The 55,935-nt window shown below is 59.8% G+C and carries 59 protein-coding genes and 2 pseudogenes (1 of these 61 only partly in view); 15 read left to right on the top strand and 46 right to left on the bottom strand.

Annotated features, from left to right (window positions below):
* On the bottom strand, positions 1–791 hold a 791-nt coding region (locus B9A24_RS02460), incomplete at its 3' end, for a tetratricopeptide repeat protein (protein WP_143434720.1).
* Between the two features lie 72 nt (positions 792–863).
* On the bottom strand, positions 864–1,430 hold the full coding sequence (locus tag B9A24_RS02465) for a sigma-70 RNA polymerase sigma factor region 4 domain-containing protein (RefSeq protein WP_234996921.1): 567 nt from the start codon (positions 1,428–1,430) through the stop codon (positions 864–866).
* A gap of 153 nt (positions 1,431–1,583) precedes the next feature.
* Here B9A24_RS02465 and B9A24_RS02470 point away from each other — a divergent pair, with 153 nt between their 5' ends.
* The 3 genes from B9A24_RS02470 to rpiB all read left to right on the top strand — a co-directional run bounded on the left by B9A24_RS02470 (position 1,584) and on the right by rpiB (position 4,392).
* On the top strand, positions 1,584–2,876 hold the full coding sequence (locus tag B9A24_RS02470; protein ID WP_084443589.1) for a serine hydroxymethyltransferase: 1,293 nt from the start codon (positions 1,584–1,586) through the stop codon (positions 2,874–2,876).
* A gap of 169 nt (positions 2,877–3,045) precedes the next feature.
* Positions 3,046–3,915, top strand: a complete 870-nt coding sequence (gene tatC / locus B9A24_RS02475; protein ID WP_317044215.1) for a twin-arginine translocase subunit TatC — start codon at positions 3,046–3,048, stop codon at positions 3,913–3,915.
* Positions 3,916–3,963: 48 nt separating this feature from the next.
* Complete coding sequence (rpiB, locus tag B9A24_RS02480) at positions 3,964–4,392, top strand: ribose 5-phosphate isomerase B (protein WP_084443590.1); 429 nt, start codon at positions 3,964–3,966, stop codon at positions 4,390–4,392.
* On the opposite strand, the gene B9A24_RS02485 is transcribed toward rpiB, so the two are convergent.
* Positions 4,393–5,805: a hypothetical protein gene (locus B9A24_RS02485; protein WP_084443591.1), complete on the bottom strand. Its 1,413-nt coding sequence runs from the start codon at positions 5,803–5,805 to the stop codon at positions 4,393–4,395.
* 206 nt (positions 5,806–6,011) lie between these two features.
* Here B9A24_RS02485 and B9A24_RS02490 point away from each other — a divergent pair, with 206 nt between their 5' ends.
* The 6 genes from B9A24_RS02490 to B9A24_RS02515 all read left to right on the top strand — a co-directional run bounded on the left by B9A24_RS02490 (position 6,012) and on the right by B9A24_RS02515 (position 13,027).
* Positions 6,012–6,440, top strand: coding sequence for a ribosome-binding factor A (locus tag B9A24_RS02490; RefSeq protein ID WP_084443592.1), 429 nt, complete (start codon positions 6,012–6,014; stop codon positions 6,438–6,440).
* A gap of 99 nt (positions 6,441–6,539) precedes the next feature.
* Positions 6,540–7,349, top strand: a complete 810-nt coding sequence (locus B9A24_RS02495) for a class I SAM-dependent methyltransferase (protein WP_084443593.1) — start codon at positions 6,540–6,542, stop codon at positions 7,347–7,349.
* A gap of 83 nt (positions 7,350–7,432) precedes the next feature.
* Complete coding sequence (locus B9A24_RS02500; protein WP_084443594.1) at positions 7,433–7,873, top strand: hypothetical protein; 441 nt, start codon at positions 7,433–7,435, stop codon at positions 7,871–7,873.
* Between the two features lie 42 nt (positions 7,874–7,915).
* A complete protein-coding gene (locus tag B9A24_RS02505) occupies positions 7,916–9,145 on the top strand; it encodes an FtsX-like permease family protein (protein ID WP_084443595.1) in 1,230 nt (409 codons plus the stop codon).
* 171 nt (positions 9,146–9,316) lie between these two features.
* Positions 9,317–12,274: a DEAD/DEAH box helicase gene (locus B9A24_RS02510; RefSeq protein WP_084443727.1), complete on the top strand. Its 2,958-nt coding sequence runs from the start codon at positions 9,317–9,319 to the stop codon at positions 12,272–12,274.
* A gap of 144 nt (positions 12,275–12,418) precedes the next feature.
* The gene (locus B9A24_RS02515) at positions 12,419–13,027 is read left to right on the top strand and encodes a TlpA family protein disulfide reductase (RefSeq protein WP_200813849.1); all 609 of its coding nucleotides are present in this window, start codon (positions 12,419–12,421) and stop codon (positions 13,025–13,027) included.
* A gap of 47 nt (positions 13,028–13,074) precedes the next feature.
* Here the strand turns inward: B9A24_RS02515 and B9A24_RS02520 are convergent, their stop codons facing one another.
* Positions 13,075–13,482 carry a BLUF domain-containing protein gene (locus B9A24_RS02520; RefSeq protein WP_084443596.1) on the bottom strand — a complete coding sequence of 136 codons (408 nt, stop codon included), beginning with the start codon at positions 13,480–13,482 and terminating at the stop codon, positions 13,075–13,077.
* Between the two features lie 418 nt (positions 13,483–13,900).
* Here B9A24_RS02520 and B9A24_RS02525 point away from each other — a divergent pair, with 418 nt between their 5' ends.
* Positions 13,901–14,113, top strand: a complete 213-nt coding sequence (locus B9A24_RS02525; RefSeq protein WP_084443597.1) for a hypothetical protein — start codon at positions 13,901–13,903, stop codon at positions 14,111–14,113.
* A 389-nt stretch (positions 14,114–14,502) separates the two neighbouring features.
* On the opposite strand, the gene B9A24_RS22220 is transcribed toward B9A24_RS02525, so the two are convergent.
* The 40 genes and pseudogenes from B9A24_RS22220 to B9A24_RS02720 all read right to left on the bottom strand — a co-directional run bounded on the left by B9A24_RS22220 (position 14,503) and on the right by B9A24_RS02720 (position 49,847).
* Positions 14,503–14,709, bottom strand: coding sequence for a hypothetical protein (locus B9A24_RS22220; protein ID WP_200813853.1), 207 nt, complete (start codon positions 14,707–14,709; stop codon positions 14,503–14,505).
* A 155-nt stretch (positions 14,710–14,864) separates the two neighbouring features.
* Positions 14,865–15,083, bottom strand: a pseudogene (locus B9A24_RS23165) (efflux RND transporter periplasmic adaptor subunit); the annotation flags it as partial.
* Positions 15,084–15,108: 25 nt separating this feature from the next.
* Positions 15,109–15,768 (bottom strand): annotated as a pseudogene (locus B9A24_RS02535) (efflux RND transporter periplasmic adaptor subunit); the annotation flags it as partial.
* A complete protein-coding gene (locus tag B9A24_RS02540; RefSeq protein WP_234996923.1) occupies positions 15,761–16,261 on the bottom strand; it encodes an efflux RND transporter periplasmic adaptor subunit in 501 nt (166 codons plus the stop codon). The gene B9A24_RS02540 and the pseudogene B9A24_RS02535, both read right to left, overlap by 8 nt.
* 44 nt (positions 16,262–16,305) lie before the next feature.
* The gene (locus tag B9A24_RS02545; protein WP_084443601.1) at positions 16,306–16,572 is read right to left on the bottom strand and encodes a hypothetical protein; all 267 of its coding nucleotides are present in this window, start codon (positions 16,570–16,572) and stop codon (positions 16,306–16,308) included.
* Between the two features lie 109 nt (positions 16,573–16,681).
* Positions 16,682–17,797 (bottom strand): flavin-containing monooxygenase, encoded by a 1,116-nt coding sequence (locus B9A24_RS02550; RefSeq protein WP_084443602.1) that lies wholly within the window; start codon positions 17,795–17,797, stop codon positions 16,682–16,684.
* 1,002 nt (positions 17,798–18,799) lie between these two features.
* A complete protein-coding gene (locus B9A24_RS22910) occupies positions 18,800–18,928 on the bottom strand; it encodes a hypothetical protein (protein ID WP_262490576.1) in 129 nt (42 codons plus the stop codon).
* A 117-nt stretch (positions 18,929–19,045) separates the two neighbouring features.
* Positions 19,046–19,420 (bottom strand): DUF6799 domain-containing protein, encoded by a 375-nt coding sequence (locus tag B9A24_RS02555; RefSeq protein ID WP_084443603.1) that lies wholly within the window; start codon positions 19,418–19,420, stop codon positions 19,046–19,048.
* Positions 19,421–19,699: 279 nt separating this feature from the next.
* Positions 19,700–19,978, bottom strand: a complete 279-nt coding sequence (locus tag B9A24_RS02560; protein ID WP_084443604.1) for a hypothetical protein — start codon at positions 19,976–19,978, stop codon at positions 19,700–19,702.
* A 131-nt stretch (positions 19,979–20,109) separates the two neighbouring features.
* Positions 20,110–20,856 (bottom strand): SDR family NAD(P)-dependent oxidoreductase, encoded by a 747-nt coding sequence (locus B9A24_RS02565; protein WP_234996925.1) that lies wholly within the window; start codon positions 20,854–20,856, stop codon positions 20,110–20,112.
* Between the two features lie 122 nt (positions 20,857–20,978).
* Positions 20,979–21,644 (bottom strand): DUF3347 domain-containing protein, encoded by a 666-nt coding sequence (locus B9A24_RS02570; RefSeq protein WP_159451921.1) that lies wholly within the window; start codon positions 21,642–21,644, stop codon positions 20,979–20,981.
* Positions 21,645–21,708: 64 nt separating this feature from the next.
* The gene (locus B9A24_RS02575; protein ID WP_084443607.1) at positions 21,709–22,239 is read right to left on the bottom strand and encodes a DoxX family membrane protein; all 531 of its coding nucleotides are present in this window, start codon (positions 22,237–22,239) and stop codon (positions 21,709–21,711) included.
* Positions 22,240–22,528: 289 nt separating this feature from the next.
* Positions 22,529–24,037 carry a vitamin K epoxide reductase family protein gene (locus tag B9A24_RS02585; protein ID WP_200813850.1) on the bottom strand — a complete coding sequence of 503 codons (1,509 nt, stop codon included), beginning with the start codon at positions 24,035–24,037 and terminating at the stop codon, positions 22,529–22,531.
* A 167-nt stretch (positions 24,038–24,204) separates the two neighbouring features.
* Positions 24,205–25,344: an NAD-dependent epimerase/dehydratase family protein gene (locus B9A24_RS02590; protein WP_234996927.1), complete on the bottom strand. Its 1,140-nt coding sequence runs from the start codon at positions 25,342–25,344 to the stop codon at positions 24,205–24,207.
* A 57-nt stretch (positions 25,345–25,401) separates the two neighbouring features.
* On the bottom strand, positions 25,402–25,554 hold the full coding sequence (locus B9A24_RS02595; RefSeq protein ID WP_317044218.1) for a four-helix bundle copper-binding protein: 153 nt from the start codon (positions 25,552–25,554) through the stop codon (positions 25,402–25,404).
* A gap of 52 nt (positions 25,555–25,606) precedes the next feature.
* Positions 25,607–25,783 carry a hypothetical protein gene (locus tag B9A24_RS21960; RefSeq protein ID WP_159451922.1) on the bottom strand — a complete coding sequence of 59 codons (177 nt, stop codon included), beginning with the start codon at positions 25,781–25,783 and terminating at the stop codon, positions 25,607–25,609.
* 22 nt (positions 25,784–25,805) lie between these two features.
* Positions 25,806–26,051 carry a hypothetical protein gene (locus B9A24_RS02600; protein ID WP_084443609.1) on the bottom strand — a complete coding sequence of 82 codons (246 nt, stop codon included), beginning with the start codon at positions 26,049–26,051 and terminating at the stop codon, positions 25,806–25,808.
* A 25-nt stretch (positions 26,052–26,076) separates the two neighbouring features.
* Entirely contained in the window at positions 26,077–27,597 is a 1,521-nt protein-coding gene (locus tag B9A24_RS02605; protein WP_143434721.1) for an efflux RND transporter periplasmic adaptor subunit, read from the bottom strand.
* Positions 27,590–29,041: a heavy metal-binding domain-containing protein gene (locus B9A24_RS02610; protein WP_084443611.1), complete on the bottom strand. Its 1,452-nt coding sequence runs from the start codon at positions 29,039–29,041 to the stop codon at positions 27,590–27,592. The genes B9A24_RS02605 and B9A24_RS02610 overlap by 8 nt, the downstream gene beginning before the upstream one ends.
* Positions 29,019–30,323: a TolC family protein gene (locus B9A24_RS02615; RefSeq protein ID WP_159451923.1), complete on the bottom strand. Its 1,305-nt coding sequence runs from the start codon at positions 30,321–30,323 to the stop codon at positions 29,019–29,021. Before B9A24_RS02615 ends, B9A24_RS02610 begins: the two co-directional genes overlap by 23 nt.
* Before the next feature lie 37 nt (positions 30,324–30,360).
* A complete protein-coding gene (locus tag B9A24_RS02620; RefSeq protein WP_084443613.1) occupies positions 30,361–32,253 on the bottom strand; it encodes an efflux RND transporter permease subunit in 1,893 nt (630 codons plus the stop codon).
* A complete protein-coding gene (locus B9A24_RS02625) occupies positions 32,246–33,616 on the bottom strand; it encodes an efflux RND transporter permease subunit (RefSeq protein ID WP_084443614.1) in 1,371 nt (456 codons plus the stop codon). Before B9A24_RS02625 ends, B9A24_RS02620 begins: the two co-directional genes overlap by 8 nt.
* A 299-nt stretch (positions 33,617–33,915) precedes the next feature.
* A complete protein-coding gene (locus tag B9A24_RS02630) occupies positions 33,916–34,311 on the bottom strand; it encodes an HYC_CC_PP family protein (RefSeq protein ID WP_084443615.1) in 396 nt (131 codons plus the stop codon).
* Positions 34,312–34,497: 186 nt separating this feature from the next.
* Positions 34,498–34,707, bottom strand: a complete 210-nt coding sequence (locus B9A24_RS02635; RefSeq protein WP_084443616.1) for a heavy-metal-associated domain-containing protein — start codon at positions 34,705–34,707, stop codon at positions 34,498–34,500.
* A gap of 420 nt (positions 34,708–35,127) precedes the next feature.
* A complete protein-coding gene (locus tag B9A24_RS02640; protein WP_084443617.1) occupies positions 35,128–35,808 on the bottom strand; it encodes a class I SAM-dependent DNA methyltransferase in 681 nt (226 codons plus the stop codon).
* Between the two features lie 74 nt (positions 35,809–35,882).
* A complete protein-coding gene (locus B9A24_RS02645) occupies positions 35,883–36,263 on the bottom strand; it encodes a DUF6799 domain-containing protein (RefSeq protein ID WP_084443618.1) in 381 nt (126 codons plus the stop codon).
* Between the two features lie 87 nt (positions 36,264–36,350).
* Positions 36,351–37,073: a ceramidase domain-containing protein gene (locus tag B9A24_RS02650; RefSeq protein WP_084443619.1), complete on the bottom strand. Its 723-nt coding sequence runs from the start codon at positions 37,071–37,073 to the stop codon at positions 36,351–36,353.
* A gap of 92 nt (positions 37,074–37,165) precedes the next feature.
* Positions 37,166–37,501 carry a four-helix bundle copper-binding protein gene (locus B9A24_RS02655; RefSeq protein ID WP_084443620.1) on the bottom strand — a complete coding sequence of 112 codons (336 nt, stop codon included), beginning with the start codon at positions 37,499–37,501 and terminating at the stop codon, positions 37,166–37,168.
* A 78-nt stretch (positions 37,502–37,579) separates the two neighbouring features.
* Positions 37,580–38,212, bottom strand: coding sequence for a helix-turn-helix transcriptional regulator (locus B9A24_RS02660; protein WP_143434722.1), 633 nt, complete (start codon positions 38,210–38,212; stop codon positions 37,580–37,582).
* 32 nt (positions 38,213–38,244) lie between these two features.
* Positions 38,245–38,535, bottom strand: coding sequence for a DUF6122 family protein (locus tag B9A24_RS02665; protein WP_084443622.1), 291 nt, complete (start codon positions 38,533–38,535; stop codon positions 38,245–38,247).
* 5 nt (positions 38,536–38,540) lie between these two features.
* Positions 38,541–41,873 (bottom strand): efflux RND transporter permease subunit, encoded by a 3,333-nt coding sequence (locus tag B9A24_RS02670; protein WP_084443623.1) that lies wholly within the window; start codon positions 41,871–41,873, stop codon positions 38,541–38,543.
* 156 nt (positions 41,874–42,029) lie between these two features.
* Complete coding sequence (locus B9A24_RS02675; protein ID WP_084443624.1) at positions 42,030–42,560, bottom strand: YybH family protein; 531 nt, start codon at positions 42,558–42,560, stop codon at positions 42,030–42,032.
* A gap of 21 nt (positions 42,561–42,581) precedes the next feature.
* A complete protein-coding gene (locus tag B9A24_RS02680) occupies positions 42,582–43,727 on the bottom strand; it encodes an efflux RND transporter periplasmic adaptor subunit (RefSeq protein WP_084443625.1) in 1,146 nt (381 codons plus the stop codon).
* The gene (locus tag B9A24_RS02685; RefSeq protein ID WP_143434723.1) at positions 43,711–44,331 is read right to left on the bottom strand and encodes a hypothetical protein; all 621 of its coding nucleotides are present in this window, start codon (positions 44,329–44,331) and stop codon (positions 43,711–43,713) included. The genes B9A24_RS02680 and B9A24_RS02685 overlap by 17 nt, the downstream gene beginning before the upstream one ends.
* 157 nt (positions 44,332–44,488) lie before the next feature.
* Positions 44,489–45,727: a TolC family protein gene (locus B9A24_RS02690; RefSeq protein ID WP_084443627.1), complete on the bottom strand. Its 1,239-nt coding sequence runs from the start codon at positions 45,725–45,727 to the stop codon at positions 44,489–44,491.
* A gap of 112 nt (positions 45,728–45,839) precedes the next feature.
* A complete protein-coding gene (locus B9A24_RS02695; RefSeq protein ID WP_084443628.1) occupies positions 45,840–46,394 on the bottom strand; it encodes a heavy metal-binding domain-containing protein in 555 nt (184 codons plus the stop codon).
* A 49-nt stretch (positions 46,395–46,443) separates the two neighbouring features.
* A complete protein-coding gene (locus B9A24_RS02700) occupies positions 46,444–47,151 on the bottom strand; it encodes a DUF305 domain-containing protein (protein WP_084443629.1) in 708 nt (235 codons plus the stop codon).
* Positions 47,152–47,220: 69 nt separating this feature from the next.
* Positions 47,221–48,174 carry a heavy metal-binding domain-containing protein gene (locus tag B9A24_RS02705; RefSeq protein ID WP_143434724.1) on the bottom strand — a complete coding sequence of 318 codons (954 nt, stop codon included), beginning with the start codon at positions 48,172–48,174 and terminating at the stop codon, positions 47,221–47,223.
* A 263-nt stretch (positions 48,175–48,437) separates the two neighbouring features.
* Positions 48,438–48,920 carry a hypothetical protein gene (locus B9A24_RS02710; protein WP_084443631.1) on the bottom strand — a complete coding sequence of 161 codons (483 nt, stop codon included), beginning with the start codon at positions 48,918–48,920 and terminating at the stop codon, positions 48,438–48,440.
* Between the two features lie 639 nt (positions 48,921–49,559).
* The gene (locus B9A24_RS02720; RefSeq protein WP_234996929.1) at positions 49,560–49,847 is read right to left on the bottom strand and encodes a DUF6799 domain-containing protein; all 288 of its coding nucleotides are present in this window, start codon (positions 49,845–49,847) and stop codon (positions 49,560–49,562) included.
* Positions 49,848–50,470: 623 nt separating this feature from the next.
* Here B9A24_RS02720 and B9A24_RS02730 point away from each other — a divergent pair.
* The 3 genes from B9A24_RS02730 (at position 50,471) to B9A24_RS02740 (ending at position 53,882) form a co-directional block, all read left to right on the top strand.
* Positions 50,471–52,744, top strand: coding sequence for a heavy metal translocating P-type ATPase (locus B9A24_RS02730; RefSeq protein ID WP_084443635.1), 2,274 nt, complete (start codon positions 50,471–50,473; stop codon positions 52,742–52,744).
* Between the two features lie 123 nt (positions 52,745–52,867).
* Positions 52,868–53,245: a cupredoxin domain-containing protein gene (locus B9A24_RS02735; protein WP_084443636.1), complete on the top strand. Its 378-nt coding sequence runs from the start codon at positions 52,868–52,870 to the stop codon at positions 53,243–53,245.
* A 13-nt stretch (positions 53,246–53,258) separates the two neighbouring features.
* Entirely contained in the window at positions 53,259–53,882 is a 624-nt protein-coding gene (locus B9A24_RS02740; RefSeq protein WP_084443637.1) for a helix-turn-helix domain-containing protein, read from the top strand.
* Positions 53,883–53,941: 59 nt separating this feature from the next.
* Here B9A24_RS02740 and B9A24_RS02745 read toward each other — a convergent pair whose 3' ends face one another.
* Positions 53,942–54,409 carry a DUF2141 domain-containing protein gene (locus B9A24_RS02745; protein ID WP_159451924.1) on the bottom strand — a complete coding sequence of 156 codons (468 nt, stop codon included), beginning with the start codon at positions 54,407–54,409 and terminating at the stop codon, positions 53,942–53,944.
* 26 nt (positions 54,410–54,435) lie between these two features.
* Between B9A24_RS02745 and B9A24_RS23170 the strand changes: the two genes are divergently transcribed.
* Complete coding sequence (locus B9A24_RS23170; protein WP_084443639.1) at positions 54,436–54,612, top strand: DUF305 domain-containing protein; 177 nt, start codon at positions 54,436–54,438, stop codon at positions 54,610–54,612.
* A 96-nt stretch (positions 54,613–54,708) separates the two neighbouring features.
* On the opposite strand, the gene B9A24_RS02755 is transcribed toward B9A24_RS23170, so the two are convergent.
* Positions 54,709–55,578, bottom strand: a complete 870-nt coding sequence (locus B9A24_RS02755) for a TolB family protein (RefSeq protein ID WP_084443640.1) — start codon at positions 55,576–55,578, stop codon at positions 54,709–54,711.
* Positions 55,579–55,689: 111 nt separating this feature from the next.
* Between B9A24_RS02755 and B9A24_RS02760 the strand changes: the two genes are divergently transcribed.
* Positions 55,690–55,935: the start of a M20/M25/M40 family metallo-hydrolase gene (locus B9A24_RS02760; protein ID WP_084443641.1), read on the top strand. It continues 1,284 nt past the right edge of the window; only the first 246 of its 1,530 coding nucleotides appear in the window; it begins with the start codon at positions 55,690–55,692; its stop codon lies off the right edge, out of view.

Raw genomic sequence — 55,935 nt, forward strand, 5'->3', positions numbered from 1 at the left:
AGTACGTTGTCGTGTAGCACGAGTTGGGCGTCCTCCCGGTAAGGGTTGTTGGGGTCGTCGGCTACCTGGCGCAAAATAGCGCGGGCCTCAACAGGGTGCTTATTGCGCCAGTGCACCATACCCAAGTGATAGAGTGCCTTACCTGCCAGCGGAGAGCTCGACTGCTGGCTTACGCGGCGCAGATAAGAGCGGGCGGCCGTGGCTCGGTCTTGCTGGAGAAGAAAAATGCCGTTGTAATAGAGCAGTGTATCCTGGCCCACCTGGTCGGGGGAGAGGCGTTGCAAAATGCGGAGCGCGTCGGGGTAGCGGCCCGCCTGGTATTGGTGCATAGACTCGGCCAGCAAAGGCCGGCGGCTGATGCTCGGATCTTCTTCCGACAAGCCCATATCCGGCTGATAATAGCGGCTCCAGGCAGCCGGGGCGTCGTCTTCGCTGGGGCGCAGCACCAGCCAAGTACCAATGCTCACCAGAAGGACACCCATGATGGCGAGCAGCCAGCGGCGGCGGGTACGGCGGCGGGTGGTGGCCGGGCTGCGCTGTACTCTGGTCAGGGCTTGCTGGCGTTGGTCCAGACTTTGATCCAGCGCCTGAAGTTGTTCCTGCAATATTTCATGCCCCGCAGCCCAGCGCAAATCGGCCGTCAACTGCTCATACGCCTGGTGCGCCCTGAGCAGCTCAGGGTCTTCGAGCATGCGTTCCTCAAAGGCTTCCTGCTCGGTCGCTGAAAGCTGACCGTCAGCAAAGCGCTCCATATCTTCCAAATACGGGCGTAAGTCGAAGGACGACGTCATAGAAGAAGTGAAACTTTGAATCAAGGCAGCGCGGGAAGCTAGAGAAGCATGAAAAATAAGATGTGTTAGCCGCTAAACAAGAAAGGGGCCAGCATCCGGCTGGGTGTCGGTGGGGGAAGGCGTCTGGTGGTCAGCGTCGGGGGTTTGCAGCGCTACTTCGTACAGCTTGCGCAGATAAGTAGCTTTCTGAATACGAGCCACTACGGCATTAGGATAGCCCATTTTACCGGCTACTTTCTCGAAGTTATAGCCCCGAAAATAAAAGTATGTAAGCACCTGTCGGCAGTCAGCCCCCAGCACATTAAACGCCCGCAGCAAGTGCCGACGCCGGTTGGCTTCGGCCTGAGGCAAATGTTCAGCGGCGGCATTATCAAGTCGCTCGCGGGCCATATCGTAGATAAAAGCGCGCAGGTCGGGGGGCATTTTGGTCAGGCGGCCGTCGGTGGCGCGGTCATAGAATTCCAGCAATACCGCCCGCAACGTGGCATGAGCAGTGGCTGGCTCCTGCTTATAGTGCCACTTTGCCCAGCGTGCGAAATGGTCGCGGTTTTGCTCGTAAAAAGTAATCAAAGATTTCTGGTTGCCCATACGAAGCTGGGCCAGAAGTTCGGCGAGGGGCGATACCATAGAAAAGCTCACGTAGCGTAAGGCAAGTAACGAGGAACAAGCGACATGAGAAAGAAACAACTCCGGTTTGCCGACAGCTTATTAGTAAATTGCTGATATATGCTGTTGCGCATTGCCGCTGACCATGTATTTATTGCTAAATGATTCACCCCTACCTTTGAGGCTATGGAAACGACCACAACTACTCTCGCCCCCGATACCGTGCTGTTTGACCTTATCCGTCAGGAAAAAGAGCGCCAAACCCATGGTATTGAGCTCATCGCCTCCGAAAATTATGTATCGGAGCAGGTGATGCGGGCGCAAGGGTCTATCCTCACCAATAAATATGCCGAAGGCTTGCCCGGCAAGCGCTATTATGGCGGCTGCGAAATCGTGGACCAGGTAGAGCAGTTGGCCATCGACCGCGCGAAGGAGCTATTCGGCGTGGAATGGGTGAACGTGCAGCCGCACTCCGGTGCCCAGGCCAATGCCGCCGTGATGCTGGCCATCCTCAATCCCGGCGACAAAATCCTGGGCTTCGACCTGAGCCACGGGGGGCATTTGACGCACGGCTCCCCCGTCAATTTCTCGGGCAAGCTGTATAAGCCGTCCTTTTATGGCGTGGAGCCCGAAACCGGTCTCATCGATTGGGAAAAGGTAAAAGAAACCGCCCGCCGCGAGCAGCCCAAACTCATTATCTGCGGGGCATCGGCCTACTCCCGCGACTGGGATTACAAAGCCCTGCGCGAAGCCGCCGACGAAGTAGGTGCCCTGCTGCTGGCTGATATTTCGCACCCCAGTGGCTTGATTGCTAAGGGCTTGCTCAATAATCCGTTTGAGCACTGCCACATCGTAACCACTACAACTCATAAGACCCTGCGCGGCCCGCGTGGGGGGCTTATTTTGCTGGGTAAGGACTTTGAGAATCCTTTTGGCCTGAAAACGCCGAAAGGCGAGCCGCGCATGATGTCAGCGTTGCTCGACTCTGGCGTATTCCCTGGTACTCAGGGCGGGCCGCTGGAGCATGTGATTGGTGGTAAGGCGGTTGCCTTCGGCGAAGCCCTCACCGATACCTATGCCGATTACACCCGTCAGGTTATCCGCAACGCGCAGGCCATGGCAACGGCCTTCACCGAGCGGGGCTACCAGATCATCTCAGGCGGCACCGATAACCACATGATGTTGATTGATTTGCGCAGTAAAAACCTCACTGGCAAGCTGGCCGAGAATACCCTCATCAAAGCCGATATCACCATCAATAAAAACATGGTGCCCTTCGACGATAAGTCGCCCTTCGTGACATCGGGGATGCGCATCGGCTCGGCGGCCGTTACCACGCGCGGCCTCGTTGAAACGGACATGACGCGCATCGTGGAGCTGATTGACGATGTGCTCATACACCACGCCGACGAAGCGCACCTGAGTCGGGTGCGCGGGCAGGTAAACGAGTGGATGCGGGCTTTTCCATTGTTTGCGTAGTCCAAAGTCAGAAAAGGCGGGCGAACTGGCTGTGGTGAAACAGTAAAAAAGCCCCCACAGCTATTGTTTTCAGCCGACTACTACCTGACGACCCAAAAACTTCGTACGTCTGGCGCAAGCACTTCGTCGCATGTGCGCTACCTTTTTCATTTCATTAATCTAAGTATCAGTGGATCAGACTAGTATCCAAGCCGGAACGCGGCCGGCCGAGCATCCGGAAATGTCTTTCATCGACCATCTGGAAGCCCTGCGCTGGCATATCATTCGCGCCGCTATTGCGATCGTAGTGTTCACGATTGGGGCTTTCTTAGCGAAAGATTTTCTCTTTCACGACCTGATTCTGGGGCCTTCGCGCCCCGATTTCTGGACGTACCGCATGTTTTGTGAGTTTGGGAAGCTTATAAATGCTCCCAACCTCTGCGTGGACCCTGTCACGTTTGATATTCAGAACCGCCAGATGAGCGGGCAGCTGACCATGCACATCAGCAGCTCGTTTATTGTGGGGCTGGCAATGGGTTTTCCCTATACGTTTTGGGAAATATGGCGCTTTGTAAAGCCGGGTTTGTATCCACACGAGCAGGCTAACTCAAAGGGCGCGGTATTCTTCGTTTCAATTCTGTTTATTCTGGGCCTGCTGTTTGGCTACTACATTGCCGCTCCCCTGAGCATCAACTTCTTAGCCTCGTACCAGCTCGACCCCAGCATTGAGAACCAGATTGACTTGCAGAGCTACCTGAGCACGCTTACCACCATGTCGCTGTCGTGCGCTTTTGTATTTGAGCTGCCGATGATCGTGTTTTTTCTGGCCAAAGCCGGCATGATTACGCCCGAAATCATGCGCATGTACCGTAAACACGCTATTGTGGTTATCCTGGTCGTAGCGGCCATTATCACACCGCCCGATGTCTCGTCGCAGCTCATCGTTACCATCCCGATCCTGCTGCTATATGAGGTAAGCATTAATATTGCTCGCGTCGTGCGGCGCAACAGCCTCAAAAAGCTCAACGCTGATCTGGTGGCTAATAATGGCCAGAGCTAAGCGGCTTCCTTGGGTTTATCATTAACAAAATTGTAGTACCGCACCAAGATGAAAATCGCCATCGGCTCCGACCACGCCGGATTTGAGTACAAGCAGATGCTGGTCAAGTGGTTGCGGGAAGCCGGCCACGAAGTTCAGGACTTCGGTACTCACTCGCCCGCTTCCGTCGATTACCCCGATTTTGTGCATCCGTTAGCCTCGGCCATCACAGCCGATGAGTTCAAACAGGGAATTCTGGTATGCGGCAGCGCCAATGGCGTGTGTATTACCGCCAATAAGCACCGCGGCATACGTGCGGCCATTGCCTGGGAGCCTGAGTTGGCATCCCTGGCCCGCCAGCACAACGACGCGAATATTCTCTGCTTGCCCGCCCGCTTCGTAAGTGAGGAAGCCGCTCGTGAAATTGCCGAGAAGTTTCTTAGCACTGCCTTCGAAGGCGGACGCCATCAAACCCGCGTCAACAAGATTGACTACTAGCTACCTTAGCCGATACAAGCGCGGGGTGCTGGTAGGCTGGTAGCGCCCGAAGATGGCGGGGAGCTTGTAGCGCAATTCCGGTAGCAGTCCTACCTCATCGATGAGGTAGGTTGGTGGCTGGGGGGCAAAATTCTGCGCCAACCGGAAGATAGCGGCGTACTCGTTGAGGTGGCCGAAATCAGCCTGGGCTAGTCGCCAGTCGAGGTAAGGCGAGGCGAGACTGTTTTGCACATAAGGGCGCCGGTCGGGGCCGAGCACCAACAACCGTTGCCCCCGTATGGCCTTATAAGCCGGGTGTGGCTGGATAGCATAGCGGCTTTCGGCCGGAATGTTAACCAGCTGATCTAACCCGAGTACGGCGCGGTAGCGAGTTAGCAGAACGCCTTCCAACACAACCAGCAGCAGTACATCGGGCACCCAAGGGCGGGGGGCTTTTTGCCACAGAAACAATCCGAAATAAGCAAGTGGCGGCAGCGCCAGCACCAGCGTGCCGGGTGCTACGCCGCCGCCGGCCGCCATCATTAACCCCGCCGCCAGCAGCCAAACCAGCATCATCTGCCGAAACTTTACCTGAAATACCAGCCCCAACGACGTCGTGAAAGCGCGCCCCAGCGCGAGGAGCAGAACAAAGCCGGGCAGAATCAATAGCCGCAACTGTACCCATAAGGGCAGCCCATCGGTGCCGGCGACCAAGCCTTGCAGCGTGGGCCGCAAATGAAACTGCACGAAGCCGGGTAGGCTCTCAGTGTAAAGAAAAAAGGTGGCAACAACGATATACGGAAAGAAAAACCCGCACAGCAACAGCAAAAAGCTGCGGAAGGAATTGGCGGCGAAGATGATAACGGCGAAGAGCCCAACCAGCAGGAAGAGCGCGAGCGGCAGGTAGCACAGCGCGGCCAGCCCCGTTAGAAAGCCAGCCCGGAACAGGCGGCGGTTGTCGTAGCCCTCGCGGGTAGTCGGCAGCAAAGCACTCAGCGCTGTCACAATAAACGTGTGGCCAAGCAGCAGCGGCGAAAGCGTATCGACCTCAGCGGTGACGCTGGCCACGAGCAGATAAGTCAGGGCGGCTACGTAGCCCCGCTCTGGATGAACATCAGCGCGGTTGAGCACCAGGTTGAGCCGCAATGCCTGAAATAGGAGCAGGGCCAGGGCTAAGATTCGGTACAGCCACAGCGGCCGGCTGGCTACCAGGTCGAGGGTGGCGAAAACAAGGGCCGACAAGGGAGCCGTGCTGTCGTAAAGGTCGCGGTAAAGCAGGGCGCCCGCGTGCATCCGCTCCCCAATCAGCAAAGCCCGCAGTTCGGTCGCCGTAAGGGGCACGCCCAGCCAGAGCAGCGGCAGCCGAACGGCCAGCACCAGTATCAGCAGCGTGATTAAACGGGTAGAAAGCGGACTTTTAAAAAAGCGCAGCAAGGCGAAGCGTGAGCAAAAGGTTTAGTTAAAAGGCCAGCCAAAAGTACCGAGCGGAGTACTCAATCAGTTTTTGCTGCGTAAAGCTAAAACGAAAGCACGGGCAAGGCTTCATACAAGCCCGTTGTCTTCGATTCTCCCCTCGTGTTTGAAGTCTGCTACGGGAGTGTGAGCTACTGATTGCCTAAATCTTACCTTTGTCGACTCTTATGGAAAGTAAACGTCAGCAAAAATTCGCCAGCTTGTTGCAACAGGACCTGGCCGCCGTCTTTCAACGCGACCTGCCTCACCTGTTTCCAGGTTTGCCCCCCGGCATCAGCACCGTGCGCGTATCCCCCGATTTGGGCGTGGCCCGCGTGTACCTGAGCCTGCTGCTGGTGAAAGACAGTGAGGCGATGCTGCGCGACATCCGCGACAACTCTAAAGCCATCCGCCAGGCTCTTGCCAAGCGGATCCGCAAGCAGGTGCGCGTCATCCCGGAATTGAATTTCTTTCTTGATGATAGCGCCTCGTACGCTGCCCGGATGGATGAGGTAATCAACACCCTGCATATTCCGCCCGCGCCGACCCCCGACGACGAAACGGATACGCCGCCCGAGAACAAGCGCCCCAAGCTATTTGCCGACGAAGACGAGTAAAGTCCGGGATGGGTAAGCGTGAAGCGTTACGCCTCACCAAAAAAGCCCCCCAGCCCACTCCAAATTGGCAACTAACTATTCACAACAGGTAACCGAACTTTGTATTACGACCCGATTAAAAAGTCGCTGGGGGAAGTGTTTAACCGCACGCCCTGGTTGCGCCGCCTCTTCTATTATCTGCTCGATCTGCTGTTGCTGCGCACCTGGCATGTGCACCGCGAGCTGCGGCAGTGGGCTAAAGGCCGCACCGACGAGGCCCTGAATATTCTCGATGCGGGCTCGGGCTACGGACAGTACACCTACTGGCTTTCCGGCCTGAGCAAGAAATGGCAAATTCTGGCCGTGGATGTGAAAGACGAGCAGATTGCCGATTCCAACCGCTTTTTTCGCCAAATCGGTCGGGTCAACGTGCAGTTTGCAGTGCAGGATCTGGTGCTGTATCAGGAGCCAAATACGTTCGATCTGGCGTTGTCGGTGGATGTGATGGAGCATATTCTGGAAGACGTGGAAGTGTTCACGAACATTCACGCATCGCTCAAAGACGGCGGTATGCTGCTCATTTCCACGCCTTCCGACCAGGGCGGCTCCGACGTGCACGGCGACGACGAAACCAGCTTTATTGAGGAGCATGTGCGCGACGGCTACAACATCCATGAGATTCAGCAGAAGCTGCGCACGGCCGGCTTCGACCGCATTGAGGCGCAGTACAGCTACGGCGAGCCCGGCCAGATTTCGTGGCGCTTGAGCATGAAGTACCCCATTCTGCTGCTGGGCGCTTCCAAGTGGTTCTTTGTGCTGCTACCGTTCTACTACCTGGTCACGTTTCCCTTCTGCTTAATCCTGAACTGGGTTGATGCCAGCTCCAAGCACGATTCAGGCACAGGCCTCATCGTGAAAGCCTGGAAATAGCCCCCCGGCGCATCGCCTTTCCGCGAAGCAGCGTATCTTGTCTCACTTCTTTGCTTTCGCTGTCTCGTCCGCCCCGTTTTGTTATGCCTGATAAAAACGACTTCTCTGAGCTATTAGCTGAAATGCTGCTGCGCATGGATCGGCAGGATGGACACATCCAGCAGACCAACGAGATACTGCGCACCGTCGTGGATGTGCAAGGTCGGATGCTCCACCAAATGGAGCTGATCTATACCGATCAGCAGCAATTCAATAGCAAGCAGCTCCAGTTTAATGAGCGGCAGATGCAGTTTAATGAAAGACAGGAGACGTTTAATGAGCGGCAGATACAGTTTAATGAAAGACAGGAGACGTTTACTGAGCGACAGATGCAGTTTAATGAAAGGCAGGAAGAAGTAAACCTGGGCTTACTGCACGAGTTGCGGGCCATCCGGGCCGATGTGCGGGAGGTGAAAGAATTAGTGCTAAACAACCACGAAGAGCGCCTGCGCCGCTTGGAGGAATTCATGCGTCGCGCCAGTTAAATCCGTGATAAGCTCCGCTTTTATTCCCCGTTTGCGCCCCGCATGAACGTTTCGTTGCTCATCGCCCGGCGTTATTTTTCGTCCAAGAAAAAGCGCAACATCATCAGCATCATCTCCAATATCTCCATGATCGGGGTGGCGGTGGGCACGATGGCGTTGATAATCGTGCTGTCCGTGTTCAATGGGCTGGAAGATCTGGTACGCACACTTTACGGCAAATCAGACCCGGATCTGCTAATTACCGCCGTGGAAGGCAAATCTTTCCCCGTAAATAACATCCTGCTCAATCAGCTGCGCACCGCGCCGGGCGTAAGCCTGGTGACTGAGGTTATCGAGGATAATGCCCTGCTCCAGTACCACGACCGGCAGATGGTGGTGAAGATGAAGGGCGTAACGGGCAACTACTTTGCTCAAACCAATGTCGATTCGTCTATCGTGGAAGGCGACCACCGTCTGCGCCGCGGCGGCGAAGCCTACGCCCTCATCGGGGCCGGCGTGCAGCACGAGCTGAGCATTGCCCTCGACAACCGCTTTTCGCCTCTGCGACTCTTGTATCCGCGCAATACCGGCAAGCGCATGCTTTCTATGAATCCCGAGAATGCCTTTTCCGAGCAGTCTATCCTGGCGGGGGGCGTTTTTCTGATTGAGCAGCAGATCGACAACAGCTACGTGTTCGTACCCCTCGATTTTGCCCAGGAGCTGCTGCAGTACGGCGACCGGCGCACGGCGCTGGAAGTGCGCGTGGCCGAAGGCTACCCGGTAGCGGCAACGCAAGTCGATATTCAGCGCCTGATTGGCCCCAAGTTTCGGGTGCTGAACTCCGATGAGCAGCACGTAAGTCTGCTAAAGGCCATCAAAGTGGAGAAGATGTTCGTGTTCATCACTTTCGCCTTCATCCTGCTCATTGCCTCGCTCAATATCTTCTTCTCGCTGTCCATGCTGGTCATCGATAAGCGCAAAGACATTGCAATCCTGATGGCGATGGGTGCCACCAACCGCACCGTGCGCAATGTGTTCTTGCTGGAAGGTGCCATCGTCGCCTTGGTTGGCGCCGTAGTCGGGTTGGTGCTGGGCATGACCATCTGTTGGCTCCAGCAAACCTTTGGCCTGGTTTCTATGGGTATGGCTACCAGCGTCGTCGATTCTTACCCGGTGAAAATGCAATCCTCCGACATTATACTGACGAGTATTGCCATCATTGTTATCACCATTTCGGTTTCCATCCGGCCCGCGCTGAATGCCTCCCGCCTCGACGTGCGCGAAAATCTGTAACGCCGGAGCCCATATCGGAGTATGCATGCTGTAAACCCGCCGTAGTACTATAACGGCCGGGAATGTAGTCTGTACTTATCATAAGTAGTGACAGATTATATGTCGCTTTTCGCGAGAAAGGTTACTATTTGATATTTGTCATTGATTTCCACGCCGTTGCCGGCGCTGATTATGAAGGTCTCTACCTCGCAGCCTTTCCAAATTGTTTATTCGCTGCTCGAACACGAATACCTAGGTTATTTATTTGAGTCCTACGTGGTACAGCGCAATCCGCGCGGCCAGCTTACCCTTCAGCATCAAACCGTTTCGGTCAAGAACGCCCCTGAGTTTGCCGCCGGCCTCGACACCATCGATTTCGAGCTAATTGCCCTCACCGACCAGATTCAGCAGGATTGCGTTATAAAAGAGTTCTGGCCCAAAAAGACGACCCCGGCCGATTTCTTCTTTAAAATATATGACGCTGAAAAGGGCGACAAAGCCCTGCAGGAGCAAATAGCCCGCTACGTGCAGGAGCGCATGGGACAGATTCTGGTGCGTCTGGGGGGCAAATGTGTCTTCATTATGGGCAAAGACGGCGAGCCCACTTGGCGCGAAGTCAGCCTGGCCGATGAGCCCGCCTCGGTGCTTTTCCACTTTCGTCGCAACGAGGACAATACCCACTATTTCCCCACCATTCAGTATAAGGGGCAAAAGCTGGATTTCCAATTCAAAAACGCGGTAGTCGTCAGTGCCCAGCCTGCGTGGCTCCTGGTTAGCGATGTACTCTACAGCTTCCGCAATGATGTGGATGGCAAGAAGCTACAACCCTTTCTGAACAAGAAGTTTATCATCATTCCGCGGCAGGTAGAAGACAGCTATTTTCAACGCTTCGTGGCCCCGCTGGTCGAGTCGTTTGACGTGCACGCCCGCGGCTTTGATATTCGTTCCGAGCGCTACGTGGCCCGGCCCCAGCTTACCTTCTCCGATGTGCCCGGCGCACTGGTCGTAACTGAGGAGGTGCCACGCAACGGCGCGCGGAACGGACCTTTGCCCCCCAGCGCCGCACCTGCCGTGTCCTCCGGTCACATTCATTTCGATCTTTCGTTCCGCTACGGCGACCACACCGTGCCCAACAGCTTCGATAAGCGGGTGAGTGTAAAGCTGGAAAAAACCGCTGACAGCTACATTTTTCACCGCCTCATCCGCAACATCGACCACGAGGAGGCTATGATTCAGGAACTGGCCGACCGCGCCCTGGAAGTGCGCAACGGCCGCGCGGTGCTCGAAAAGGCCACTGCGTTTCGCTGGCTCCACAGCCACGCCGAAGAGTTGTCGCGGCTGGGCTTCACGGTGCAGCAAAGTACTACTTCGGGCAAAGACTACTTCATCGGCGCTATTACGGTGGAGGTAGGCATCACCGAGTCCAACGACTGGTTCGACGTGCACGGTACGGTGCGCTTTGGCGAGTTTGAAATCCCCTTCGTGAAGCTGCGTTCCTATATTCTGGGGCGCCGCCACGAGTATCGTTTGCCCAACGGCCAGATTGCTATTATTCCGGAAGAATGGTTTTCGCAGTACCTGGAGCTGTTCGCGTTTTCAGAGGAAAATGATAATGCGCTTACCCTGCGCAAGCACCATTTAGCCTTGGTCTCAGACTTGCAGAATGGCAATTTAGCTACCGTCACCATGTCGCGGAAACTGGAGAAGCTGCGGGGGTTTGAAACAGTGGAGGAACAAGCTATGCCGGTCGGTTTTCGGGGCAAATTGCGGCCCTACCAAAAGGCCGGCTACGATTGGCTGCACTTCGTGAAAGACTATGGCTTCGGCGGCTGCCTGGCCGATGACATGGGCCTCGGCAAAACCATCCAAACCTTAGCTTTGCTGCTTCAGCGCAAGGAGAGTGGCGACAGTTCTGGCTCTGCTTCGCTGCTCGTGATGCCTACTTCGTTGGTTTTCAACTGGATGAGCGAAGCCTTTAAGTTTGCGCCTAGCCTACGCCTGCTCATATATACCGGCACTTACCGCGATAAAAACGTAGAGCAGTTTTCGGATTATGACGTGGTGCTGACCAGCTATGGCATCGTGCGCCTCGATGCAGAGCTGCTCAAAACCTACAAGTTCGACTACGTGATTCTGGACGAGTCGCAGGCCATCAAAAACCCATCGTCTACCACGTCGCAGGCCGTCCGTGGGCTGCACTCCCGCCACCGCCTCATCCTGACTGGTACGCCAGTGGAGAATAGCACCATGGATCTGTGGTCGCAGATGTCGTTTATCAATCCCGGCTTGCTGGGCTCGCAGGCGTTTTTCCGCAAGGAGTTTTTAAAACCAATTGAAAAAGGCAAGGACGAGACAAAGACCCGCAAGCTCCACGCCCTTATCAAACCCTTTGTCCTGCGTCGGCATAAAGCGCAGGTAGCAAAGGAGTTGCCGGAGAAGATAGAGCACCTCAGCTACTGCTCCATGACCGATGAGCAGGCCCAGTGCTACGAGGAAACCAAGAGCTTCTACCGCAACAAGATTCTGCGCAATATTGAAGAGCACGGCACGGCCAGCACGCAGTTTATGCTGCTGCAAGGCCTGACCAAGCTGCGGCAGATTGCCAATCATCCGCGCATGGCTGACGAAACCTACGAGGCGGAATCAGGCAAGCTGCGCGAAGTAATACGCATGATCCGTAGCGTAGTGGCGGAGGGGCATAAGGTGCTGGTTTTTAGCCAGTTTGTGAAGCACTTGGATATTGTGCGTGCTTCGCTCGATGAAAAGCAAATTGAGTACGCCTACCTCGATGGCAACACGCGTGACCGGCATAAGGAAGTGGCCCGCTTCCAGGAAAACGAGGATCTGCGGGTCTTCCTTATATCACTTAAAGCGGGTGGGGTAGGCCTCAATCTTACGGCCGCTGATTACGTGTTCATCCTCGACCCGTGGTGGAACCCGGCCGTGGAAGCGCAGGCCGTTGACCGGGCCCACCGCATCGGCCAGCAACGGACGGTGTTTACCTATAAGTTTATCTCTAAAAACACCGTGGAAGAGAAGATTTTGGCTCTGCAAAACAAGAAAATCCAACTCGTCACGGACCTGATTTCGACCGACGAGACAATAATTAAGAGCCTGACGAAAAAAGATATTGAGGAGTTACTAGGGTAGGGTTTAACCGTCGTTCGTGGGCTTTTTTCTAAATTGTCTCGGCCGACAAGGCGCGTGTGGCGGTGGCAATACTATCAGGATAATACCGACAATGTAAAGCCGGCACAGATAGCCCTCGTTTCGTTGCTTCTCTATCTTTCGCCTATGAATCGTAAAAATCTGCTGCAATGGCTGCCTTTCGCCATTCTGGCCCTCGTTATGCTCACCGATCTGCGTCCTATCGTATTGGGGACCATGCAGCGTGGGTTGCTAGCCACGGGGCTATGGAAGCCGGAGCTGCCAACTTTAACTTCTGCCACCGTCACGTCAACACATATGGCTGCGCCCGCTAGTGGCGTGGTTTACCCCCACCATCTGCCGCTGATAACGCTGGGGGGCAAAAACGTTGACCTGAGTGAACTAAAGGGGAAGGTGGTATTTGTAAATCTGTGGGCTAGCTGGTGCCCGCCCTGCATCGCTGAAATGCCGGGCATTCAGGCTTTATATGAGAAGGTAGATAAGTCGAAAGTCACTTTTGTAATGATTTCGCTCGATGAAAAACCAGCAAAGGCACGGGCGCTGCTCCAGCGGCGCGGCTATACCTTCCCGGTGTATTTTCCAATTGGTCCGCTGGCGGCCCCCTTCAATTCCACCGCGATTCCCTCCACCATCATCCTCGGCCCCGATGGGCAGGTAGCCGCCCGCCACGACGGTATGGCCGAGTATGATACGCCCGAATTTAAAACCGCGCTGGAAAATTTATATGCCCAATAACTAAGTACAAGGCTTGGGTTTGCGCTTGCAAAAGCACGAGGGAATAGCTACAGCCGTTTGCTTTGCGCCACGAAAGGATCTAGGCGGACTCGCAACGACCGGGATGCAGGCTCTTCGGCCTCATCTGGCAGGCACTTTACCAGCTCGGCAAACTGCGCTGCCGCCAGCAGGTGGCCTGCCATGCCCCAGTGCGGATATTCGCGCCGTGCCCTCTGGCTGCGTGTCACGACGGTTACCTGCCGGTGTCGGTTGTCCGCTTGAATGCGGGTAAACAAGCTTTCTACTTCTTGTTGTGCTCCCTCCAGTATCTGGGCAAAGTGCTCCCCATCATAAAATAAAGCCCCCGTAACGTGATGGAGGGCATTGTTGGAGCGAGCGTGCGTAACCAAGGACTGCATAGCCTCCGCACCCAAGGGCGCTACGGCTCGGCTGACATAGATTAATTGGTAGAACATAGCGGCCCCCGCACAACAGGGCTTTGCCGCTAAACACGGCTGGGGTTGCGTTTGGGTAGCAGAAGATACAAAATTGGCGGCACTCTGGCCTCGTATAAAGTGCTTGAAAGGCTGCCTCCCTAGGAAGCTCGACGGCGGTAGGCGGCAGATAAGAAAAAACCCGGACCTTGTGTTTTACGTTGATATCTTACGGGGCATGAATTTGCCCCCCCCCCGATCAGGTTAGCAAAGCATTTTACTACCTGAACCCAGAGCTGTTGTTCTGAAAGTAGCCCGTACATAGCATAGACAACGTGTGGTGTGTTCGTGCATGGCTGCTACATCGGAGTGTGTGCCCTCAAAAGTGCTACTGCTCCGCGAAATGAAAATTAAATTGACCGTACTGACCCTTTTTGGCCAGTCTTGACGTTACCTGTTTATGTCCACTTCTGTTAAGCGCCCACGGGCGCGCAAGCCCATCGAAACTACTGGCCCCGCAATGTCGCACGCCGATCACTTGCTTTCCCTGCATACCCGCGAGCAAGGTAAAACGGTAATGTACAAGCAGGATGCCTGGGGTCATATTGAAACGCGCTTCGTACGTACCCAAAATGTGCCTGTGTGGGAAGCTAAAGGCTTCACCGTTCGCTAGTAAGCACCTTTTTTCGCCTTCGCTTCCTGATTCCACCGCGCTGAATCAGTGAAGCATTGACCAAGTAGCCCGCACTCCTAAGGTGCGGGCTTTGTCGCGTCAGGGTAGTGGTGAATGAGGCGGCCTGGAAAAGATGCACAAGCCGCCTTAAAGCAATTAAGGGTGGGTGAGAGGCATTTTTGCTTTTGCATGACTTACGCCGTTGCGGCTCCAAAAGCGTTTCAGCAGCACCTGGGGGGCTTTTTCAAGCTTCTTCCACCACTTTTGATACTTCAGCAGCTACTTAATTTCAGGCTTTTTGATAGTTGAGTTGCGTAAGTAGTAGAAGGCAAAAACAGATGCTGCGCCGTCGTACCCTTACGGGTTGCGTTTTGAAGAACCCCCGGGCGCTACATCACCATGCCGTTCATGCTGTCGGTAGCGCCCTGACGCAGGGCGTATTCACTTTGCAGCAAATTCGCCCCGGACACGACAAGCTGGTCGCTGGCCCGCACGCTTGCCGTGACGGGCACGGTCGTGGCGGTGCCTTCGCCGGTGCCTTCGCCGGTGGCGACGCGGGTGCGCCGAAAATGCCGCTCCCCGGTTTGCTTCCACACGTAGCTGGCGTCGCCGTCCTGAATAATTGCCCCCTAGGGCACCAGCAGCGCGGTTTCGGGGCCGCGACGGGGGCACTCAGCAGCACGTTGGCCTGGGCACCCGGCCGCAGGCGGCCCTGGGGATTAGCCACCTGCACGCGGGCCAGCGTGACTTGGCTGGTGCCGCGCAGCTCCGGGCTCAGAAATACCACCCGGCCCTGGGTGGTGCCCGCCTGGCCGGCCACCTGCACCGCGACCGTCTGGCCCAACGTCAGTCGGCTTACCTCGCCGGGATACAGCTGGGCTTCCACCCACACGGTGCCCAGATCGGTGAGGGTAAGCAGCGGGCTGCCTTCGGCCACGTACTGGCCCTGCACCACGTCCAGGGTCTGCACGGTGCCGGTCCGGGGGCTTGTAATACGTTACCAGTGGGTCGGGCCGGCCGCGCGCGGCCAGCTGCCGGAGCTGCCGGGTAGTCAGGCCCAGCAGGCGCAGCTTCTGGGCCGTGGCCTCGGCAAACTGCTGGTAGGCACCGCCCGATTCGCGGCCCTGGCGCAGGGCCACTAAGTACTCCTGCTGCAAGGCTTGCAGCTGCTCGCTGAACACGGCAAACAGCGGTGCGCCGCGCCGCAGCACCTGCCTGGTCTGACGCACGTACAGCTGCTCGACGCGCCCGGCCACCCGGCGGCTGACGCTGGCCGTTTGTTCCGCGTTGGCGGTTACGGTGCCGGTCAGCACATCTTGGGGTGGAGCCCCGACTGGACTTGCCCCGATGGTTCGCACCTTAATATTGCCCAGCTCAATCTGCTGCGCCGTCAGGATCAGGTCGGCTGCCCCGGCCGGCTCGTCAGCGCCCGTGCGCGCGGCTTTGGGGGGCATTTTTGCCAGATCCATGTGGCAGATGGGGCACGAACCGGGGCTGGCTTCGTGGACCTGCGGGTGCATGGGGCAGGTGTAGAATACCGGCTCCTGCCGCGCCGCACCGGCCGGGGCCGCCGGCTTGGTTTTCTGGCAAGCCCCCCAGCCCGAGCAGCAGCACGAGCAGCCATTGCCCGGCCAGGTAGAACGAAGATTATTCATTGGTAGCGGAAGATGAAGGGCTGGAAGAAGTCTGCACGAAGCTTTCACTGTCAACTAAATACTGGCCGTTGGCGGCCACGTCCTCGGTGCCGCTGAGGCCCCGGAGCACCTGCCCGCCCACGCGCTGGCCCGCCTGCACCGGCACCGGCACAAACGTGCGGCCCCGCCGCACGAAGGCCACCTGCCGGGTGCCTAGGTCTACTACTCCGGCGCGAGGCAGCCACCAGCCGGCGGCCGGCTCCGCGCCGCCCGCCGCCACCCGCCCGGTGAGGCGCGTACCGCGGCGCAGCAGCCCTCGCAGGTTGGGCAGGTACACGCGCACGGCCGCCGTACTCGCGCCGGCCCGGTACTGGGGCTCCACCAGATCCAGGCGGGCCGTGAGGGGCCGCGCCGCGCTGCCTTCGGCAATCACCTGCAAAGCCTGGCCCGACCGTAGCTGCGCCACCTGGCCCGGAGCAGGCTGAAAAATTCCCCAGACCTGCTCCGGGTTCATGACCTGAAATAAGGTCTGGCCGGCGGTTACGTAGGCTCCTTCCGTCAGGGTAAGCGCGGCCGTTTGCGGGGCGGAAGTCGGCTCATGCCCGTCATCTTGTACACGGTCAGGTAAGAGGCGCTCAGCAGGAAGTTGGCGCTATCAGGCTCCAGGTAGCGGATGCCCACGGTGATTTCCAGCGTTTCCCCGTGCTCGGGCACCCGGTTGAGTACCTGCAACTGGTAGGTAATGGGAATCTCTTCGGTGGCGACGTATTCCGGGGTGTAGTTGAAATCGGTCAGTCGGATGGCTTGCACCTGGGCGTAAGGCATGAGTCGAAGGGCAGTGACAAGCGTAAAAATGATGGCCTGCGGGAAGCCCTGCCGGTGAAGCAGGGATGCACTGAACAGCTACTCAGACCAACCGAACGGGGCGCGCTGGTTACACCGCGCCCGGCGTATGGGGCACACTGCTCACCCGGTTTATGGTGGGGGCGGAAGTAGTAGGGATCGGTACGTAGCGCAGCAAGTCCCGCGCGATGAATTCGGCGTCGCGGCCAGCCCCGCAAATCAGCGAAGAACTGCGGGCCCGCTGCCAGGGCAGGCCCATAAAGTACAGGCCCGGAACCACGCTGATGCCTTGGTAATGCAGCGGCTGCTGCTGTTCATCCAGCGCGTCGGGCACCTGCAGCCAGGTAAAATTCAGCCGGTACCCGGTGGCCCAGACGACGGCGCGGTACTGGCCCTGCGACCCATCGGTAAAAAAGATGGTTGAGCCGCTGATGCGGGCAATCAGGGGCTTCTCTTCCACCTTCCCGCGTTTTATCAGGCGGGGCAGGGCATAGCCAAAATCGGGCTCCTGCAGGCGCCGAATAAGCTGCCCGGCCCAGGAATCGGTGGCGGCGTGCAACAAGCCCAGCTTGTCGGTCCACCACACCGTGCTTTTCCCCAGAAAGGTGATGGGCCAAAACCGGGGCTTGTCTTTTTCCGATAAAGCGACGGGCCGCGAACAGGCCAGCTCGGCCGCAATCTGCGCGCCGGAGTTGCCCGCGCCCACCACCAACACGGGGCCCATAGGGAGTTGCGACGGGAGGTGGTAGTGCCGGGAATGCACCTGAAACACCGAATCCGCCAGCTGGGCCGCAACCGGTGGTATCATGGGGCTGAAGGAAGACCCCGTCGCGACCACCACCCGGTAGGCCCGGTATTCCCCGTGCGCCGTTTTCACGGTAAATACCCCATCCGCCCCGCGCGTGAGTTCGCGCACGGACGCGTTGAGCTGCACGGGCAGCTGGTGGTGGGCCACGTACTGGCGCAGGTAGGCGGCCACCTCGTTCTTGGTGGGGTAGCTTTCCGGGGGTTGCGGAAACGGGAGGCCCGGCAAGGCATCGTAACGGGCGGGCGAGAACAGGCGCAGCGAATCGTAGCGATGCACCCAGGAATTGCCCACGGCGTTGCTGGCTTCCAGTACCAGGAAGGAAACGCCGGCCCGCCGCAGGTAATACGCCGTGGCCAGCCCGGCCTGGCCGGCACCCAAAATCAAGGAGTGATACACCATACTACACGAGAGAGGTAAAAGGCCAGCCTACTCGTTTTTTCCAGAGCGGGAGGGGCATTTGCAATCAGATTTAAGAACTCCTTTCAGCTGGCCCGACGCCCGGCGCGGTAGGGGCAACTTGCGTAGCCTACAAACCAGCCACACCGCGAAAAGGGTGAGGACGACGCCGCCCACCACCATGGCCACGCAGCACATTATCATCGTTGTTTCGGACGTCCTGGGAAAAACAAAAAAGGTGGAAACAAGAATAGATTTGTTGCGACGGAGCGTTCAATAACATGCTGTACTATAGCAAATTGACAGCCTCAACGATTAACAATTTTGAAGCATCTGATGTACCTGTGCGTTTCCAGCCGCCTGACGGCTTTTGTGAATGGTGTAAACTGCCAAAACAGCAAATGTAGCGTTGCAACATGTCTAATATTCAGCCCGGGCCCCGAAGTCGGGTCCGCTAGGGTCTGGCCACAGTAGTACATGCTGTAACCCAGCCCTGGGCTAGGGTACAGTATGTACACGAACAGCAACAGGTAGCTAAGAGAGCGTTTCGCGAAGGGGGAAGATGACCTAATCAAGGCTAAGGCCATCAGGATTTTAGATTACAAAGGTACCGGGCGGTACACCCGGTTTATGCACAGAGTTCAGTCGGGGATTTGTAAGATTAGACGGGCCAAGCGGTGCTGGTAAAAGGACCAAACCGGTGAGGTACCGGGCGGTCACGCAGCAGGTAATGTGCGTCTGTGACAGGGGACCCAGCGTTATCAGGAGGCTGAGGCAGGGCTCCAACAGTCGCCAGCCCTGAGCTGCCTTTTCCTGCTTGGGAAAATGCGAGAGGACGCGCCGCAGTAAGGCGTCGAAGGCGTGGTCATCGGTCAAATCTGCAAGGAGCAGAATGTAGAGAGGAGATTGATAGGTGGAGGGCTAAGCGAATTTGGTACCAAGGCTTTGACTACGAAGGGCGATGCGCTGCATTTTTGGGATGCCTCTTGGTAACAATGGTAAACCTTACTTGCGGACTTGCTTGACCAACCAGACAATCAGGAGCACTACCAGCACCAAGCCCAGCCCCATTCCCAGCATCATGCCGATGCCCATGCCACCGCAGCAGCCGTTCATTCCCATTCCTCGCATCATACAATTAAGTGTTTAGCTAACAGGGGTTACAGAAAATGAGACTGGGTAGCTCCAGCACCGGACGCTACGGCTGGAGCTACCCAGTTTCACACTAGATACTGGTAGAAAATGAGGCACTTACATTTTCATGTTGCCCATCTTGCCGCCCTTCATCATTTTGCCGCCTTTCTGCGAGTGCATCGACATCTTGCCGTCCATCATCATGCACTGGCCGTCCTTCATGGTCATCTTGGTGCCGTCCTTCATCATGCACGTGCCGTCGGTCATGCACATGCTGCCGTCGCTCATGGTCATGTTCTCGGTCATGGCCGTCATTTTGCCGCCCTTCATCATCATCATTTTACCGTCCTTCATCATGCAACAGTCGTGCGACATTTTGCCCATGGACTTGCCGGCCTTGGCGGTTTTGGCCTTAGGAGCCGTCTGGGCAGTGGCGACGGTGGTGAATCCAGTGAACAGGAGCACGGAGAGGAGATAGGCGAACTTTTTCATGGTGGATAAGCGAAAGGGTTGAAAAAAGTGGTGAGGGATAAATTCCCGCTTGAGTTACGGGTTAAGCAGCGGTTGGGATTGGTATAATTCCCGCCGTATTGCGGTAAGATTCGGGCGTGGGCCTTATTCCGGCTGCCGGCGGTAATCCGTGGAAGATGCCCCGTTCACGAGCCGAAACTGCCGCGTCAAATGCCCCGGGCGGCCGTGGTGCCAAAATTGGTTAATACAACCGCAATGCCGGCAGCAACGGCGCCCGAAAGTAATTAGTCTGGCAATGCTTTACTCCTCGTTATTACGGGACTTATCGAGTAGGGTCAGGTGGTTGCTGGCCGGGTCCACCAGGGTGATACTTCCCGGGCGCGTTTCCACCACCCGTCCCTGGTTTTCGCCTGGAACCAACGGACGGTGGAGAAAGCGCTGCTGGGCCGCCGTCACCGATTCGACCAGCAGGACCTGCGGGGCCGGCGCGCCTTGCTCGGAAAAAAGGAGTACGTCGCCGTCTTCCAGGTAGAACCCCAGGTCTTGGCCCGGTATTTTGTCGGGGGCCCGGCCCAGCACGTCGGCGTACTAGCGTAGGGAAATCAGCAGGTCAGCTGCGTGCACCAGGGTGGAAGTAGCCATAAGGAAGGAGAAATTAACAACGCTTTTATCACCTGCCGCGAGGGAGCGTCTGGCGTTAAGCTTTTGTTTTACAGTTGGTTCAGCCGGCCGCCGTCCACCCGCACCTCCGCGCCATGCACAAAGACGGCATCATCGGAAGCCAGATATGCGATAAGGGCCGCCACGTCTTCGGGCTTGCCCACGTCGGCTTGGTTAATGACTTCGACCCCACTCTTCACGTTGGGGTTTTCCCAGAGCATGGGGGTGTCGATGGCCCCGGGCAGCACCGCGTTGGCGCGGATGCCCTTGGGTTTGCCTTCCAGCGAGGAGGAGCGGGTGAGCGACAGCAGGGCGGCCTTGGCGGCTGCGTAGGGCGCTACCAGCGGGCTGGTTTCGACGGCGTGGATGCTGGCCACGTTCACAATGGCGCCGCCGGGCTTCATGTGCAGAAACGCCTCTTTCGTGAAGTAAAAGGCGCCCAGCAGGTCCACGTTCAAAATGCGCAGCCAGTCGTCGCCGGTGAGCTCCTCCAAGGGTTTGAACTGCATCAGGCCGGCGTTGTTAACGAGTACATCCAGCCGGCCGAAACGCTTCAGCACGCCCTGCACCGTAACTCTTACCTGCTCCTCGTCGGCAACGTCGCAGGGCGTGGCCCACACGTCGGGGGCCCCGGCGGCTTTTACCTCGGCGGCAGCGGCGGCTAGCTTTTGCTCGTTCCGGCCAATCAACACCAGCCGGGCCCCTTCTGCCGCGAAGCGCTTGGCCGCAGCCAGGCCGATGCCGCCATTGCCGCCGGTTACCAGGGCTACTTTATCCTGAAATCTCATGAGTGTCATCCCTATAGTGGGAAAGTGAGGGCGCCTATGGCCTAAGCAGCCTGGGCGAAACGGGCGGGTGATGAAACGTGGGCAGAGTCCTATAGCGCGGGAGGCTGGCTGCCCGTCAGTTTTTCAGAAGGCTAAATTTCTTGTTTTACTTCCCCGCACGTCGGCATTTTTTGGCCCATGTACGGATTGCGAATTTCTTTGGTCTGACTAAGCCAGTAGGCCCCTTTCTGCTCGTTGGCCATGGGGCAATAGTCCACGTAGAGTTTCTGCGCGCCGTAGCCAAATGCTTTGACCGATTTAACCATGACCGTCGAGAGAAAAACAAAGCTCTGCCGCTGGGCCTGGTCTTTTTCAGCGGCTTTATACAGTTTCAGGTGGGTCATCAAAAACCCTTTCTTTTCTTTCCAAAAGGCGGCGGCCTCGCCCGCGAGCAGGGCATCGGGCGTACGTTGCAGCAACTGCATCATCTGGTCGGCCTGCTTCTCTACTTCTGGCGCGTTGTCCGCGACAAACGCATCCTTCATGGCCAGGTAAGCCGTCACCACCGGGTCGAACCCGGCTTTAAACGCGGGGGGCAAGTCATTCTGGAAAACCATGTCCGTGCCCTGCAGCATGTCATCTACCCCCATCTGCGTGGTTTTTTGGTTCGTACCAGGCACCCGTCCCGCTACGTTATCGGGGTTCATGTAGGTGTCAGACACCGAGCCTTTTCCCTCCTGCTGCTGATTACATCCTTGAATGAGAAGGGTGCCCGTTAGAAAAAGCGCGGGCCATGCGGTTGATTTCAGTGGTTTCATATCCTGTGAAGTTAGTGGTGACTTGAGTATTGGTGCTGGCAAGCTGTTTAGGTTCCAGGCGTTGCTATCGGCGCGGTTGCTGCCCGTCCTCGCGGGCCAGCTTTTGCTCTTCTTCATCCTTGGCTTTTTCTGCAACGACGGGGTCGGCAACCAACTGGCCGCCGCGCGCGGTGCCTCCCAGCACCAAACCCGCGCTAATGAGGACGATGTCTTTGATGATGTATTGGCCGGCCAGGGTGGGAACGAAGGGAACCAGGTTGAATACGTCCCGCGGGAAAAAAAAGACCGGCGAAATGGCGCCAATTAGTTGCAGCAGCAGCAGCACCAACACGGCCTGCAACCATTTGCCGCTCAATAAGCCGATGCCGATAAGGACCTCCAGGCTGGCCAGCCCCACGGCAAGGACGCGGTCCGGGAGCAGGTGAAAGGTCAGCACCCGGGCGGTTCGAACCGATAAGTCCTCGATGGGACTTAGACCGGGAAAGTATTTTAATACCCCGAACCATAAGAATATCACCCCGATGCTAATGCGCAGCAGGGCAATGCCATGGTCGGCCATCCAGTGGGTGAACTTCTTCTCTATTTTCGACGCCATGTGCTTTTTCGGTAAGTGGAGCTGCCGGGAGCAGGGTAGGCCAGCAGTGGTGCCCGTCGGTAGCAGGAGCTGCTTAGCCTTGGCAGCGCGTGCCCGTGCAAGCCTGCCGGCGGGCAATCATTTTTTTAAGAAGGGATAACTTCCATTTCTTCGCTGTTAAACTTCTCGTTGGACAGGGCGACGGCAAACCGGCCATCGGGAAAATCCAGGGCCGCGCAGCCGGTCAGGCCGTGCGCGCGGGTTTCGAAGGGTTGGTATTTCAGACATGGGATGGTTGCACCACGCGGCCTTAAAAGATGTAAGGGTCAAACGTGCCGTACGACTCCCGGATTTTTCCTTTCGGCAGGGTCAAGGCCACCAGCACGGCTCCCGTGCCGAAGGCATTCCACCGGGCCTGCGGCGGCACCTGGTCCAGCCACAGCACCGTTACGACGAGCCAGAGCACGAAGGCGATGTTGACGAACCGGAGGGCCCGTCCCACCTCGGCCATGGCCATCACCGAAAACGTAATCACGAGGGCGCCCAGCGTGGTGAAGCTGTTGGCCACGGCCCCGGTAACGCCGAAGTTGCCCGGGAAGAACATCCACCACATCCCGACAACGGTCGCGCCCACCAGGGTCCAGGGCAAGTTCACGCCCCAGGCCATGGCGGGCGCGGTTTTCGTCAAGCCATCGGTGAAGCGGGGCGTGCGCGTGTCGTCGCTGCCGCCTTCGATGGTGTCGCCCATCCAGAAGGTGCGCCAGAAAGGCTGGCCGCTCTTCACCCGCTTGTTCATGAACTGCACCATGGCCACCACCTCGTCCAGCGTCAGGGGCAGCATCATGACCATGACAACGGCGGTGAGCAAACACACGGAGCACCAGGCCCCCACGGCCACCGGCTGTAACGTAATCAGCACGATGCTGACGACGCCCAGTGGAATCACCAGAATGCCAAAGAAGGCCACCATCCAGGGCATGGTGCGCCAGCGGTCCGACATGCCCATGTAGCCCATCAGGGCTTCCAGGGCGTAGGACACGTTGCCCAGGCCCGCGTCCGAGATGGGGAACATCTTCGACACGTCCGACGTGAGCACCCGCTCGCTGCCGGTGTGGAAAAAAGGGTCCCAGACGTGCGCGACATAGCCCAGCTGGTAGGCCGTCAGGTACCGGGCGCCAAAAAAGCCAATCCAGGCCAGCACAATCATAGGAGCGCGCTGCAGCCAGCTGGAGGGGTTGTAGGTCCAGCCGGGCGGGGTTTGCGGGCCGGCGGGCATGTTCAGCATCATCTGCATCATGCCCGGCATTTCGGGAATGAGCACCGCAAACCCGATGGCGAAAATGCCCACGACGCTGTCGAGGAGGTAGGCCGACGCGTCGGGCGACCAAAACACGAGGGGGGCAAACAAGAGCCACAAGCCCACGAAGGAGGAGGCCCACGGTGCCCAGAGCCGAAACGGATTGGCCGACAGCACACTGAACACAATGAGCAGCACCCCGCTGGCGATGTCGCTGTACGTCATGGCCGGGCTCTGGTAGCCAAACGTGAAGGGGGAGGCAATGAGAAAGAAGCCCAGCAGGATGTTGGTGGCGTGGGTCCAGTACAGGGTGTTGTAATGGTTGAGGACCATTTCCCGTTGGTCGCTCTGCTCTTTTTCAGGGACTAGGGTCATGCCGCACTTCGGGCAGTTGCCCGGCTGGTCGCGCACCACTTCCGGGTGCATGGGGCAGGTGTAAGCGGTGGTGCCCGTGGTGCTGCCCGGTTGCGGCACCGGGTTCTCGGGCGTGGCAGGCGGCGGGGAAGGATGGTCGTGCTTCATACGAGTTGAATTAAGGCAGATGCAAGGCAACGGACTCGTCAAATTGCGGCTCGGATGGGGAGCCAGCCAAAACGACATTGGCCCCGCTCCTCCGCTTGGCCTTGGGCCAGTGGCCATTGACTGGCCTAAACCAAGCGGCGGCAAGGGCGGGGCGGCGGCCGGAACCCTTACGCTTCCAGCTTATTGGCTTGGTAGAATTGCTGTGGGTCGGCCTTTAGATGGGCCACCATTTTGGGCAGGGTTTCGCTTAAGGAGCGTTGCGGCTGCCAATCCAGCAGTTTTTCGGCCTGGGAGCTGTCCATGTCCAGGTTGTCGTCAGCAAATTCTACCATCCAGGGCTTGATGAAAGGGCTGCCGAACAGGTTTTGCACGGCGGCCCCCCATCGGGCCAGAAACTTGGGGATGCGGATGAACGGTTGGGCGTGGCCGCGCAGGGCGGTGCCGATAATGCGCTGCAAGTCACTAAACGACAGTGTTTCCCGCTCGCCGATGTTCAGGACGATGTCCGGGGGCAGCACGGCGCGTTTTTTAACGGCCTGGCCCAGCACGGCGACTAAGTCATCGAGGTGAATGAACGTGCTGCCGTGTGAGGCGTCACCGGGGAAAAAATACGAGGTGATTTTCCGTTCCCGGATGCGCTGAATCTGGTTGGTGATGGGGATGGAATCGCCCGCGTCGCTGTACACGCCGGCCACCCGCAGGCTCACGACCGGAATAGCGCCCCGCTGGGTGTGCAGGATTTTCTCGGTTTTCAACTTCGACTCCGGGTAGCCCCACGTGGCGGCCACCGGGCTTAGCTCCGTGAGTTGCACGCCCGGCACCGTGGGCAGGTAGACCAGCATGCTGCTGGTAAAGAGAAACTGCTCCACCTGAAAGCTTTGCAGGTGCTCCAGCAGCCTCGCAGTCCCCTCCACTGTTATCTTATCGTAGAGGGGAGACGTTTTTTCGGAGAAGCTATAATAGGCCGCCAGGTGGATGAAGCAGGCAATCCGGTTGCCGTGCTTTTGCCGGATGTCGCGGAAAACCTTTTGCACAGCCTCATCCGAGGTGATGTCTATGGTAATGCACTCCGCTTCCGGGGGGGGATAGGGAAAGCCCTTGTTATCAAGCCCAATAATGGTGTATTGGCCGGCCAGGGCCTTAATCACCGCCGTCCCGATCAAGCCGCTGCTGCCCGAAACAAGGAGGATTTCCTTGGTAGCGTCGGGCATTTCCGACGCAGGTACCGTCGCCGCCTGGCTACCCCGCAAGGCGGTTGTGGTGGTGGGGTCTACAGTTGGCTGCTGGGCCGAAACTTCATATGCCATGGGGAGTCCGTTAAGCGTTACGGGAATGATATACGTACGTGTCCGATGCGGGGGCTGTCACTTAGGGGCTGTCGGCGCAGTCCCGGTCCAGGCTGATACAGCGGCCATCATCTTAACGTCCTGCTCCTGCAAGCAGGCGGTGGCGCAATGCTCGCAGGCGGCGATGCAGGCGTTGAGGGCGTCGAGCAGGGATTGGTTTTGGGTGTGCATGGGAAATTGGAACAGAGGTGAAACAATTACTCTCCCTGATACTAGCTGGTCGTCAGGCGGGGTTGGGACAATTCACGCTGCCGGCCTGTAAGATTTGCAGATGAGCTAAGCCCAAACCGGAGTTGCGCCAGCTTGCCGGCAGGGCCTGCAGCTGCAGCACGTTGGCCACTACCAGTTCAATGCCTTCAATGGGGTGCTCGTCCAGCGCTTTCCAAAAGCGGCTTATCATCAAGGGCGTTAAGTCGAAGGCATTAAAGAAAGCGCGCCGGTAGCATGTTACGCTCGCTCAGGGCCGTGTGCAGGGCTAGCGTAGCCGCGCCGTGCCGCAGCCGGCGTCGAGCACGTTCAGGTCGGGCCGCAGGAAGTCGGCCTGCGCAAAAACGGGTCAGCCCCTGGCGGTAGCCCAGGAGCCGTATCATGAGCTCGTAGAGGCTGGTGCGGCTGGAGTACAGGGTGCGGACCGGCGCGGTCGGGGCCGGAAGGGTTGAGGAAGTCATCGGATGGTTAGAAAAAGGCTTGTGATTACATCTTCATGTTGGGGTCCATGGCCGGGGCTTTCGGGGCCGAAACCGGCTTTTTCTGCATGTCCATGCCCGGCATGTTGGGGTCCATGCCGGCCATGGGGGCGGTGCCCTGATAGAGGGCGTATTCGCTCTCCAGCAGGTAAGCCCCGCTGACCACCACCTGCGCCCCCGCGGCCACGCCCCCGGCGATGGCCACGGTTTCGTCGGTTTCGACGCCCGTCGTGACTTTGAGCCGGCGGTAGCGGCCGGCGGCATCCACCTGCTGCCAGACGTAGCTGCCGCGGCTGTCGCGCAGCACGGCGTCCTGGGGCAAAGTCAGCGCAGTGGCCGTTGTACCCCGGCTAGCAGCCAGGCGCACGTTGGCCTGCATGCCGGGCTGCAGGCGCCCGCCGGGGTTGGCCAGCTGCACGCGCAGCAGCGTTACCTTGCTGTTGGCTTGCAGCTCGGGGCTGAGAAAGGCCACCTTGCCAGGGTAGGTATCGGGGAGGCCGGCCACCTGCACCTGCACCTTCTGGCCCAGCTGGATGCCGGCCACTTCCCCGGGGTAAAGCTGGGCTTCCACCCACACCGAGGAAAGGTTGGTGAGCGACACAAGCAGCGCGCCCTCGCCCACGTACTGGCCTTCCGTCACGCCCACGGCTTGCACCAGCCCTGCTTGCGGGCTGTAAAAAGTCAGCGACGACGTGGGGCGGCCCGTGGCGGCCAGGCTGCGGAGCTGTCCGTCCGTCATGCCGAGCAGGCGCAGCTTCTGGCGGGCGCTGGCCACCAGGCGGCCGTACTGGTTCGCACTCGTACCCACGGCCCGTAGCTGGTCCAGGCTCAGCAGGTATTCCTGCTGCAGGGCCTGCAACTGCTCGCTGTAGATGGACACCAGCGGGGCTCCCGCGCGAATCGACTCGCCCGTTTGGCGCACAAACAGCCGCTCGACGCGCCCGGCCACCCGGCTGCTGACCGTGCGGGTCTGGTTGGCGTTGGCGGTGATGGTGCCCGTGAGCACGGTGCTGCTGCCCGCCCCGCCATTGCCTTCGCCCAGGGCGGCCACCCGAATGTTGGCCAGTTGCCGCTGCTGCTCGCTCAGCATCACTTCCGGTGCGGCAGCGGCTTCCCCGGCCGGAGTTGCTGTCACCGGCGCGGCTTTGGTCGCTTTCACCAGGTCCATGCTGCAAATCGGGCATTTGCCGGGCTCTTCGCGGCTGATTTGGGGGTGCATGGGGCAGGTGTAGTGCGTGAGCGCCGCCGTCGCGGTGGCCGTGCCCGCAGTAGGTTTGGCAGGAGCCGCTTGCTTGGTGGCTTTCACCAAATCCATGGTGCAAATGGGGCATTTACCCGGCTCGTCACGCACGATTTGCGGGTGCATGGGGCAGGTGTAGTAGGTGCTGGCGCCGTCGTGGGCGTGAGCTTCCTCGGGCGGGGCCTTCTTGCAGGCGCCGGCCCCGAAGGCGAGCAGGCTTGCTAGCAGGGCCAAGACCAGCAAGCGGCCCGGAGCGCAGCGGGTGAGCAGATTACGAAGCTTATTCATCACGGTAATCGGTCTTGGATGGAGTCGATGTCGGGGGCTGGGTGGGCGTCGGGGCTCGGGCGGTTTGCACAAATCCTTCGCTGTCGACCAGAAACTGGGCATTGGTGGCGACGGCATCCTGTTCGCTCAGCCCTTGCAGGATTTGCACCCGGTCGGCGCTGCGCCGGCCGGTCTGCACCGGCACGGCCTGGAAAGCGCCGCTGCGGCGCACAAAGGCCACCTCGCGGTTGCCCAAATCCACCACCGCGGCCCGGGGCAGCCACAGCCCGCCCGCGGCCGCCACGTTCACGGTGCCGGTGAGTAGGGCGCCGCTGCGCAGTTGGCCGCCGGGGTTATTGAGGTGCACCCGCACGGCGCCGGTGCGGGCACCTTCGCGGAAGAAGGGCTCTATCAGGTCGATGCGGGCGGTCCGGGCGCGGGTCGGGTTGTTTTCGGGCAACACCCGGATGGTTTGGCCCACCTGCAGGGCGGCCAGCTCATCGGGCCGGGGCTCGAACACGCCCCACACCTGCTTGGTGTTTACCACCCGAAACAGGGTCTGGCCCGCCGTCACGTAAGCGCCTTCGGTCAGGGTGAGCCCGGCTTCGACTGGCATGGTCGAAGTGGCGGCTGGCATACTACTCGCCGAGGGAGCGCCTCCGCCCATCGGGTCACCGCCGCTGCCCATGCCGCCCCCAGCTGGGGCGGGTGGCGGCGGCAGGGCCGCACCGGGCTGGGCGGGCTGCTCGACCACGTAGCCGGTGTAGGGGCTATAAATGGCCACTTGGTACGCGGGCTTGCGGGTGGCGATGGTGTGGTTGATTTGCGCATCGGTCAGGCCCAGCAGGCGCAGCTTCTGGCGCGCCCCCCGCAGCAGGGTCTGGTTTTCGGCGTCGTGGGTGAGGATAAAAATCAGCTCCTGCTGGGCCGTCACCAGCTCGGGGCTGTAAAGCTCCAACAGCTTCTGGCCCTTGGTCACGGGCTGATAGTTGTAGCGGATGAGCAGCTTTTCGATGCGGCCCCCAAAGCGGGCGGCAATGACCTCGGCGCGGCGTGTGTCGTACTCCACCCGGCCGGTCAGCGTTAGCGTGAGGTCGGGCGCGCCGGTGGTTGGGTAAACGGTGGCTTGGGTGGAGACCACCGTGGCGTCGGGGGAGCGGAGCAGGTTCTGCAGGCTGGCGCTGGCCGGGGCCTGGGTGCCGCCGGCCTTGGGCTTTTTCACGAGGTCCATGCCGCAGATGGGGCAGTCACCGGCCTGGTCCCGAATGATTTGCGGGTGCATGGGGCAGGTGTAGAGGTCCCCCGCCGTTTCGTGGTTGTGCGCGTCGGCGGCCGAAGCCTCCATCTTGCCGGTGGCATCCGCCGGCTTTTTATCGGCCCCGCAGGCGCCCAGCAGCAGGGCCAGCGGCAAAGCAGCCAGCACGAGCCGGGCCCGCAACGGGCTATTGTTCCAGCTCTTTTTCATATGCGATTTGCTGAGTGAGTTGCTGTTGGAGGTTGTCCAAGTATTCCAGTCGGGTCCGCTTGAGGGTGGTCCAGGCTTCGAGCACCTGAAACAGCTGGCCGGTGTTCTGCTCGTAGGCCAGCATGGTGGCCTGGTAGCTGCGGCGCAGGGCCGGCAGGATCTGGCGCTCGAAGGCCCGGGTCTGCTCGCGCCGCAGCGTCAGGTCGGTTTGCAGGCTGGCCAGCCGGCCGCTGGCTTCGTTGAGCACGTCCTCGCGCTGCTTGCGCAGGGCCTGGGCCTCGAAGCCCAGCGCGGCCGTGTTGGCTTTGTATTCGCGGGCGGCCCACGGGGCCAGCGGAATGGAAACCATGCCCATCACGGTAAACTGGTTGGGAGTCCGGCCCAGCCCGCGCATGTGGTCGTAGCGAACCCCGAAGTCGGGCCGGCGGCGGCTCGCTTCCAGGTTCTGGCTCAGGCGCACGGTGGTTAGGGCCCGGTCCAGGCTGCGCACGTCGCTGCGCCGGCTGGCCAGCGCGGCCGTGTCCGTCAGCGCCAGCGTCACTGGCTGGGCATTTAGCACGCCGGTGTCCACGGCAAAGGCTGCGCTGCGCGGCCGGTTCATGAGCGTGTTGAGCGCAATCAGGTTTTGCTCGGCCCGGGCCGCGGCCTGCCGGTGGTCGTTGAGGTGCATTTCCAGCCGGGCCTTGGCGTCGTAGATGCTGGGCAGCGTGGCCTGGTTGTAGGGGTAGCGCGCCTCGGCCAGCTTGATGAGAAAGCGCAGCAGCTCCTCGTTCTCGTCCAGCACGGCCAGCTTTTTGGTGAGCACGGCCTGCTCCACGTAGAGGGTTTTGGCTTGCGCCCGCAGCTGCACCACGGTGTTTTGCTGGTCGGCCTGCACCACGGCCGCCTGGCTGCTGAGGTACTCCCGGCGGGCGCGCTGCTTGGCCGGGTTGGGCAGCATCTGCTCCACGGACACCATCTGCATACCTTCGCCCTGCCCGTTGTTCATCTCCTTGATGGGACGCTGGTTGTAGGGCGTCATCCAGTACCCGGCGCTGACTTTGGGCGCTTCCCAGCTGTTGGCGCCCGCCACCGCCGCTTCCTTGGCCCTTGCCTGGTAGGTGTACTGCTGCACGGCCGGGTTGCGGCGCTCCACGATTTGCAGGACCGAATCGAGCGGCAGCACAGGGCCGCTAGGGGGCGCCATGTGCATTTCCCGGCTCATCGTCTGGCCGTGGGCGGCCGGCCCGCCGGTAACGAGCAAAAGCAGGGAGGACAGAGAGATGCTAAGCCAGTGTTTCATGAAGCGAAAGGGAGGGAGCCAAGGCCCCGTCCGGCGATTAGTGGGAGACTTCGAGAACATCGATTTTTCCAAATTTGCGCAGCTCGTACTCCTTGGTGTACAGGAAGATGAGCGGCGTAACGAGCAAAATGTGGGTGGCCGAGGTGAACACCCCGCCTATCATGGGCAGCACAATGGGCAGCATCACGTCGGAGCCCGTGCCGGTGGCCCAGAGCACCGGCACCAGGCCGAACAGCGAGACCGAGACGGTCATCAGCTTGGGTCGCAGCCGCTTGGCCGCGCCGTGAAACACGGCTTCCTGCAGGTCTTCCTTCGTAATGGTTTCCCGGGAGTTGCCCTTGAGCGCCACGAGTTTCTGCATGGCATCATTCAAGTAGATGACCATGATGACGCCCGTTTCCACGGCCAGCCCGAACAGGGCAATGAAGCCCACGGCCACCGCCACCGACAGGTTGACGCCGTAGAAATACACCATGTAGGCCCCGCCAATCAGGGCGAAGGGAATGGTGATGAGGCTCATAAACGCCTCCCGCACGGAGTGAAAGGCAAAGTACAGCGCCCCGAAAATCACCACCAGCACCAGCGGCAGAATCAGCTTGAGCGTGCGCTGCGAGCTAATTAGGTTTTCGTACTGCCCGCTCCACTCTAGGTAGTAGCCCTGGGGCAGCTTGCTTTCCAGGCTTTGCAGCTTCTGCATGGCGGCGTCCACGGTGCTGCCCAGGTCGCGGCCCCGCACGTTGAAGAGCACCGCGCCGCGCAGCTGGGCGTTTTCCGAGCTTATCATCGGCGGGCCCTCGGCGTAGCGAATGGTGGTCACGGCCGACAGCGGCACCGGCCCGTAGCTGGCCGTCTGGATGGGAATGCGCTTGATATCGGCCAGGCTGTTGCGGTAGTCCTGGGCCAGGCGCACGTTGATGGCGAAGCGGCGCCGGCCTTCCACCGTGCTGGCGATGGGGGCCCCGCCGATGGCCGATTCCACCACTTCGTTTACCTGGTCCACGGTGAGGCCGTAGCGGGCCAGCTCGGGGCGGTTCATGTCGATTTCCAGGTACTTGCCGCCCGTCACGGGCTCCACGTACAGGTCTTCCACCCCGGGCACGCCTTTGAGGGCGGCGTTCACCTGGTTGGCCACGTCGTTGATGGTGTTCAGGTTCTGGCCGTACACCTTCACGCCCACGTCGGTGCGGATGCCGGTGCTGAGCATGTTGATGCGGTTGATGATGGGCTGGGTCCAGCCGTTCACCACGCCCGGAATTTGCAGCTTGCCGTTCATCTCCTCAATCAGCCCAGCCTTGGTCATGCCCGCCCGCCACTGGTCGCGGGGCTTAAGCAGGATGATGGTTTCAATCATGTTGATGGGCGAGTTGTCGGTGGCCGAGCTGGCCCGGCCGGCTTTGCCCAGCACGCTCAGCACCTCGGGCACCTGCTTGATAATCTTGTCCTGCACCTGCAGAATGCGCTTCATCTCCGTGTTCGACACGTCGGGCTGGGCCACGGGCATGAACAGGATGGAGCCCTCGTTGAGCGGCGGCATAAACTCGGTGCCCAAGCTCATGACTAAGGGGATGCTGACCAGCAGGGCCAGCACGTTGATGGCGATGGTGGTTTTGCGCCAGCGCATCACCCAGTGCAGCATGGGCGAGTACACGCGCTCCAGGAAGCGGTTGAGCGGGTTCTGGTCCTCAGTCTTGAACTTGCCCTTCAGGAAAAAGGAAATCAACACTGGGGCCAGTGTGACGGCCAGAATGGCGTCGATAATCAGAATAAAGCTCTTGGTCCAGGCCAGCGGGTGAAAGAGCTTGCCCTCCTGCCCGGTGAGCAGAAACACCGGCAAAAAGGAAGTGACGATGATGATGGTCGAGAAGAAGATTCCCCGCGACACCTGCTTGCTGGAGGACTCGATGATTTCGAGCCGCTTCTGGTTATCCATGAGAAACGGGGATTGAGGTAGAAGGGGCAGAAGCGGATGCGGTGGGCAGGGCGGCGCTTGGTGGCGCGGGGCCGGCGTCCGGCGGGCCGCTCGCATTCTCCCCGGCCTGGTACTCGGCCAGGTTGCGGTAGGCGTTTTCGGTCATCACGATGCCGTTGTCGACGATGACGCCGATGGCCAGGGCAATGCCGGTGAGCGACATGATGTTGGAGGAGATGTCAAAGGCGTTGAGCAGAATGAAGCTCGTGGCGATGGTGATGGGAATCTGAATCAGGATGCTCAGCGCGCTGCGCCAGTGGAACAGAAACAGCAGCACGACCAGCGACACCACCACCATTTCCTCAATGAGCGTGTGCTTGATGGAATCCACCGAATCCTGAATCAGCCCGCTGCGGTCGTACACCAGTTGAAACGAGACGCCCGGGGGCAGCCCGGCGCGGATTTGCTCCATCTTGGCCTTCACCCGCGTTATCATGGCGTCGGCGTTTTCGCCGTAGCGCATCACCACGATGCCGCCCACGGCCTCGCCCTCGCCGTTGAGGTCCATGATGCCCAGGCGGCTTTCGCCCGTCATCTGCACCGTAGCCACGTCGCGGATGCGCACCGGCGTGGTGCCTTTGGTGATGACCGGCACGTTTTCCAGCGTCGCCATATCCTGGATATAGCCCGTCGTTTTGATGATGTAGCCCACGCCCGACTGCTCGAACTTGCGGCCCCCGGCCTCGTTATTATTGCTGCGCACCGCCGCCAGCACCTGCGGCAGCGTGATGCCGTAGTAGGTCATCTTGGTGGGGTCCACCGTCACCTGGTACTGCTTTTGAAAGCCGCCGAAGCTGGCCACCTCGCTCACGCCGGGCACGTTTTGCAGGCCGAACTTCACGTACCAGTCCTGCAGGGCCCGCTGCTCGCCCAAGTCCAGGCCGGGGGCCTTGAGCGTGTACCAGAGCACGTGGCCCACGCCCGTACCATCGGGCCCCAGGGTGGGCGTGACGCCGCTGGGCAGCAGGCGCTGGGCGTAGTTGAGGCGCTCCAGCACCCGTTCGCGGGCCCAGTAGATGTCGGCGTCGTCCTCGAAAATCAGGAACACGAAGCTCATGCCGAACATGGAAGTACCGCGCACGGACTTGACCTTGGGCAGGCCCTGCATGTTGGTCACCAGCGGGTAGGTCACCTGGTCCTCCATGATTTGGGGGCTGCGGCCCATCCACTCAGTGAAGACGATGACCTGGTTTTCGGACAGGTCGGGGATGGCGTCAATTTTGCTGGTGCGCACCGAATAGGCGCCCCAGGCAAAAAGGCCGGTGGCCAGCAGCAGCACCAGGTAGCGGTTCCGCAGGGAAAACGAGATGAGTCGCTCAATCATGTATTATTAGCTTTTAGCTGTCAGCTGATGGCTGTTAGCTTTTCGGTTTTTATGGAAGTCTTAGGCGCGGCTGGCGACTGAAAACCAATTCGCTGCTCGCGGAAAGGCGCTTCGGCCAGGGAACCGTCTGAATTGACCAGCGAACTGGGCACACCGCCGAACATTATTTACCGCAGTATCTCGCAGTGCCCGACCAGGGTTAGGATGCCAACCTGAGCTATCAGCCAACAGCTCAAAAAACACCGTACGCCGCAAAACCCCATGACCAAAGGGTCTGGGGGGCAAAAACAGCCGGAAAGCTAAATCAGGAAGGCGTGGCCGCGCACGTAGGCGGGGCACTGGGGCGGCGGGGCGGCGTGAGCCGTCAGGCGGGCCACGGGCTCATCGGCCGGATAAAAGGGCTGCGCCAGCTGCCACACCACGCGCAACACCGGCGGGGCGGGCACCAGATCGGGGGCCGGCACCTTGAACTGTCCGGCCGCCAGCTTCACGTCTTTGGTGGTGCTGACCACCTTTTGGTCGTGGCAGCAATCGCAGGCGTGCTTGCCCGTATCCTGGCAGCAGCAGCTGGTGTCGACGCCGTGCGCCACCGACACGTCCGTCAGCGCCTGCCCGCAAAAGTGCATGCTGTACACCAGCCCAGGACTGGAGAGCAGGTAGCTAAAGAGCAGAAACAGACTGGCGAAGCGCTTCACGCGGTGGGTAAAGAGTAATAAGATTTCTTTCAGAACTCCCCCAAAGAACGGGGACGGAAGGCGGAAAGTTTTAACGACCTCCGGATAAGGCCTCCCCAAATGCGCCAACGGCGTAGCGGCGGCTCACGGCCAACAGGCGCGGCCACCGCTACTCGCGTTGGTTCCAAGCCCTACAGGGGCTGGCGGCTAAGCTTTTTCGGCTTTAAATCCTGCGTTTTCCACTAACGCGATTATCTGTTCGGCCGTGAGCTGATCCGAGGTGACGGTCAGAACCTTGTCGGGATTGGCGGTGTCGACCTGCCAGTTGCCGGCCCCTGCTTCCTGGTTCAGCGTAGGCGTGACGGCCTTGATGCAGCCGCCGCAGTTGATGTTTGTTTTGAATTGGAGCGTTTTCATGGAAGTTGAACTGAGATTAAGGAAGCACCCAGCGGGCGCGTCGATAAGTAAACAGTCAAAAGTAGCGACCCGTGCCCCGCGGGTGGTACAGAATTGCGCTGGGCGCTTGCATGATTCGAAGTGATAAGCGCGCGACGGCCTCAAGCCAGCTCACCAAAAACGTGATGTGCGCGGTGAGGATGAGCTTGCGTAAAGGAAGAGGTGTCAGCAGTATAAATCTTCGACAAGAGACACGAAGAGCCTATCCGAACAGGGCCACTGTCACTCCGACATTCTTGCCTATTTGGATAGCCCCAATCCTTTCCTCAAAAGTATAGGCACGGGTGTATGCATCGGTACAAGGTTGAGCGGAACGCCAAGCGAAAGAGCTTACCGGAGATAAATGCCCCCCAGGCTTTGTGGTGGCTAACTCAACTGGCGTTAGCGACGGGCTATTACCACATGGCCCCACCAGTTAAGATAGCCGTAAAGGCCGGGGAATTTGGCAAAGCGTCGTGTTGTAAACCCCGCCTGCTCTAACCCGGCTTCCAACTCAGCTCGGGTGTACAGATTGGCATGCCACCACCGCCGAATGAGCCATTTCATCCAGATGGACTGCTGGCTGATGAAGAGCACGAACGTGCCGTCCGGCTTAAGCCGGTGGCGCAGGCCCGCCAGGGCCTCCGCCAGGCGGGCTTTCGGCAGGTACTCCAGCATGGCCGCCGAAATGATGAGGTCGTAGTCCTGCCAGGCAGCAGGGAGTTGATCGAGAGCTAGTACGTCGGCGGCCACGATTTCCAAATCGGGAACGGGATGCTGGGCCAGGGTCGCCCGGAACCGACTGAGCATAAGCGGGGTCAGGTCAAAGGCGGCAAAGCGGGCCGGTAGCAAGTGGCGCGCGGCCAGGGCGGCGTGCAGCGCCTGTGTCGTGGCCCCGGTTCCGCAGCCCGCGTCGAGCACCTTGAGGTCGGAACGCAGGAAATCCGCCTGCTCAAAAAACCGCTGAAGACCCTGTGGATAGCGAAGCAGGTGAATAAATCCGTCGTAGAGTCGGGCGCGGGCGGAATACAAGCCACGGACCAACTGCGAACTACGCCTGGCAGGTGACGGGGAATTCAGCATGGAGTCTCCAGTAGTAGCCAGTATGTATCGAAACGCATGAATTAGCGCAGCCTTCGGAGGGCTGACAGCGGGGGCTACATTTTCATGTTTTTCATTTTATCCGATTTCATTCGGCCGCTTTTTTTCATCTCGTCCATGGTAGTCATCTTGCCGTCCATCATCATGCACTGACCTTCTTTCATGGTCATCGTGGTGCCGTTCTTCATTTTACAGGTGCCATCGGTCATGCACATGCTGCCGTCCTTCATGGTCATGTTCTGGGTCATCGGCATCATCTTACCACCCTTCATCATCATCATCTTGCCGTCTTGCATCATGCACCCGTCCATGGCCATCTTGCCCTTCTGCGCTTTACCCGCCATAGGCTTGCTTTTAGAAGGGACGGTTTGGGCCTGAGCCAGGGTGAACACACCGCTGAGCAGCAGGACAGACAGAAGTTTAACTGCGTTTTTCATGGGGTAGGAGCGTTAAAAGTGAGAAAATAGTACAGGAAGCAATAGAATGATGTTCCCAGGAATTTTAGGGAAAGGCCAGCTTATGAATCAGCCCCGTGAGCCTACTTCAGTGACCGAGGGTTGCGGGGAAAAGCGCAGCAGCGGAATACCCGTGTAAAAGCGGTAAACGCAGTATAAGGCCAGCGCGTCGAGCCAGTGCCAGAGGGCATGGCCCGACACCCAGTGGTTGGCGGGGTCGCAGACTATATGCTTAACGTCGAGCAGCCACAGGCCGTAGCCGAGCAAAAACGAACCCCAAAAAGCCCAGAACCAGCGGTAGGGCGGGCGGTAGTCTTGCCGGAAAAAGAGAATAGCTTCCAGCACGATGCAGCACAGCACGCTTTGCAGCGCGTACGACGTGCGGGCCAGGTCCCGCTCCCAGAACAGTAGGCCGAAGAATCCCAGGAAGAACAGCCAATACACCACCACAATAGCTGGCTTGCCCCATTTCGTTAGCCGCCGCACGTTCATGGCAAACATGAAAGCTGAGCCCAGATAAATGGTCGAAAAGTCCGCAATACCACCAACCCACGTTTCAGAAGCGTGGAAGAAGGCGGATCCCAGACCCGTGGCGATGGAAATGTAAGCCAGGGGCAATAGGTGTCGCGCGTTGTGTTTTTTAGCGTGCCGAAATATCAGGTAAGCCACCACCAGAAAGCCCAGGTTGGAAACCGTGTTGCCTGGCTGCCGCACCCAGCCGCAGAGCGATTCCTCGCAGAACTGCGCCGGCGAATAATCAAACTCGTGCCAGGGGCAGGAATGGGATTCCATATAATCAGGTTTGGTGGTGCGCTGATGCTACTTGGATATAGCAAAGCCCAACCTTGTCCGGCCGGGCTTTGCTATGAACCAAAAAGAGGTATCTAGGCAGCGACTCCTTGGCGGCAGGCCTGCTCGCAGCGGCGGCATGCCTCGGCGCACTCTTTACAGTGCTGCATATGGGCACCGTGCTTTTCGCACTCGTCGCCGCAGGCTTTGCAGATTTCGGCGCACTCCTGCAGCAGGTGCTGGGCGTGCTCCGAGCCGCGGGTCACCAAGCGGGCCGTCAGGGCACAGATATCGGCGCAGTCGCGGTCGAGGCTGATACAGCGGGCCATCATTTTTACGTCTTCTTCCTGAAGGCAGGCGGAGGCGCAATGCTCGCAGGCGGCGATGCAGGCATTCAGGGCGTCGAGGAGGCTTTGGTTTTGCTGGTGCATAAGAGAGAAGGTTAAAGAGTGATTAAGTTTAGTAATGTATACCCGGCCCAGGGCTCACGGTTTTATATCACGCCCTGTTCAACTTGCATCATTTGGCACCTCTACGGCTACCCCTACCGCCACCGGCTGCTTTGGCGCGCCGAGCCGCTGGCGGTAGGTGGACGGCGAGCACCGCGCCACGCGCCGGAACTGCCCCGAGAAATGCGCCAGGCTGCTGTAGCCCAGCTGCCGGGCAATATGCCCGATGCCCAGCTTCGAGGAGGCCAGCAGCTCCTGGGCGTACGCCAGGCGCTGGCCCAGAATGTAGCCCGCCAGGGTAGCGCCCGGCGACAGCCGGGCAAAAACCACATTCAGATGAGCCGCCGGCAGGTGGAGCTCCTCGGCCACGGCCGCCAGAAACTCGCGATGCCGCAAACCCGCCGGCTGGCGCAACAGCTGGCCGACGGCCTCTTTCACCCGCTCCAGCAGGGCCTGGGGGGCATTTTCCAGCAGGGCAAACTCCGCCTGCCGGAGCACGGCCCGGATGCGCGGCCAGTCCAGCTCCTCCGCCGACGCGGCCACGGTGGCCGCGCCCAGGCGCACGTCCAGCACCACCAGGCCCAACTGCTCCAGCTTCTGCCGCACCACCCGGATACCGCGCGGACAAACCATATGCTTGATATAGAGCACGGTAGAAGAAGCGGAAGAAGCAGAGCAGGCAGAAACGGACATCCGATAGGTATCTAAGGCGGCTCCCATCCCCGCTAGAGGCATTCGAGGTAGTCGAGGCCCATGTGAATCAGGAAGCCCACGGCCCACACGCGGGTGCGCGCCGGCAGCAGCAGCAGCACGTACACGCCCATGGCCCAGTAGGTGTGCAGGAAGTGATAATTGATGCTGCACCGGTCGGGGTCGAAAATGGGCGTCGCCCACAGGTGGTCCAGGTCCAGCAGCAGCGCGGCGGCCAGAATCAGCCACACCCGCCGCCAGTCCGGGCGGTAGAACAGCCAGGCTATTAGGCCCGGCACGGCGATATGTACAAACGCGTGCAGCATATGGCTTAGGCCCCGGCGGGCTGAACAGGATTGCGGTCAGCCAGCGGAGTGAGCGGCTGCGCATCCAGCTCCTGCGAGTGGCTGTCGAGCCCGACTTCGCTGTGGCCGCGCTGGTACTGGGCCAGGGCTTTTTCGCCAAAAATCAGGAACACGACCGGCGTGACGATGATGTCGAGGAAGGTGGAGGAAAGCAGGCCGCCCAGAATGACGGTAGCCACGGGGTAGAGGATCTCCTTGCCCGGCGCGTCCTTGGCCAGGGTGAGCGGAATCAGGGCCAGGGCCGCCACCAGGGCCGTCATCAGCACCGGCACCAGGCGCTCCAGCGAGCCGCGGATAATCATTTCCTTGCTGAACTTCTCGCCCTCGTGCTCCACCAGATGGATGTAGTGCGAAATCATCATGATGCCGTTGCGCGAGGCAATGCCGGTGAGCGTGATGAAGCCCACCAGCGAAGCAATGCTGAACGTGCCGCCCGTGAGCAGCACTGCTACCACCGAGCCGATGAGGGCCAGCGGAATATTGAGCATAATCTGGAGCACCATGTAGGTGGACTTGAAGTGGGAATACAGCACCAGAAAAATGCCCCCCAGCGAGAATAGACTCAACCACAGAATCTTCTGCGAGGCCGACTGCTGGCTCTCAAACTGCCCGCCGTAGGTGAGGTAGTAGCCGGGGGGCAAATTCACCTGCTGATTGACTTTGCGCTGAATCTCCTGCACCGTGGAGCCCAAATCGCGCTCGGCTACGTTCAGCGAGATGGTGATGCGGCGCTGCGTGTTTTCGTGGTTTATGGTGTTCGGGCCGGGCTCGTAGATGACGTCGGCCACCTGGTTGACCGGAATCATGGCCCCGGAGGGCGTCTCGATGCGGGTCTGGCCGATGGCCGCAATGTCATTGCGCTGCTCCTCGGGCAACTTCACGATCAGATCGAAGCGCTTCTGCCCGTCCAGCATCTGCGACACCACGGAGCCCTGAAACAGCGTTTCCAGGTCGCGCACCACTTCGCCGCGCTCCATGCCGTAGGCGCGCAGGGCCGCGTCGCGGGGGCGGATGAGCAGCTGCGGAATCTGCACCTGCTTCTCTACCTGCAAATCGACCACACCGGGCACGGTGGCCGCCGCCGCCCGCACCTCATTGGCGTAGCGGCGCAGCTCCAGCAGATCGTTGCCGAACACCTTGATGGCCACCTGCGCCCGCACGCCGCTCAGCAGGTGGTCCAGCCGGTGAGAAATGGGCTGGCCGATGTTCACGTTTACGCCCGTTATCAAACTCAGGCGCTGGCGCATATCGGCCAGAATCTCGTCGCGGCTGCGCATCTCGCGGCCTTCCTTTTCCAGCTCCGCTTCGGTTTTGAAGGCCACTTCAATCTCGGAGTTGTTCACCGATTCGGCGTGCTCATCCAGCTCGGCGCGGCCGGTGCGGCGGGCTGTGTAGGCCACTTCCGGTATTTTCAGCATCTGCTCCTCGCCCAGTGTGCCCAGGCGGTTCGACTCGGTGAGCGAGGTGCCGGCCGGAGCCGAGAAGTTCACCGTCAGGGAGCCTTCGTTGAAGGGGGGCAAAAACTCGGTGCCGAAGAAGGGCACCAGGGCCGCCGCCGCCACGAACAGCACACTCGCCACCGTCAGCACCAGCTTCGGACGAACCAGACCCCAGTTGAGCAAGCGGGTATCCTTTTTCTTGAGCCAGCGCACCAGCCCACCGTCGGTTTCGGGGTGGTCCATCTGCTTCATCTTGGGCAACAGATAGTAGCACAGCACCGGCGTCACGGTCAGCGACACGAACAGGGAGGCCACGATGCTGGTGATGTAGGCAATGCCCAGGGGAGCAAAAATCCGCCCTTCGATACCTTCCAACGCGAACAATGGCAGGAACACGAGCACCACGATAATGGTGGCGTACACGATGGAGTTGCGCACCTCCGAGCTGGCCGCGTACACCACCTGCAAGGCCGGTTTGGGATTAGGCAGCTGCTTGTTTTCGCGCAGGCGGCGGTACACGTTTTCCACGTCCACGATGGCGTCATCCACCAGCTCGCCGATGGCAATGGCCAGGCCGCCCAGGGTCATGGTATTGATGGAAATTCCCGCGAAGCGAAACACCAGCGCCGTCACCAGCAAGGACAACGGAATGGCTACCAGGGAGATAAACGTCGTGCGCACGTTCAGCAAAAAGGCGAACAACACGATAACCACCAGAATAGCGCCGTCGCGCAGGGCCTCTTCCACGTTGGAGATGCTCGACTCGATGAACTCCGACTGCTTGAAGAGGCGGGTGTTGATCTGCACGTCTTTGGGCAAAGAAGGCTTCAGCTCCACCAGGGCCTTTTCCACGGCTTCGGTGAGGCCCACGGTGGCCGCACCCGGCTGCTTTTCGATGCTCAGAATCACGGCCGGCTGGCCGTTTACGCTGCCGTCGCCGCGCTTGAAGCGGGCCCCAAACTCCACCCGCGCCACGTCGGCAACGCGTACCGGCGACTGGTCGCGGTAGCCGATAATGATGTTCTCGATGTCGCTGACCGAGCGCAGGCGGCCCAGGTTGCGAATGAGCACTTCGGAGCCGTTGCGGTCAAAGAAGTTGCCGGTGGTGTTCAGGTTGGAGTTGCGCAGCGCGTCTTCTACCTGGTTGGCTGTCAGACCCGTGGCATTCAGCCGGGGCAGATCCAGCAGCACCTGGTACTGTAAGTTGTCGCCGCCGATGGGAATGACCTGGGCCACGCCGGGAATGCTGAGCAGACGCTGGCGCACGGTGTAGTTGGCCAGCGTGCGCAGGTCAGCGGCGGTGGTTTTAGCTGAGCTGTTAGCTGTTAGCTGCTGGCTGTTAGCCGTTGATGCTTGGCTGTTGGTGCCTGGTGCCTGGTTAGCTGATGATGGCTCACTGTTGCTTGTTACTTGCTCCTTGCCCACGGTCAGTCCGACCAGCATAATCTGGCCCATGACCGAGGAAATGGGGCCCAGCACCGGCGTCACATCCATGGGCAGCTGGCCGTTTACGGTCTGGAGCTTCTCGCTCACGATTTGGCGGGCCGTGAAGATGTCGGTGCCGTAGTCGAACTCCACGAACACCATGCCCAGCCCGATGGCCGAGTTGGAGCGCACCGCCGACACGCCGGTGGCCCCGTTCAGGGCCGTTTCCACGGGCAGCGTCACCAGGGCCTCCACCTCTTCGGGAGCCATACCCGGCGACTCCAGAAATACCGTCACGCGGGGGCGGTCCAGGTCAGGCAGCACATCGACGGGCAGCTGCCGGGCCGTGTAGGAGCCGGCCAGGAGCAGGCCCACGGCAAAGGCCAGCATCAGCAGGCGGTTTTGCAGGGCAAAGCGGATTATCTTATCAAGCATCGTGTAGTCGTTCTGGCGTTGGCCTCAGCCCCGGCCTCCTCTCCTACAGAAAGGGGGAGGCTGGCGGCAAAGCCGGGTTGGCAAGCGGGCAATGAGGCTGGAATAACAAGCGAAGGAGCCACGCCGGCGCGGCCGCCGGCTATTTCAGCCGGTGTTTTAGCCTTGCTTTTTAGGCCGGGGCGTACGGGCCGAGGAGTGAGTGCTGAGAATCTGCCACTGGCCGGCCGCGTTTTTGCGCAGCACCGACGTGGCCACGCCCCGGCGTACGATGGGTGCCTTAGCTTCCTTGTCCTGGGGGGCTTTTTTCAGGTTGATGGTATAATTATAAGTTTCCGTGGCAAAGGCATAGGGGCCATCTACCTGCACGGCGGCCTTGTAGTCGCTGAAGGTGAAGGCGCTGAACTCCTTCAGCTCGGGGGCTAAGTGATGGGCGGCGTAGTGGGAGTAAGTGCCTTCTACCCCACCCGACTCAAACACCTGCGAGTTAGCCGTGAATAAGCGGTGGGTGCCGGTGGTATCGAGCTTCTGCACGGCCTGCTGATACTTGGTCAGCACTTGTCTGACGGCGGCCTCTTCGGCTGGCGTGCTACCGGCCGCGGGGGCAGGAGCAGCAGTTTGGGCCAGGGCGGCGCGGGCAGTGAGTTCCAGCGCGGTGACCAGCAACGAGAGAGCAAGGATTTTTTTCATCGGAAAGGGTTGGAAAATGGGTTACTGATTGAGATAAATGGATTTGAGCTGGTAAGTGCCCGCCGTGACCACCCGGTCGTTTTCGTTCACTTCGCCCTGCACCAGCACCGTTTGCTGGCCATTGATGGCCCCCGGCTGCACGAAGCGAATCTTGAACCGCTCGGGCTCGGTGTGCACGAACACCACGGGCTTGCCGTTCAGGTCCGTTACGGCCGAGGTGGGCACCACCAGCTGCGGCTCGCCGCCCCCGCTCTGGCCCACTACCTGCACGTTCACGGCCTGCCCGGCGCGGTAGGCGCTGCCCTCCTGGGCATCCAGCTCCAGAATCAGCTGGCGGGCCTGATTCACGGGGTTTACCACGTTACTGAACACGACCAGCCTAGCCGGCACGCCGGCCTGCCCTTGCAGCCCTTCTACCCGGAACTTAGCGCCGGGCGTAATTTTGTCCAGGTCGGGGGCAAATACCTGGGCTTCCACCTGCAGCTTGCCGGGATTGATAACCCGAAACAGCTCGTCGCCCTGGTTTACCTGCTGGCCCACGGCCAGGCTGAACACGTCCACCGTGCCGCTGATGGGCGAGGTGATGGTTACGCGGCGCTGCTGAGCCTGGCCGTTGTAAATGCTGGCGTTCTGGCGGGCCTGGCGCAGGCGCAGCTCGGCGGTTATCACCTCCTTGCGGGCCGCGATGTCGGCGATGCTTTGTAGGCGGTTGTAGTCCTGCTGGGCGGCGCGCAGCTCGGCCTGGGCGTTGGCCCGCTCGGTGCTGAGGCCGATCTGCTGGGTCGCGTCGAGGGTTTGCTCCACCACGGCTAAAGCCTGCCCCGCCCGTACCCGCTGGCCCACGCGGGCCGGCAAACTCACGATGCGCCCACCCTGGGGCACCACGATACGGCCTTCGCCGCCCGCCGCCGCCGACACGGTGCCGTAGAGCGTGGCCCGGCTGTAAGTGGTGGAATACGCGGCCAGGTTGGTGCGCACCTCAAACAGAAACTGGCTTTCCTTGGGCAGTAATACCTCGTCGGTGAGGGCTACGCCGGTGCTGGCCTGGGCCGCCTCGCCGTGGTCTTCGCCGCCGTGGCCCAGTACGGGCGCGGGCGGAGGCAGCAGCACCGTCAGGACAAGGCCGGCAGCCGCCGTAGCGGCCAGAAACTTATGCTTGGTTTTCATACACAACGGGAGTAGAAGTGGAAACGGGAGCGGCAACTGGTGGAACTGCCCGCCGCCGGAGCAGCAGCACTGTCAGCCCAATGCCGAGCAAAAAGGCCCCCACGAGCAGCAGAATGGTTTTCCAGGAAGAGAAGATGGACGGAGCTGTGACGGCCGGACCATCAGCCACGGGCAGCTTCTCGCCGACCTTAATACCTTCCAGCAGCAACAGATCGGCCCGGTCGCCGGCCACGATGTTGGCCGTGAAGCTGTAGGCTTTGTTGGCCGGAAACTGGCCTTCGACCAGGTAGGTGCCCGGCTCCTGCTCCGTTACGGCCCACTTGAGCTGAGCGTCTTCCGGGTTGGTCAGGGTAATTTTTGCCCCCCGGATGGGCGCGTTGGTCGCGTAGTCCGACAGGAACAGGCGCAGGTCGGCGGGCTGGCCGCCCTCCAGCGGCTCGTAGCGCAGCAGCACCTCAAACTGCTCCGAGAGCGCCGCCACCGAAAAGGAAGTGGCCCCGGCCGGCGCGGCAGCCGCGCCGCCCTCGCCGTGGTCTTCGCCCCCGTGGGCGTGGGCCGTGCCCGCCAGCAGCAGGCTCAGCACTAGCATCATTAAGTGTTTCATACTAAAGCTGTTTAGCTGTTTGCGATTTAAATTATCATGTCATGCTGAGGCACGAAGCATCTCGCGTGTTTAGTGGGATTACTAGTCCAACATCAGCACGCGAGATGCTTCGTGCCTCAGCATGACGGTCGGAGGGGTTTTTGACGACTTCCACTTCTCATTCACCCCGCAGAAAATTAAGCTCGACAAGCCCCTGACTGTAGTCACGAATCGTGGTCAGGTAGGTATTTTGAATAGTAAACGCCTGATTTAAACTCTGAATCAAAACCAGGTAGCTGATTTCGCCCGCCCGAAACAGGCGCTGCGACTGGCTGATGATCGCCCGCGACTGGGGCAGGCCGGTCTGCTCGTAGTAAGTGAGCGTGGTGGCAAACTTGCGCGTATCGGCCAGGGCCTGCTGGTACTGGGTGCCCAGCTCCAGGCGCTGGGTTTCCAGCTGGTAGCTGGCCGCGCTGGCGCGGGCCGTGGCCGCCCGCAGCTGCGAGCGGTAGGTCCAGAACCAGATCGGCACCGACACGCCAAACTGAAAGCGGTAGCGGAGGGCCGAATTCTCGAAGGCCTGATTCTGGTAGCCCAGCGTGAGGGCCGGTGTGCGCCGCGCCCGCACCAGGCTAATGCCTGACTGGCTGAGCGTCACGTTCTGGGCGGCGGCGGCCAGCGTAGGGCTGCGCACCAGGGCGCTGCTGTCTTCCACGGGCAAGCCACTCAGCAGGGCCGAGCCCCGCAGCGCCAGCGCCGGACCGGTTTCGCGCAGATCGGTGCTGGTGGCGAGCGGCGCGCCGGGCCGGCCCAGCAGCAAACCCAGGCGGCGTTGGGCCGCCTGCTGATCGACGATGGCCTGCTGAAGCTGAACGGCCACCAGCCGGGCCTCCGCTGCGGTACTGATGCGTTGCAGCGAGGTGACTTCCCCGGCCGCGAACAGCCGCTCCGTCGTGCGCTGCAACACCTGGTACAAGCTGTCCTGATACGTGAGCTGCCGCACCTGGGCCTCCGCGAACTGCAGGCCCAGATAGGCCTCGCGGGCGTCGCGCAGCACGGTGGCGCGGCTCACGTCCCGGTTGCGCTCGGCCAGGGCAATGCCGGCCCGCGCCACGTTGGCTTGCCGCCGGTAAACGGTCGGAAAGTCAATGGTTTGCACCACGCCGGGCGCCCACATTTCGCCCGTGGGGGCCGAAAACAGAAAATCCGGGTTAGCGGGCGCGAAACTGCCCCGCTTCAGGGCGCGCTGCTCCTCAATTTCCTGGTCCGACTGCCGCAGGCGCGGATGGCGGCGCAGGGTCTGGGCTTCCGTGCTATCGAGGCTGATGACGGTTTGGGCCCTGGCCGGCGCTAGGGCAGCCAGTAGTCCCAGCACCAGCAGCCAGGCAGTTATTGCTCTACTTCCAACGTATTTCATACAGGTAAAAAGGTAGAAAAAGCCCCCCGGGGGCCGCCTGCCGGCCTGGCAGCAGACGGCCCTACGTGGAACTGACGCGAGCACGGCCCGCCAGAAAAGCTACCGGTGCGGGTTAGGGTTTTTTGACCAGGGCCATGCCGCACTTGGGGCAGCTGCCGGGCTTGTCGCTGGCACTGCCCTCGCACTGCATGGGGCACATATAGGCGGCACCCACGGCTTTGGCGGGGGCCGCTTTGGCCGCGTCCAGCTTCTCGAACCGCGCCGACAGCGACTTGCCGCCCGCTTTCAGGTTGACGATGGCCGTGCGCAGAGAGGTTTCGGCGGGCAGCTTGGCTACGAGGTGGTCGCCGGTTGGGGTGAGCGCTACGGTGCTGGTTTTGTTGGCCGTGGTCAGCAGCATCACCGAGCCGGTAGTGCGGGCGGGGGTTACCGTGGCTTCCTTGGCGTCGAGCAGGTACACGTGCAGTTCGGTGGGGTGTTGCACCAGCTCGATATGCAGGGTGCCGGCCGTGCGCACGATGCCGCCGTGGGGCGATTTATGGGCGTGCGTCTCGCCGGCCGCCTTGTGGCCGTGCGGGGCCGCGTTGGGTTTGTGGGCGTGCTGCGCCGCGAGCGAAAGAGGGGCGGCCAGCAAGGTCGTGGCCAGCAGAATCCGGGAAATCTTCATGGGAAAATTTAAAAATTGAGAGAGAAAAGAGGTTTTGCAGCTTTACCGGCTACATTTTGTCAGCGTTGTTAGCGTGCCAGGTCTTGAAGGCGTCTATTTCCTTCTGCTGGGTGTCAATCATCTTCTGGGCCATGCCCTTGAGCTTGGTGTCTTTGCCGTGGGCCACTTCGGCTTTGGCCATGTCCATGGCGCTCTGGTGATGCACGGTCATCATCATATTGAAGTTCATGTCCGGGTTGGCCACCGTTTTGGGCATATCCGTCATCATGGTCGTCATCGACGTCTTCATCTGGGCCGTGAACGGGTCGTTCTGGTCTTGGGGCTGGTAGTTGGTCGGGGCATTATCGAGGCGGGTGGCGGCGGCTTCCAGCTCCCCGATTTCCTTCTGCTGATCGGCCTTAATTTTCTCGGCCATCTGGCGCATGGTGGCATCCTTGCCGTCGCGCAGCTGGATGTCGGCCATCACGACCGCGCCTTTGTGGTGCTCCAGCATCATGTGGGCAAAGTCGTGGTCGGTATTGCCCTTCATTTTCATGGCGTCCATCTTGCCCATCATCTCATCCATGGAGGCCTTCAGGGGCGAGTCGCCGGCCGTGGCGGCGCCGCTGCCCATCGTGGAGTGGTCCATCGTGGCCATGTCGCCGGCCGCGCCAGTTTCGGTGGTGGCGGTGGTTTCCGTGGTGGTTTTGGTGTCGCAGCTGCTCAGCAGTAGGGTACCGGAGCAAAGCGCGGCGAAAAGAAAGGCCTGGGTTTTCATGGGTTTGGGGGATTAGGATTGGGGAAAAATGAAAAAGGGAAACGCGGTAAAAAGGAAGACAACCCGAGCCTAGCTGGCGGCCGGGCCCGTCACGTTGATGGTAAAGTCGCCGGTGTGAATCTTGCCGGCGTGGTTGAACTGCAAAAACACGCGGTACAGACCGGGCGCCTCGAAGTTGGTATTGAAGCCGATGGCGGGGCCTTTGTCGGCCTGGTCGTTGGGGTGTACGTGCAGGTAGCGCTCCGTATCCTCGCTGATGACCACCACGTGGCCCAGGGCACCGAGGTAGTTATCGAGGTTTGTCACCGGCTTACCATCTTTGTTGATGGTGATTTTCATGCCCAGCAACTGGCCCGTTTGCAGGGGCTTATCGAAGGCCAGTGTGGCCTGGTAGCCGTCCTGCTCCCAGGTCATATCGTCGTTTTTGAACTTTACGGGCGTGTATTTTGGTCCCTGCACCGTGACGGGCTGGCGCCCGAGCTGGTGGCCGGCCCCGGTGGGTGTGTAGTCCTGAAACAGCACGAACTCGCCGCCCTTAGGGAAGGTATAGTCCACCTGGTAGTCGCCCTGGGCCGTGTACTCGGGGTGCTCGTGGTAGAACTGCGAGAGGTCCTTGCTGACGATAATCAGGTGGATTTTCTTCTCATGCACTACGGCCAGCGGCACGGGCACCGATTCGTTGCCGGTTTCTTGGGGGGCAAATGTCAGCTTGGCCGGCTGCCCGGCAACGAGCTGCATGGGCTGGGGGGTGAATTTCATCTGATACGCCTTGCTGTTAGCGGGCGCATCGGTGTGCTCCAGATTCATCCCGCACTTGGGGCATTTTTCGCCGGCCTTGGTGCTGGTTACTTCCAGGTGCATGGGGCAGGAATAAATATGCCCCCCGGCCGCGTGGTCGACGGTGCTGGTGACCGGGGTTTCTACGGTGTTGGTGGCGCTGCTGCTGGCGGCATTATCGGACGAGCAGCTGGTAGCGGCAAACAGGCTGGCAATAGCCAGCATCGAAACAGAAAAGCAATACATAAGAAGGAAATTTGGTGTTGAAAATCAATGCCCCGGTAGGCGGGCAAGGAGCGCCGCTCCGGCTCGGGCAGTGGCCGGCACGACCCGAAGCCAGTGGCGAGGCGGGTGAATCAGCCTGGCCCAACAGCTTAGCTTGGTCGGGCAAAAGAGCCAGGAAGAGAAGGAGGGTGGCGCGGCGGAGCCGGGCGGACGCGCAAACGAAAAGGCCCCCGCCGGACATAGCATAGCTATGCCGGCGCGAGCCTTAGCGCGTCAGAAAAAAATCAGACAGTCAGCGACTGAATGTAAATGCGGATATCAGGAATCTTGGGCGGCAGGTGCTGCCGGGAAACTAACACGACCGCGCCCGTGCGGTCCCACTGGCCGGCCACGGACCGGAAGTGGTAGTCGAATGCCACGGGCAGCAGCGCCGGGGCAGGTGCAAGCAGGTGCTTTTGAACCGGGGTCGTCAGGGAGGCGAGCACCGATGCGGACTTGTCGCGGCAGCAGTCATGCTTGCCGGCTGGCTGACTCGACTGGTGGGCGTTTGTGGCTTTGCCCGGAGCCTGCTTTGCTGTAATCTTGCCGTGGCCAGCGCAGCCCGGATGCGTGGGCTTAGCAGGCGTAGCGGCTGGGGCCGCCGATGCAGGAGCTGTAGCCGCCGGCCTGAGCGTCGCGCACCAGCACTGCCCCACAAACACATTGACGAAGACGACCAGGAAGGTCGTCGCCAGCAAGCGTTGGAAAGGAAACAGGCTACGGAACATGACGGGCGCTAAGGAATCGCAAAAGTAGGCGTCTATTCCAGAAAGAGAAGGACTGCCTCTATACTATTTTTAAGGGAGAAGGGTTCCGGCTTGAATCGGCGGCGGCAGGCAGTCGGGGACGTAAGCTTGCCTCAAATAACCTGACATACCCTTTTATGTTTGTTTTGAGCGCTGGCACTGCGACACTAATTATCAAAATTATATAACCGCGAAGGCCGATTTTATAAGAGCCTTATTTTCCGGGCCTCCCAAAAAATAGCTCGGGGTAAGACTGGCCTGGCCAATCCCACCCCGAAAATGCCCCCCGAGCTGCCGCCGGGGGTGCCATGCCAGATCGGCGGGCACCCGCATGGGCGGCGGCCTCGGGATGTGGGCAGTTTGAGTGGGGCGTTTCTGGTTGAACGCCCCGAGTAGCATGGCACCGAGGGCAAAGAGGGTAAGCCTGTACATAGCAATGGATAGTACAGGGAGTGAGAAAAGAACGAAAAACACCTGGCGGCAATCCGTACCCGGCGGCGGAAGTGCGCCCTGATACTGACTATCGCCAAGTGTTTTTACAATCCTGAGTTGTTATAAATGGTGACCCAAAGCACCTAGGGTGGTGGGCCCGCAGCGGATCGGGCGACCCGTCACACTGATTTACATCTTCGACTTCGTCTTGCTCATGTGGTCCTTAGACATCATTTTACCGTCTTTCATCATCATCATTTTGCCGTCCATGGTCATCATCTCACCTTCCTTCATCTTCATGGTGGTGCCGTCCTTCATTTTACAGGTGCCGTCCATCATGCACATGCTGCCGTCGCTCATGGTCATGTTCTGAGTCATCGGCATCATCTTGCCGTCCTTCATCATCATCATTTTGCCATTTTTCATCATCGTGCCGTCTTTCATCATGCCACTCTGGGCCATGGATTTAGACTTCATCTTGCTGCCCTGCGTGGGTGTGGTCTGGGTCTGGGCCTGAGCAATGCTACAGACGCCGACGAGGGCAAGCGTGAACAGGGTTTTCAGTGCGGTTTTCATAAAATGGGGTGGGGATAAGGTGGAAATTAGGGAAGTGATGATCAATGGGCAGGCCGCTGCCTTACAGCAGGCGGGACTTACGCAGTTTTCTTTACCAAACTGCTTTTACGACAGCTGGGGGGCTTTTCCAGGCTGTCACGGTAGCTGCTGCTTCAGCAACTACTTAAATTTAATGATTTTTTAATCTTACTACGTAAGCCCGGTTAGAATGGGCAGGAAAACCAGCCACTAGTACGGATTCGGCGTCAGGCTCTGGCCATTGACTACGGGGCTGATCTGCACCACCTAGGTTCTGCACGAAAATCAGCATAGCCATAAACCCGCTGAACAGTAGCCACGCCAGCGCAATGATTGGCCCGGCCGCCAGCACCGCTGGACGGACCGCAGGCAAATTATGCAAGCTTTAGGAAGGATTTCGCACCAACTCCGGCTCATGGTAGCCGTTACTTTGTAGTAGGATTGCCGGGCACCCGCGAGCGGCCCAAAAATGCCCCCCAGTCATCGTTACGCTACTTACTACTGCTATGGAACCAGCCACGAAAACCGAAACCCTCGACATTGAAGGCATGACCTGCGCCTCGTGCGCGGCCTCCGTGGAGAAGTCCCTCACGCGTACGCCCGGCGTACAGCGGGTGGTGGTCAACTTCGCCACCGAAAAAGCGACCGTCGACTACGTGCCTGCCCAGGCCACGCCGGCCACGCTGAAAGACGCAGTGGTAAAGGCCGGCTACGGCGTGCTGGAGCGTGCGCCCGGCACGAGCGCGGCCGAGCGCAGCGCCGAAATCGACCGCCAGAAAGCCCTGGCCTACCAGAAGCTCAAACGCCGCTTCGGGGTGGCCGTGGTGCTGGCCGTCATCATCATGCCCCTGAGTATGCTTATGCTCTGGCCGGCCCTGATGGAGCGCGTGAATATGCCCATTCTCAACTATGTGCTGTTGGCTCTCACCTTGCCCGTGCTTTTCTACAGTGGGCGCGAATTCTTCAGTTCCGCCTGGAACAGCTTCAAGCACCGGGCGGCGAATATGGATACGCTTATCGCCGTGGGCACCGGCGCGGCTTTCCTGTACAGCCTGGCCGCTACCGTAGTGCCCGATTGGTTTATGCGCCGGGGTCTCATGCCGGAGGTGTATTATGATACTACGGCTACCATCATTGCCCTGATTCTGCTGGGCAAGGTGCTGGAGCTACGCGCCAAAACCCAGACCTCCGCTGCCATGAAAGCCCTGATGGGGTTGCAGGCCAAGACGGCCCGCGTGGTGCGCCCCGATGGCCAAGAGGTAGACGTGCCCATCGAGCAAGTGCAGCTGGACGATATAATCGTTGTCCGGCCCGGCGAAAAAGTGGCCACGGATGGTGTGATTGCCGAAGGCCACTCCGCCGTGGACGAGGCCATGCTCACGGGGGAAAGCCTGCCGGTGGAAAAGAAGGAAGGCGACCCGGTGTTTGGGGCCACGCTCAATAAAACCGGCTCTTTCCGCTTCCGCGTGACCAAAGTCGGGGCCGATACCATGCTTTCCCAGATCGTGAAGCTGGTGGAGGATGCTCAGGGCAGCCGCGCCCCCATTCAGCGCCTGGCCGACAAGGTCAGCGCTATTTTCGTGCCCACAGTAATCGTTATCGCCATTCTCACCTTCGTGCTCTGGTTTGATCTGGCTCCGTTGGAAGCGCGCCTGCCGCTGGCGCTGGTCAATTTCGTGGCCGTGCTCATCATTGCCTGCCCCTGCGCCCTGGGCCTGGCCACGCCCACGGCCATTATGGTCAGTACGGGCAAGGGCGCGGAGCACGGTGTGCTGATTCGCAACGCGGAAGCCCTGGAGAAAGCCTATCAGGTGGATACCGTACTGCTGGACAAAACCGGCACCATCACCCGCGGCGAGCCCGCCGTGACCGATTTTGTGCCCGCCGGCCGTCAGGATGCTGCTCAGCTCCTGCAAATCGTGGCGGCGGTGGAACGGCAGTCGGAGCACCCGTTGGCGGAGGCTGTGGTGCGCTACGCCGATGCTCAAAACGCCCCCCAGCTCCCCGCCACCGGCTTCCGGGCCGTGGAGGGTAAAGGCGCCGCCGCCACCGTGGCGGGCCAGGCGGTGCTTATCGGCAACCGCCGCCTCCTGACCGAAGAAGGCGTGAGCCTATCGGCAGAGCTGACGGCGCAGGCCGAGCAGCTTCTGAATCAGGCCAAAACGGTGCTTTACGTGGCCGTGGCGGGTCAGGCCGTGGGGCTGATCGGCGTGGCCGATACCGTCCGCGAAACGTCGGCGGCGGCTATTAAGCAGTTGCAGGCCCTGGGCCTGGAAGTGGTCATGATGACCGGCGACAACCCCCAGACGGCCGCGCAGGTAGCCGGACAGATGGGCATCACGCGCTACTTTGCCGAGGTGCTGCCCAGCGGCAAGGCCGGCAAGGTGAAGGAGCTGCAAGCCGAGGGCCGCACCGTGGCCATGGTGGGCGACGGCATCAACGACGCGCCCGCCCTGGCCCAGGCCGACATCGGCCTGGCTATGGGCGGCGGCACCGACGTGGCCATGGAAGCGGCGGGTATCACACTCATGCGATCCGACCTACAGGGGGTAGTGACGGCCATTGAACTGTCGCGCCAGACGATTCGGACCATTAAGCAGAATCTGTTTTTTGCTTTTATCTATAACACGCTGGGCATTCCCATCGCGGCCGGGTTGCTCTACCCTTTCTTCGGCATCCTGCTTTCGCCCATGCTGGCCGCCGGGGCTATGGCGCTCAGCTCCGTATCCGTTCTCACCAACTCGCTGCGTCTGCGTGGGTTTTCGCCCGTTAAAAACTAAGCGAGTTGAAGTTTGAACCTGGCATACGGCCAGGCGTTATATCCCGCAGAGGAGAGCGCAGAGGTACGCAGTGTTCTACCGAGCGCTCTATGGCACCTTCACTTGTCAATTAAACCAATCCCTATGGATACTGCCGAAATCATCGTAACCGTCGTGGGCCTGGCTCTGGCCGGGTTCGTTGTCTGGTATTTTTTCTTCTCGGCGCGCCAGACGGCTAGTGCCGTTTCTTCCTCCAGCGGAGTACAGGAAGTGGATATCACCGTTAAGGGCGGCTACTCGCCCGACGTGATAGAAGTGGAGCGCGGCAAGCCCGTGCAGCTGAGCTTCTACCGCGACGAGGAAAACAGCTGCTCCGAAGAGATTCTGTTCCCGGACTTCAGCATTCGGCGCGACCTGCCGGCCTTCAAGACTACGCTGGTCGAGCTATTGCCCGAGCAGGCCGGCCGCTTTGAGTTTACCTGCGGCATGGGAATGCTGCGCGGCAGTCTGGTGGTAAAATAAGCCCCCAGTTCCTATGACCAACGAGTTGAACTCTCCGCACACCTTGCCCCCACCCGGCAGTCACCGGCTATTGATTAAAAACATGGTCTGCCCGCAGTGCATTCGGGTGGTGGGCGAGGACCTTAGGGCCCTGGGCCTGCGCGTGCACCGCGTGGTACTGGGGGAGGCTGATGTTTCGGTGCCCGACGGAGCCGAGCCCGACTGGGGGGCTCTTCGGGCCAGCCTGGCAGCGGCCGGATTTGCCTTGCTCGAAGACCCGCGGGCCCAGCTAGTGGAGCGCATCAAAACCCTGCTGGTTACGCTGATTCACTACCCGCCGCCCGGCCCACGCCTGCTCAATTACTCCGCCTATTTGGTCGAGCACTTGGAGCGCGACTACCATTACCTGTCCCACCTGTTTTCGGCCTCTGAGGGGCTCACGATTGAGAAATTTATCATCCGCCAGAAGGTGGAGCGGGCCAAGGAGCTGATTGGCTACGGCGAGCTGAGCATCGCGGAGGTAGCACAGCAGCTTGGCTACAGCAGCCCGGCCCACCTGTCGCGGCAGTTTCGGCAGGTGACGGGCCTCACGCCCACTGAATTGCAGAAGCTGGGCCCCGCCAGCAGCGTTCGGCGCAGCCTGGATGCGCTGATTTAAGGCCACGAAAAGACGCCAGCCACGGGCGAGAAGAAACAGGAGCTCGTCTGCCGGTGCTCTTATTTCATCGAAATGGCTACCATAGTGGTTGAGCCCCCGACCGTGAACTTGCAGTCGTCGAAGGTCGGGATTCGGAAGCGAGGCTTCACGTTATTTGATAAGGCAAATGGCTCGGTGGGAATACCTACCATGTTGCGGTCCACCAAATCGTTTTCATTTAAATCCTGCGTCAGCGCGATAGCCCACTCGCCGGGGGGCAGTTGGATAGGGTATACCACCTTGGTTCGACCGGCCGGCTTGACGTACTTAAGCAGGGTATAGTGGTTGCGCACCAGGAAGTTAGCCTTCACGTTGTAGAAGTACAGTTTCAGTGTGGCTTTGCTGGAGGGTAGATTGGAAACGACCACGGTCACCGCCGTCTCGGCCGCGGGGGGAGCTGGCGTAGTAGTAGGAAACAGCGCGGCAACCGATAGCCAAGCAAGTGCAAATAGAGTCATGGCAATAACATTAAGGTGAACGGCGGTCATACAAGACGCAGGCCGTTTTAGTTTCATTGACTGGCGACCCAGATTATGACTTCGCCCAGCTTATGATCAACCATCACCAGGCCGCCATCGGCAACTCCAATGCTCTGCTCAAGTATGGCCGCGAGACTGTGACCAAGGCGCTGGCCGAACAAATCATCGCAGACCAGAAAGTGGAATTAAGATACTGCAGGAGTGGCTGCTGAGAAACAAGAAAATTTAGACCTTCCCGGCTTCCTATTCCGGCAGCGGACCTATTGGGCTCGCTGTTTTTTTGTGCGTTAGTCAGCTAGCGCTTGGGTTCATTCGCTGACTACGACAGCCATCTGATTATTGGCTGGGTTGATTGCCAGCCGACTGGCTTTCTTCAGGCCCGGCACCGCTCCTGTCATCTTCACCGGCTTCCAGCCATCGCGATGCCCTGGCCGGAAGGCGTAAATCTGCTGCCCATTGCTCATTAGCATCAGTCCATTCTTCGTCCAGGCCAAATCTTCAGATCCTTCCAGCGCGGGGCCCAGAATCGAAATAACCTTGGTGTTAGTATCAAACCGCTTGACTAACCACTTGCCCTCCGCCGTTTTCTCTAGGAAGCTGATGGCAGACTGATTAGGTATTTGTTTCAGGGAGCGGCCAATATTACGGGCTATAATGGTGTCTTGGCGCGTTGCCAGGTCAAGGTAATGCAGTTCGTTGCTGGGCGTGGCCAGCGCGTACACCAGCAGGCGGGACTGGTCAATCCAGGCATGGTACCCCACTTTCAGCGTATTCACTAGAATAGTAGGGGCGCCGCCCGCCAGGGGGTATTTGCCTAAATCCTGCTGCCCGTTGTCGCGCTGGATGATGCAGGAGAGAAACTGTTGGTCTGCCGTGAGCAGGGGCGAATATTCCCGCTCACGCGTAGCAGTAATCTGCTGCGTTTGGGCGGTTTTATAGTTGTACGATTTTAGGTCGGTGCGGCTGCTGTCCGTGCTGGAAGAAAAGTAAAGCAGGGGAAGAGAAGGGTGAAAAAAAGGCTGATTGTCGTAGCCTTTGTGCGGGGTAATGTTGCGCGGGTTAGACAGTAGCACCGTGTTGCCTTTCACAGACAAGTCTACCAGATAAATGTCGGTATCTACCTGCGCCGAAGCCAGGTAGGGGAAAAGGCAGCACAGAATAGTCGCTAATCGATTCATCGGAAGGGGGCTAAGAAAAGTGAAAGTAAGGTTAGTTTGTGAAATATGGCTTTTTGCCAAGAGCCGCTTACCTTGTTAGCGGCTGCGCCCACTATGTGGTCAGCTACAAGTATGAAAAAACGATACATAGGGAGTCTGATGTTGCTTTTGGCTCTGGCAGGATTTGCGGGCCCCGATTCGGGCGTGCAAAAAGTGCGGCGGTACCGCCAAACCCACGAACTGCCCCTGCTGACGGAGTATATGCAGTTTCTGGCCATCCCCAACGTAGCCGCCGACAGCGCTAATCTGCGCCATACGGCCCGTTTCATCCTGGGTATGATGCAGAAGCGAGGCATCAAAGCACAGCTACTGCCGGCT

The sequence above is a fragment of the Hymenobacter roseosalivarius DSM 11622 genome, from assembly GCF_900176135.1.
GTDB lineage: Bacteria > Bacteroidota > Bacteroidia > Cytophagales > Hymenobacteraceae > Hymenobacter > Hymenobacter roseosalivarius.

Coding starts and splice junctions, on each gene's coding strand:
- B9A24_RS02470 (WP_084443589.1), top strand. CDS start 1,584: ATGGAAACGACCACAACTACTCTCGCCCCCGATACCGTGCTGTTTGAC.
- rpiB (WP_084443590.1), top strand. CDS start 3,964: ATGAAAATCGCCATCGGCTCCGACCACGCCGGATTTGAGTACAAGCAG.
- B9A24_RS02490 (WP_084443592.1), top strand. CDS start 6,012: ATGGAAAGTAAACGTCAGCAAAAATTCGCCAGCTTGTTGCAACAGGAC.
- B9A24_RS02500 (WP_084443594.1), top strand. CDS start 7,433: ATGCCTGATAAAAACGACTTCTCTGAGCTATTAGCTGAAATGCTGCTG.
- B9A24_RS02505 (WP_084443595.1), top strand. CDS start 7,916: ATGAACGTTTCGTTGCTCATCGCCCGGCGTTATTTTTCGTCCAAGAAA.
- B9A24_RS02510 (WP_084443727.1), top strand. CDS start 9,317: ATGAAGGTCTCTACCTCGCAGCCTTTCCAAATTGTTTATTCGCTGCTC.
- B9A24_RS02515 (WP_200813849.1), top strand. CDS start 12,419: ATGAATCGTAAAAATCTGCTGCAATGGCTGCCTTTCGCCATTCTGGCC.
- B9A24_RS02520 (WP_084443596.1), bottom strand. CDS start 13,482: ATGTTCTACCAATTAATCTATGTCAGCCGAGCCGTAGCGCCCTTGGGT.
- B9A24_RS02525 (WP_084443597.1), top strand. CDS start 13,901: ATGTCCACTTCTGTTAAGCGCCCACGGGCGCGCAAGCCCATCGAAACT.
- B9A24_RS02540 (WP_234996923.1), bottom strand. CDS start 16,261: ATGAACCCGGAGCAGGTCTGGGGAATTTTTCAGCCTGCTCCGGGCCAG.
- B9A24_RS02545 (WP_084443601.1), bottom strand. CDS start 16,572: ATGCCTTACGCCCAGGTGCAAGCCATCCGACTGACCGATTTCAACTAC.
- B9A24_RS02550 (WP_084443602.1), bottom strand. CDS start 17,797: ATGGTGTATCACTCCTTGATTTTGGGTGCCGGCCAGGCCGGGCTGGCC.
- B9A24_RS22910 (WP_262490576.1), bottom strand. CDS start 18,928: ATGATGCGAGGAATGGGAATGAACGGCTGCTGCGGTGGCATGGGCATC.
- B9A24_RS02555 (WP_084443603.1), bottom strand. CDS start 19,420: ATGAAAAAGTTCGCCTATCTCCTCTCCGTGCTCCTGTTCACTGGATTC.
- B9A24_RS02565 (WP_234996925.1), bottom strand. CDS start 20,856: ATGACACTCATGAGATTTCAGGATAAAGTAGCCCTGGTAACCGGCGGC.
- B9A24_RS02570 (WP_159451921.1), bottom strand. CDS start 21,644: ATGAAACCACTGAAATCAACCGCATGGCCCGCGCTTTTTCTAACGGGC.
- B9A24_RS02575 (WP_084443607.1), bottom strand. CDS start 22,239: ATGGCGTCGAAAATAGAGAAGAAGTTCACCCACTGGATGGCCGACCAT.
- B9A24_RS02585 (WP_200813850.1), bottom strand. CDS start 24,037: ATGAAGCACGACCATCCTTCCCCGCCGCCTGCCACGCCCGAGAACCCG.
- B9A24_RS02590 (WP_234996927.1), bottom strand. CDS start 25,344: ATGGCATATGAAGTTTCGGCCCAGCAGCCAACTGTAGACCCCACCACC.
- B9A24_RS02595 (WP_317044218.1), bottom strand. CDS start 25,554: ATGCACACCCAAAACCAATCCCTGCTCGACGCCCTCAACGCCTGCATC.
- B9A24_RS21960 (WP_159451922.1), bottom strand. CDS start 25,783: ATGATAAGCCGCTTTTGGAAAGCGCTGGACGAGCACCCCATTGAAGGC.
- B9A24_RS02600 (WP_084443609.1), bottom strand. CDS start 26,051: ATGACTTCCTCAACCCTTCCGGCCCCGACCGCGCCGGTCCGCACCCTG.
- B9A24_RS02605 (WP_143434721.1), bottom strand. CDS start 27,597: ATGAATAAGCTTCGTAATCTGCTCACCCGCTGCGCTCCGGGCCGCTTG.
- B9A24_RS02610 (WP_084443611.1), bottom strand. CDS start 29,041: ATGAAAAAGAGCTGGAACAATAGCCCGTTGCGGGCCCGGCTCGTGCTG.
- B9A24_RS02615 (WP_159451923.1), bottom strand. CDS start 30,323: ATGAAACACTGGCTTAGCATCTCTCTGTCCTCCCTGCTTTTGCTCGTT.
- B9A24_RS02620 (WP_084443613.1), bottom strand. CDS start 32,253: ATGGATAACCAGAAGCGGCTCGAAATCATCGAGTCCTCCAGCAAGCAG.
- B9A24_RS02625 (WP_084443614.1), bottom strand. CDS start 33,616: ATGATTGAGCGACTCATCTCGTTTTCCCTGCGGAACCGCTACCTGGTG.
- B9A24_RS02635 (WP_084443616.1), bottom strand. CDS start 34,707: ATGAAAACGCTCCAATTCAAAACAAACATCAACTGCGGCGGCTGCATC.
- B9A24_RS02640 (WP_084443617.1), bottom strand. CDS start 35,808: ATGCTGAATTCCCCGTCACCTGCCAGGCGTAGTTCGCAGTTGGTCCGT.
- B9A24_RS02645 (WP_084443618.1), bottom strand. CDS start 36,263: ATGAAAAACGCAGTTAAACTTCTGTCTGTCCTGCTGCTCAGCGGTGTG.
- B9A24_RS02650 (WP_084443619.1), bottom strand. CDS start 37,073: ATGGAATCCCATTCCTGCCCCTGGCACGAGTTTGATTATTCGCCGGCG.
- B9A24_RS02655 (WP_084443620.1), bottom strand. CDS start 37,501: ATGCACCAGCAAAACCAAAGCCTCCTCGACGCCCTGAATGCCTGCATC.
- B9A24_RS02660 (WP_143434722.1), bottom strand. CDS start 38,212: ATGTCCGTTTCTGCCTGCTCTGCTTCTTCCGCTTCTTCTACCGTGCTC.
- B9A24_RS02665 (WP_084443622.1), bottom strand. CDS start 38,535: ATGCTGCACGCGTTTGTACATATCGCCGTGCCGGGCCTAATAGCCTGG.
- B9A24_RS02670 (WP_084443623.1), bottom strand. CDS start 41,873: ATGCTTGATAAGATAATCCGCTTTGCCCTGCAAAACCGCCTGCTGATG.
- B9A24_RS02675 (WP_084443624.1), bottom strand. CDS start 42,560: ATGAAAAAAATCCTTGCTCTCTCGTTGCTGGTCACCGCGCTGGAACTC.
- B9A24_RS02680 (WP_084443625.1), bottom strand. CDS start 43,727: ATGAAAACCAAGCATAAGTTTCTGGCCGCTACGGCGGCTGCCGGCCTT.
- B9A24_RS02685 (WP_143434723.1), bottom strand. CDS start 44,331: ATGAAACACTTAATGATGCTAGTGCTGAGCCTGCTGCTGGCGGGCACG.
- B9A24_RS02690 (WP_084443627.1), bottom strand. CDS start 45,727: ATGAAATACGTTGGAAGTAGAGCAATAACTGCCTGGCTGCTGGTGCTG.
- B9A24_RS02695 (WP_084443628.1), bottom strand. CDS start 46,394: ATGAAGATTTCCCGGATTCTGCTGGCCACGACCTTGCTGGCCGCCCCT.
- B9A24_RS02700 (WP_084443629.1), bottom strand. CDS start 47,151: ATGAAAACCCAGGCCTTTCTTTTCGCCGCGCTTTGCTCCGGTACCCTA.
- B9A24_RS02705 (WP_143434724.1), bottom strand. CDS start 48,174: ATGTATTGCTTTTCTGTTTCGATGCTGGCTATTGCCAGCCTGTTTGCC.
- B9A24_RS02710 (WP_084443631.1), bottom strand. CDS start 48,920: ATGTTCCGTAGCCTGTTTCCTTTCCAACGCTTGCTGGCGACGACCTTC.
- B9A24_RS02720 (WP_234996929.1), bottom strand. CDS start 49,847: ATGAAGTCTAAATCCATGGCCCAGAGTGGCATGATGAAAGACGGCACG.
- B9A24_RS02730 (WP_084443635.1), top strand. CDS start 50,471: ATGGAACCAGCCACGAAAACCGAAACCCTCGACATTGAAGGCATGACC.
- B9A24_RS02735 (WP_084443636.1), top strand. CDS start 52,868: ATGGATACTGCCGAAATCATCGTAACCGTCGTGGGCCTGGCTCTGGCC.
- B9A24_RS02740 (WP_084443637.1), top strand. CDS start 53,259: ATGACCAACGAGTTGAACTCTCCGCACACCTTGCCCCCACCCGGCAGT.
- B9A24_RS02745 (WP_159451924.1), bottom strand. CDS start 54,409: ATGACCGCCGTTCACCTTAATGTTATTGCCATGACTCTATTTGCACTT.
- B9A24_RS02755 (WP_084443640.1), bottom strand. CDS start 55,578: ATGAATCGATTAGCGACTATTCTGTGCTGCCTTTTCCCCTACCTGGCT.